The organism is Bacillus sp. SIMBA_154, from assembly GCF_046536015.1.
Lineage (GTDB): Bacteria > Bacillota > Bacilli > Bacillales > Bacillaceae > Bacillus > Bacillus pumilus_P.
In genome coordinates this window covers 57672-115342 of the sequence record NZ_JAWJBV010000003.1, presented here as the reverse complement: position 1 = coordinate 115342, position 57671 = coordinate 57672, and the positions used below count along the sequence as shown (strand labels likewise).

The 57671-nt window shown below is 42.3% G+C and carries 61 protein-coding genes (2 of these 61 cut by a window edge); 10 read left to right on the top strand and 51 right to left on the bottom strand.

Translation table 11 applies throughout. The features are described from left to right. The 8 genes from R0K30_RS07035 to prfA all read right to left on the bottom strand — a co-directional run. On the bottom strand, nucleotides 1-450 hold the 5' portion of the coding sequence (locus R0K30_RS07035) for a low molecular weight protein arginine phosphatase (RefSeq protein ID WP_099726506.1). 9 nt of this gene lie to the left of the window's left edge; only the first 450 of its 459 coding nucleotides appear in the window; its start codon is at nucleotides 448-450; its stop codon lies beyond the left edge, outside the window. Between the two features lie 63 nt (nucleotides 451-513). Continuing rightward, nucleotides 514-1068 carry a manganese efflux pump MntP gene (locus R0K30_RS07030; protein WP_099726507.1) on the bottom strand — a complete coding sequence of 185 codons (555 nt, stop codon included), beginning with the start codon at nucleotides 1066-1068 and terminating at the stop codon, nucleotides 514-516. Between the two features lie 60 nt (nucleotides 1069-1128). Continuing rightward, a complete protein-coding gene (locus tag R0K30_RS07025; protein WP_256499692.1) occupies nucleotides 1129-2181 on the bottom strand; it encodes an L-threonylcarbamoyladenylate synthase in 1053 nt (350 codons plus the stop codon). 161 nt (nucleotides 2182-2342) lie between these two features. Beyond that, nucleotides 2343-2786, bottom strand: a complete 444-nt coding sequence (locus R0K30_RS07020) for a GNAT family N-acetyltransferase (protein ID WP_410609800.1) — start codon at nucleotides 2784-2786, stop codon at nucleotides 2343-2345. Between the two features lie 63 nt (nucleotides 2787-2849). Then, nucleotides 2850-3506, bottom strand: coding sequence for a stage II sporulation protein R (spoIIR, locus tag R0K30_RS07015; RefSeq protein WP_099726510.1), 657 nt, complete (start codon nucleotides 3504-3506; stop codon nucleotides 2850-2852). 232 nt (nucleotides 3507-3738) lie between these two features. After that, complete coding sequence (locus tag R0K30_RS07010) at nucleotides 3739-4218, bottom strand: hypothetical protein (protein ID WP_099682199.1); 480 nt, start codon at nucleotides 4216-4218, stop codon at nucleotides 3739-3741. A gap of 142 nt (nucleotides 4219-4360) precedes the next feature. Then, complete coding sequence (gene prmC, locus R0K30_RS07005) at nucleotides 4361-5245, bottom strand: peptide chain release factor N(5)-glutamine methyltransferase (RefSeq protein WP_410609797.1); 885 nt, start codon at nucleotides 5243-5245, stop codon at nucleotides 4361-4363. Further along, nucleotides 5235-6302 (bottom strand): peptide chain release factor 1, encoded by a 1068-nt coding sequence (prfA, locus tag R0K30_RS07000; RefSeq protein WP_034660298.1) that lies wholly within the window; start codon nucleotides 6300-6302, stop codon nucleotides 5235-5237. The genes prmC and prfA overlap by 11 nt, the downstream gene beginning before the upstream one ends. 209 nt (nucleotides 6303-6511) lie before the next feature. Between prfA and racA the strand changes: the two genes are divergently transcribed. Further along, complete coding sequence (gene racA, locus R0K30_RS06995; RefSeq protein ID WP_099726513.1) at nucleotides 6512-7060, top strand: chromosome-anchoring protein RacA; 549 nt, start codon at nucleotides 6512-6514, stop codon at nucleotides 7058-7060. Nucleotides 7061-7292: 232 nt separating this feature from the next. Here racA and R0K30_RS06990 read toward each other — a convergent pair whose 3' ends face one another. The 10 genes from R0K30_RS06990 to R0K30_RS06945 form a co-directional block, all read right to left on the bottom strand. After that, on the bottom strand, nucleotides 7293-8249 hold the full coding sequence (locus tag R0K30_RS06990) for an AEC family transporter (RefSeq protein WP_099726514.1): 957 nt from the start codon (nucleotides 8247-8249) through the stop codon (nucleotides 7293-7295). Between the two features lie 89 nt (nucleotides 8250-8338). Continuing rightward, nucleotides 8339-10039 carry an oxaloacetate-decarboxylating malate dehydrogenase gene (gene malS / locus R0K30_RS06985; RefSeq protein ID WP_410609794.1) on the bottom strand — a complete coding sequence of 567 codons (1701 nt, stop codon included), beginning with the start codon at nucleotides 10037-10039 and terminating at the stop codon, nucleotides 8339-8341. Between the two features lie 278 nt (nucleotides 10040-10317). After that, nucleotides 10318-10920 carry a thymidine kinase gene (locus R0K30_RS06980; protein ID WP_099726516.1) on the bottom strand — a complete coding sequence of 201 codons (603 nt, stop codon included), beginning with the start codon at nucleotides 10918-10920 and terminating at the stop codon, nucleotides 10318-10320. 87 nt (nucleotides 10921-11007) lie between these two features. Further along, a complete protein-coding gene (gene rpmE / locus R0K30_RS06975) occupies nucleotides 11008-11208 on the bottom strand; it encodes a 50S ribosomal protein L31 (RefSeq protein ID WP_003215407.1) in 201 nt (66 codons plus the stop codon). Nucleotides 11209-11338: 130 nt separating this feature from the next. Further along, nucleotides 11339-12622: a transcription termination factor Rho gene (gene rho / locus R0K30_RS06970; protein WP_008354975.1), complete on the bottom strand. Its 1284-nt coding sequence runs from the start codon at nucleotides 12620-12622 to the stop codon at nucleotides 11339-11341. A gap of 364 nt (nucleotides 12623-12986) precedes the next feature. Further along, nucleotides 12987-13952, bottom strand: coding sequence for a class II fructose-bisphosphatase (glpX, locus tag R0K30_RS06965; RefSeq protein ID WP_099726517.1), 966 nt, complete (start codon nucleotides 13950-13952; stop codon nucleotides 12987-12989). 32 nt (nucleotides 13953-13984) lie between these two features. Then, complete coding sequence (locus R0K30_RS06960) at nucleotides 13985-15274, bottom strand: UDP-N-acetylglucosamine 1-carboxyvinyltransferase (RefSeq protein ID WP_099726518.1); 1290 nt, start codon at nucleotides 15272-15274, stop codon at nucleotides 13985-13987. Between the two features lie 247 nt (nucleotides 15275-15521). Then, nucleotides 15522-16160, bottom strand: coding sequence for a fructose-6-phosphate aldolase (gene fsa / locus R0K30_RS06955; protein ID WP_099726519.1), 639 nt, complete (start codon nucleotides 16158-16160; stop codon nucleotides 15522-15524). 112 nt (nucleotides 16161-16272) lie between these two features. After that, entirely contained in the window at nucleotides 16273-17130 is an 858-nt protein-coding gene (locus R0K30_RS06950; protein ID WP_034660304.1) for a class II fructose-bisphosphate aldolase, read from the bottom strand. Between the two features lie 178 nt (nucleotides 17131-17308). After that, nucleotides 17309-17683, bottom strand: a complete 375-nt coding sequence (locus R0K30_RS06945; protein WP_003214681.1) for a response regulator — start codon at nucleotides 17681-17683, stop codon at nucleotides 17309-17311. Between the two features lie 180 nt (nucleotides 17684-17863). Here R0K30_RS06945 and R0K30_RS06940 point away from each other — a divergent pair, with 180 nt between their 5' ends. Next, nucleotides 17864-18394 carry a DUF2529 domain-containing protein gene (locus R0K30_RS06940; protein WP_410609790.1) on the top strand — a complete coding sequence of 177 codons (531 nt, stop codon included), beginning with the start codon at nucleotides 17864-17866 and terminating at the stop codon, nucleotides 18392-18394. A gap of 41 nt (nucleotides 18395-18435) precedes the next feature. Here R0K30_RS06940 and pyrG read toward each other — a convergent pair whose 3' ends face one another. Both pyrG and rpoE read right to left on the bottom strand, forming a co-directional pair. Further along, nucleotides 18436-20043, bottom strand: coding sequence for a CTP synthase (gene pyrG / locus R0K30_RS06935; RefSeq protein ID WP_410609788.1), 1608 nt, complete (start codon nucleotides 20041-20043; stop codon nucleotides 18436-18438). A 238-nt stretch (nucleotides 20044-20281) separates the two neighbouring features. Further along, nucleotides 20282-20818, bottom strand: coding sequence for a DNA-directed RNA polymerase subunit delta (gene rpoE / locus R0K30_RS06930; protein ID WP_256499079.1), 537 nt, complete (start codon nucleotides 20816-20818; stop codon nucleotides 20282-20284). Nucleotides 20819-21195: 377 nt separating this feature from the next. Between rpoE and R0K30_RS06925 the strand changes: the two genes are divergently transcribed. Continuing rightward, the gene (locus tag R0K30_RS06925) at nucleotides 21196-21669 is read left to right on the top strand and encodes a DUF2798 domain-containing protein (RefSeq protein ID WP_326839048.1); all 474 of its coding nucleotides are present in this window, start codon (nucleotides 21196-21198) and stop codon (nucleotides 21667-21669) included. Between the two features lie 345 nt (nucleotides 21670-22014). On the opposite strand, the gene R0K30_RS06920 is transcribed toward R0K30_RS06925, so the two are convergent. From R0K30_RS06920 to R0K30_RS06900, 5 genes are all read right to left on the bottom strand, one after another. Next, nucleotides 22015-23157, bottom strand: a complete 1143-nt coding sequence (locus tag R0K30_RS06920; RefSeq protein WP_099726525.1) for an acyl-CoA dehydrogenase — start codon at nucleotides 23155-23157, stop codon at nucleotides 22015-22017. 16 nt (nucleotides 23158-23173) lie between these two features. Beyond that, on the bottom strand, nucleotides 23174-24286 hold the full coding sequence (locus R0K30_RS06915; RefSeq protein ID WP_249705364.1) for an acyl-CoA dehydrogenase family protein: 1113 nt from the start codon (nucleotides 24284-24286) through the stop codon (nucleotides 23174-23176). 11 nt (nucleotides 24287-24297) lie between these two features. Beyond that, complete coding sequence (locus tag R0K30_RS06910) at nucleotides 24298-25161, bottom strand: 3-hydroxybutyryl-CoA dehydrogenase (protein ID WP_230030608.1); 864 nt, start codon at nucleotides 25159-25161, stop codon at nucleotides 24298-24300. Nucleotides 25162-25180: 19 nt separating this feature from the next. Further along, on the bottom strand, nucleotides 25181-26356 hold the full coding sequence (locus R0K30_RS06905) for an acetyl-CoA C-acetyltransferase (protein WP_256499085.1): 1176 nt from the start codon (nucleotides 26354-26356) through the stop codon (nucleotides 25181-25183). 102 nt (nucleotides 26357-26458) lie between these two features. Beyond that, the gene (locus R0K30_RS06900) at nucleotides 26459-28570 is read right to left on the bottom strand and encodes a heterodisulfide reductase-related iron-sulfur binding cluster (RefSeq protein WP_230030606.1); all 2112 of its coding nucleotides are present in this window, start codon (nucleotides 28568-28570) and stop codon (nucleotides 26459-26461) included. A gap of 144 nt (nucleotides 28571-28714) precedes the next feature. Between R0K30_RS06900 and cls (R0K30_RS06895) the strand changes: the two genes are divergently transcribed. From cls (R0K30_RS06895) to R0K30_RS06885, 3 genes are all read left to right on the top strand, one after another. Further along, entirely contained in the window at nucleotides 28715-29911 is a 1197-nt protein-coding gene (cls, locus tag R0K30_RS06895; protein WP_099726530.1) for a cardiolipin synthase, read from the top strand. A gap of 12 nt (nucleotides 29912-29923) precedes the next feature. Next, nucleotides 29924-30886, top strand: a complete 963-nt coding sequence (gene uvsE, locus R0K30_RS06890) for a UV DNA damage repair endonuclease UvsE (RefSeq protein WP_410609783.1) — start codon at nucleotides 29924-29926, stop codon at nucleotides 30884-30886. A gap of 73 nt (nucleotides 30887-30959) precedes the next feature. Beyond that, nucleotides 30960-31214, top strand: a complete 255-nt coding sequence (locus tag R0K30_RS06885; protein ID WP_410609781.1) for a general stress protein — start codon at nucleotides 30960-30962, stop codon at nucleotides 31212-31214. Between the two features lie 29 nt (nucleotides 31215-31243). On the opposite strand, the gene R0K30_RS06880 is transcribed toward R0K30_RS06885, so the two are convergent. From R0K30_RS06880 to cls (R0K30_RS06855), 6 genes are all read right to left on the bottom strand, one after another. Then, the gene (locus R0K30_RS06880; protein ID WP_410609780.1) at nucleotides 31244-32242 is read right to left on the bottom strand and encodes a S66 family peptidase; all 999 of its coding nucleotides are present in this window, start codon (nucleotides 32240-32242) and stop codon (nucleotides 31244-31246) included. Nucleotides 32243-32438: 196 nt separating this feature from the next. Beyond that, nucleotides 32439-33545, bottom strand: a complete 1107-nt coding sequence (locus R0K30_RS06875; protein ID WP_410609778.1) for a response regulator aspartate phosphatase — start codon at nucleotides 33543-33545, stop codon at nucleotides 32439-32441. Between the two features lie 579 nt (nucleotides 33546-34124). Continuing rightward, nucleotides 34125-34295, bottom strand: a complete 171-nt coding sequence (locus tag R0K30_RS06870; RefSeq protein ID WP_410609776.1) for a hypothetical protein — start codon at nucleotides 34293-34295, stop codon at nucleotides 34125-34127. A gap of 18 nt (nucleotides 34296-34313) precedes the next feature. Further along, the gene (locus R0K30_RS06865; RefSeq protein WP_410609774.1) at nucleotides 34314-34949 is read right to left on the bottom strand and encodes a hypothetical protein; all 636 of its coding nucleotides are present in this window, start codon (nucleotides 34947-34949) and stop codon (nucleotides 34314-34316) included. A 490-nt stretch (nucleotides 34950-35439) separates the two neighbouring features. Next, nucleotides 35440-37155, bottom strand: a complete 1716-nt coding sequence (locus tag R0K30_RS06860; RefSeq protein ID WP_099726565.1) for an ABC transporter ATP-binding protein — start codon at nucleotides 37153-37155, stop codon at nucleotides 35440-35442. Nucleotides 37156-37260: 105 nt separating this feature from the next. After that, nucleotides 37261-38763: a cardiolipin synthase gene (gene cls, locus R0K30_RS06855; protein ID WP_257213618.1), complete on the bottom strand. Its 1503-nt coding sequence runs from the start codon at nucleotides 38761-38763 to the stop codon at nucleotides 37261-37263. 157 nt (nucleotides 38764-38920) lie between these two features. Here cls (R0K30_RS06855) and R0K30_RS06850 point away from each other — a divergent pair, with 157 nt between their 5' ends. Then, nucleotides 38921-39889, top strand: coding sequence for a S66 family peptidase (locus R0K30_RS06850; protein ID WP_327924205.1), 969 nt, complete (start codon nucleotides 38921-38923; stop codon nucleotides 39887-39889). 405 nt (nucleotides 39890-40294) lie between these two features. On the opposite strand, the gene argS is transcribed toward R0K30_RS06850, so the two are convergent. The 5 genes from argS to speE all read right to left on the bottom strand — a co-directional run bounded on the left by argS (nucleotide 40295) and on the right by speE (nucleotide 44712). Then, nucleotides 40295-41968, bottom strand: coding sequence for an arginine--tRNA ligase (gene argS, locus R0K30_RS06845; RefSeq protein ID WP_099726535.1), 1674 nt, complete (start codon nucleotides 41966-41968; stop codon nucleotides 40295-40297). Next, a complete protein-coding gene (locus tag R0K30_RS06840; protein WP_099726536.1) occupies nucleotides 41965-42387 on the bottom strand; it encodes a YwiB family protein in 423 nt (140 codons plus the stop codon). The genes argS and R0K30_RS06840 overlap by 4 nt, the downstream gene beginning before the upstream one ends. Before the next feature lie 119 nt (nucleotides 42388-42506). Beyond that, nucleotides 42507-42860 carry a hypothetical protein gene (locus tag R0K30_RS06835; protein ID WP_099726537.1) on the bottom strand — a complete coding sequence of 118 codons (354 nt, stop codon included), beginning with the start codon at nucleotides 42858-42860 and terminating at the stop codon, nucleotides 42507-42509. A gap of 79 nt (nucleotides 42861-42939) precedes the next feature. Next, on the bottom strand, nucleotides 42940-43812 hold the full coding sequence (gene speB / locus R0K30_RS06830) for an agmatinase (protein WP_410609770.1): 873 nt from the start codon (nucleotides 43810-43812) through the stop codon (nucleotides 42940-42942). Between the two features lie 69 nt (nucleotides 43813-43881). Then, nucleotides 43882-44712, bottom strand: coding sequence for a spermidine synthase (gene speE / locus R0K30_RS06825; protein WP_099726539.1), 831 nt, complete (start codon nucleotides 44710-44712; stop codon nucleotides 43882-43884). A 226-nt stretch (nucleotides 44713-44938) separates the two neighbouring features. On the opposite strand from speE, the gene R0K30_RS06820 reads away from it, so the two are divergent. Then, complete coding sequence (locus tag R0K30_RS06820) at nucleotides 44939-47008, top strand: transglycosylase domain-containing protein (protein WP_410609768.1); 2070 nt, start codon at nucleotides 44939-44941, stop codon at nucleotides 47006-47008. 133 nt (nucleotides 47009-47141) lie between these two features. Here R0K30_RS06820 and R0K30_RS06815 read toward each other — a convergent pair whose 3' ends face one another. Next, nucleotides 47142-47660 (bottom strand): YwhD family protein, encoded by a 519-nt coding sequence (locus tag R0K30_RS06815; RefSeq protein ID WP_099726541.1) that lies wholly within the window; start codon nucleotides 47658-47660, stop codon nucleotides 47142-47144. Nucleotides 47661-47672: 12 nt separating this feature from the next. Continuing rightward, nucleotides 47673-48329 (bottom strand): site-2 protease family protein, encoded by a 657-nt coding sequence (locus R0K30_RS06810; RefSeq protein ID WP_410610099.1) that lies wholly within the window; start codon nucleotides 48327-48329, stop codon nucleotides 47673-47675. 113 nt (nucleotides 48330-48442) lie between these two features. On the opposite strand from R0K30_RS06810, the gene R0K30_RS06805 reads away from it, so the two are divergent. Continuing rightward, nucleotides 48443-48628 carry a 2-hydroxymuconate tautomerase gene (locus R0K30_RS06805; protein WP_003214939.1) on the top strand — a complete coding sequence of 62 codons (186 nt, stop codon included), beginning with the start codon at nucleotides 48443-48445 and terminating at the stop codon, nucleotides 48626-48628. Between the two features lie 49 nt (nucleotides 48629-48677). On the opposite strand, the gene R0K30_RS06800 is transcribed toward R0K30_RS06805, so the two are convergent. The 4 genes from R0K30_RS06800 to R0K30_RS06785 all read right to left on the bottom strand — a co-directional run bounded on the left by R0K30_RS06800 (nucleotide 48678) and on the right by R0K30_RS06785 (nucleotide 51939). Beyond that, a complete protein-coding gene (locus R0K30_RS06800; RefSeq protein ID WP_099726543.1) occupies nucleotides 48678-49490 on the bottom strand; it encodes a zinc-dependent metalloprotease in 813 nt (270 codons plus the stop codon). 224 nt (nucleotides 49491-49714) lie between these two features. Further along, nucleotides 49715-50215, bottom strand: coding sequence for a YwgA family protein (locus R0K30_RS06795; protein WP_410609765.1), 501 nt, complete (start codon nucleotides 50213-50215; stop codon nucleotides 49715-49717). Between the two features lie 30 nt (nucleotides 50216-50245). Beyond that, entirely contained in the window at nucleotides 50246-51547 is a 1302-nt protein-coding gene (locus R0K30_RS06790) for an HD domain-containing protein (protein ID WP_099726545.1), read from the bottom strand. Between the two features lie 170 nt (nucleotides 51548-51717). After that, nucleotides 51718-51939 (bottom strand): YuzB family protein, encoded by a 222-nt coding sequence (locus tag R0K30_RS06785; protein ID WP_230030598.1) that lies wholly within the window; start codon nucleotides 51937-51939, stop codon nucleotides 51718-51720. A gap of 235 nt (nucleotides 51940-52174) precedes the next feature. On the opposite strand from R0K30_RS06785, the gene R0K30_RS06780 reads away from it, so the two are divergent. Beyond that, entirely contained in the window at nucleotides 52175-52975 is an 801-nt protein-coding gene (locus R0K30_RS06780; RefSeq protein ID WP_367307902.1) for an RsfA family transcriptional regulator, read from the top strand. 34 nt (nucleotides 52976-53009) lie between these two features. Here the strand turns inward: R0K30_RS06780 and R0K30_RS06775 are convergent, their stop codons facing one another. From R0K30_RS06775 to pta, 9 genes are all read right to left on the bottom strand, one after another. Next, nucleotides 53010-53243: a DUF5970 family protein gene (locus tag R0K30_RS06775; protein WP_099726548.1), complete on the bottom strand. Its 234-nt coding sequence runs from the start codon at nucleotides 53241-53243 to the stop codon at nucleotides 53010-53012. 19 nt (nucleotides 53244-53262) lie between these two features. After that, nucleotides 53263-54108: an octanoyl-[GcvH]:protein N-octanoyltransferase gene (gene lipL / locus R0K30_RS06770; RefSeq protein WP_410609763.1), complete on the bottom strand. Its 846-nt coding sequence runs from the start codon at nucleotides 54106-54108 to the stop codon at nucleotides 53263-53265. Between the two features lie 170 nt (nucleotides 54109-54278). Then, nucleotides 54279-54491: an SMI1/KNR4 family protein gene (locus R0K30_RS06765; RefSeq protein WP_367307900.1), complete on the bottom strand. Its 213-nt coding sequence runs from the start codon at nucleotides 54489-54491 to the stop codon at nucleotides 54279-54281. 363 nt (nucleotides 54492-54854) lie between these two features. After that, nucleotides 54855-55247 carry a hypothetical protein gene (locus R0K30_RS06760; RefSeq protein WP_410609761.1) on the bottom strand — a complete coding sequence of 131 codons (393 nt, stop codon included), beginning with the start codon at nucleotides 55245-55247 and terminating at the stop codon, nucleotides 54855-54857. A gap of 16 nt (nucleotides 55248-55263) precedes the next feature. Then, complete coding sequence (locus tag R0K30_RS06755) at nucleotides 55264-55764, bottom strand: hypothetical protein (protein WP_410609759.1); 501 nt, start codon at nucleotides 55762-55764, stop codon at nucleotides 55264-55266. A gap of 148 nt (nucleotides 55765-55912) precedes the next feature. Beyond that, the gene (locus R0K30_RS06750) at nucleotides 55913-56545 is read right to left on the bottom strand and encodes a hypothetical protein (RefSeq protein WP_410609757.1); all 633 of its coding nucleotides are present in this window, start codon (nucleotides 56543-56545) and stop codon (nucleotides 55913-55915) included. Between the two features lie 25 nt (nucleotides 56546-56570). After that, nucleotides 56571-56813: a hypothetical protein gene (locus R0K30_RS06745; protein ID WP_099726554.1), complete on the bottom strand. Its 243-nt coding sequence runs from the start codon at nucleotides 56811-56813 to the stop codon at nucleotides 56571-56573. A gap of 223 nt (nucleotides 56814-57036) precedes the next feature. Next, a complete protein-coding gene (locus R0K30_RS06735) occupies nucleotides 57037-57180 on the bottom strand; it encodes a hypothetical protein (protein ID WP_230030593.1) in 144 nt (47 codons plus the stop codon). 132 nt (nucleotides 57181-57312) lie between these two features. Then, nucleotides 57313-57671: the final stretch of a phosphate acetyltransferase gene (gene pta, locus R0K30_RS06730; protein ID WP_410609754.1), read on the bottom strand. It continues 613 nt past the right edge of the window; 359 of the gene's 972 nt are visible here — the last part of the coding sequence; its start codon lies beyond the right edge, outside the window; it ends in the stop codon at nucleotides 57313-57315.

Sequence of the window (57671 nt, the reverse complement as noted above, 5' to 3'; positions counted from 1 at the left end):
TGTTCTATCCTTTTTCAGTTTTTCAGCCAGCTGATAAAGCAATGCTTCTAGTTCATCACGTGTTTCCTGATAAACAGCAAGACTTCCTCCAAATGGATCGGATACATCGCCTTCTGTCCCTGTCGCAAATTCCTTTAATGTGAAAACCTTCTCTTTTGCATGTGCATATTGCTCCACAATCAACTGTTTATGCTGAATCGTCATGGTGAAAACGTAATCAGCTTCGTGAAGAAGATCCTCTGTCAGCAATGACGATGAGTGATTGAGTGGAATGCTTTTCTCAAATAATGCTTCGACCGCTTGCGGAGAAGCCTTCCCCTCATTCGAGGCAAAGATGCCCGCTGATTTTACAGTGGCCTGCAAACCTTTTTCATCCGCAATTGAAGCAAAAAGGGCTTGAGCCATCGGACTTCTGCATGTATTTCCAGTACAAACAAATAAGATATTCATCATTCGCCCTCCTTTTCTTCTATTATATAGGATTTCATTCTACATGTTATGTAAGGAGACTGGCTATAGCGGGAATAATAATTTGATTCCAAAGGCTAGTAAAATGATGCCGCCAAGCGCCCCGCTATATGAACCAATCCATGAACGGACCTGTTTACCGAGTAATAATCCGAGCCACGTAAGCATCATACTAAAAAAACCAAACAATAAAATGGTCATCCACACCCGAGAACCGTAAATTCCCAGGCTTAAGCCAACGGAGAAACTGTCTAAGCTCACACTTGTCGCAAAAAGAACGAGACCAGTACCAACAGGCGCGATAAATGGTTTATCCTCTTTTCGGATAGACGCAATGATCATTTGCAGCCCCAGCACCAAAAGCAGCGCCCCTCCGATATAGGTTGCAAGGAGACCGAGCCAACCAGATAAAAGCTGACCTGTCAGCATGCCAAAAAGCGGCATAAACATATGAAATATCCCAATGACAAGTCCAATATAAATGATCTGGCGGAACCTCAGCTGAATCATCCCCATCCCAAGTCCAACCGAAAAGGCATCCATCCCAAGCGCAAAAGCCATGATACTGAGTGTCAGCAATTCGCCAGCTAGTTCGTTCATGTAAATCCCCCTTGGACACGCATTCTCCTTTAACCTATGTTTGTCCAAGAAAGGTTAGAACTATTTGACCGAAGAGAGTGTACGCCCTCCTGCCGCTTTTTGCAGACGGTTCATAATGGCAGAACCAACACCCTGCTCTGAAAAGGCTTCTGAAATGATCATGTCTACATCCGTCTCATCAAATTGTCTCAGCACACGATATAGGTTTGCAGCAACAGTTTCAGGCTTCTCTCTCCATCCACAACTGTAAACAACATCTGCCGTAAACAACGATTTCTTTTCTTCTGTTGTGAGTACACCAACTTTTTTCCCCTCAGCCTGGTACTTTTGAATGTGACGCTGCATCTCTTCATCACTTCCATAAAAGATATACATATGTGCTTCAGGTGCATAATGTGTGTATTTCATCCCTGGCGATACTGGTGCCTCGTCCTTTTTCGTTAACCCTGGATCGACGCTGACTGTCCCCACTACTTCTTCTAAAGCTTCTTTTGTAATACCGCCCGGCCTTAAAATCACTGGAATTTCGTCTACACAGGATACAACCGTTGACTCAACGCCAATACCAGTAGAACCACCATCGACAATCCCAGCAATTCTTCCATCGAGATCACTCGCTACATGGTCAGCTAGTGTCGGTGATGGTTTCCCTGAGCGATTGGCACTCGGTGCGGCAATTGGCAGACCAGCTGCTCGGATAAGTTCAAGTGCAATGGGATGATCAGGCATTCTCACGCCAACTGTGGATAGACCCGCTGTGACCTGCTTTGATAAAGTGCCCGGTTTACATGGAAGAACAATGGTTAAGGCACCCGGCCAAAAGGCATCCATCAGCGCCTTCGCTTTTTCATTTTCTATTTGTGCAAATTCATGAAGCTGCTGAACGTCCGCAATGTGGACAATCAACGGATTATCACTTGGACGCCCTTTCGCTTCATAAATTTTCATGACGGCCTCTGTCTCTTTCGCATTTGCCCCTAGTCCGTAAACGGTCTCTGTCGGGAAAGCGACCACTTCGTTTTGCTGTAACAGCAGGGCTGCCTGTTCAATTTGTGGATAGTATGTGGATAAATCCTTTTCTAAATCCACAGACCACCTTTTTGTATTTAACATCATACAAACTCCTTTTAAAAAAGATAAAACTGTTGATATATCTCAATTATCCTTTTGAAAGTATAAAAGATGACGCTAAATAAAACAAGCGTTGTCCACAATTTGTGGATAACGCTCGTTTAACAGTGGATAAGTATGTGAATAAGTCCAGTGCTTTGTGATTAACTGACCTTTTTTTGCAGTACCACGGCCTGTTCTTTCCCCAATGACTCTTTTGCATGCGCAGATACCAACACGCTATCCGGAATGCTCTTTAAAGGTGTGAATCCCATTAATGCTAAAAAGTCATGTGAGGATGAATGGTTTGCTACGACATAAAAGGTATCCACACCTATTTTTTCTCCCAGCGTTTGAACACTTTGGAATAAAGAAACAATGTGCCCCTGACCAAGTTTATCTGAAATGACAAGTGACCGCAGTAACCCCTCTTGTTCATTAAGCCGTTCAAGACCTAAGCAGCCTGCCAGCTGCCCGTCCCCATCTTCCATGACAACAAAAGTCGTACACTCTGCAATCGTTACTCCGCCTTTCGCTTGTCCCTTTTCAAGAAACGCATTGATAGCTGGGGCATCATCTTCTGTGGCTATTCTTAATTGATAATACATGCTTTCACCTCTTTTTGATCTCTTACTTCAACTCTATGAGGCAAAAACAGATTTATACCTTTTTTAAGAGAAAAGACTAGAGACCCATTCGAACAGAAAGAATTTCACTTCTCCAGTCTCTTCCTCCTCTTCTTTCACCACTTCATTGACGGACTCACCTGTTTGCTGCTCTGCCATTTGGTCTTCACCATCCCCTTCTGGCGAGGCAATCGCTTCTCCATTTGAAAAGTCGATAAAGCAGAGAGGCGGGAATAACACACACCACCAATTGGCTCCGTCCCCTTCCCCAAGCGTAATTAAAATGGCTTCATATTTCCCAGCAGGATAGACGAAATTTCCATAAAGCTTTGTTGGAAAAGAAGCTTTTTGAAAACTCACTGATACGGATTGATCAATGTGTTGTTCTTTCAATTTTGCTTTCGCAATACGATTGATTTCTGGCAGCTTTGAACGAATGACACGTCTTGCTTCTTCAATGGATGTCAGGTCTTTGACCCACTCGGTCATATTGGCATTGACCTCATCTCGAATGCTTCTTTTCACATCCTGATCCGCCGATCGATCACTATTTGCTAAAATCCGTAATCGAATCGCTTCATCTGGTATCACAACAGGCTGGTTTGCAGAAGCAGCCGCTGTCTCCTCCCGGCCAAGGTTTGCAAAAGCACCGCATAATAATAGAAACATATAAAGACAAATCATCATTTTACTTTTCAACATGATGTGTTCCCCCCACTTTTTCTCTTCGCTACAAACATTGTGTCCAGGAAACTCATCTCTTAAACAGCAAACATGATTTTTTTAATAGATTCTGAGTCAAACTTCCGTTCAGCGTAATAGAAAGCCCTTGAAGTCTAGGAAGGACGAGTTCCGGAGCGAATGAACGATTCGCTAGCACCGGCACGTGATAAAGAACATGAGGGTTTGTCTACACGCTGAAAAGCCGTTCAATTTAAGAACGGCTTTGGAGTGAGGATTGGTAGTCAGAGGGGTACAGTCTCCCATCCCAATCACGGCTGATTTTCAAACCTGATTCTGTTTGGATGACAGTCATTGCCCCCTTTTTCTCAATTTCTTTTTTGACTTTTCCGTTTTGATCAATAAATTGAATGATCATTTCATAGTCAAATTCAATTCTGTCATCGCTTTCATCTGAAGGCGTAAACGTAATTTTTTTCAGCTTAATTTGACAATCTTGATCCTTGGCTGCTTCTAATACGTTTGGAAACATGCTGTCTTGTGTATATTCCTGATATTCATGCTCGGTTAAATAAAACTTCAACTTCTCCTTCATGTCAGATAGGTCATCCGTTCGATTCACTGTGTATTGTGCTTTTTTATAGCTTTCTCCAAATGCTGCTGCCTCTTTTTTAAAGCTCGGTTTACCGCAAGCACTCACAATCAATAGTACACTGACGATGACCAACACCATCGCATACCTTCTGTTCACACCATTCGCTCCTTCAAAACAAATTTATGTAAAAAAATCATGATCAGAATGTTCATTCTTTTATATATACGTTTCTCTTTTACCATAAGTTTCATCTTTACATAATAAAATAGTCCGACTTTATTCAGCCGGACTTTTCGTTTTGAATGTGTGCGCAAACAGCTCGGTCCTTCTCGTTAATATCCTTAACGATGCGAACATCAGCTGCAGGAAATGCCTGCATGAGAAGCGCTTTTACATCTTGCGCTTGCGTGTGTCCAATTTCAAAGACGACCACCGCCTGCTCGCTCAGTACGTTGTGGAGATCATGAACGAGCCGCTGGTAAAACCACAGACCGTCACGTCCATCCGTCAGCGCATTGACTGGCTCATGCTTTGTGACAACCTCTGATAGACTGTCCATTTCTTCTACGGCAATATAGGGTGGATTGGAAATAAACAAATCCACTTTGATGCCTTGATCTATGACTGGTTCAAGTAAATCTCCATGTAAAAAATGAACGTCTGCACCAAGCGCTTGTTGATTCCGCTTCGCTACTGCAAGTGCATCACGTGAGATATCAGTCGCTGTGACAGATAGAGATTCCTTTTCAAGAGCTAACGTAATGGCGATTGCCCCGCTTCCTGTACCAACATCAACTGCTTTGAGCGGCTGATCGTGCGGGAATACGTCACCTGCCATATTGAGCGCTGCCAGTACGACTTCTTCCGTTTCAAGGCGAGGAATGAGCACATGTTTGTTCACCTCGAAGGGACGACCATAAAAGAATTCAATGCCTGTTAAATGCTGCACAGGCACTCCAAGTTTGTGCTGTGTGACAAACTCGCTGAACAGTCGATCTTTCTCTTCTGGCAGCGGGTCATGAAAACGCGCAAGAAGTTCACTTCTGCTCCATCCAAGTACATGCATCAGAAGAAGCTCTGCTGCATTTTGATCTCTACCGGCTTCCGTTAACAAAGAAGAAGCCCATTTAAGGGCTTCAAAGATCGTTCGCTGATTATTTTGCATTTTGAAGCTTTCTTGCTTGGTCTTCCATAATTAAAGCATCTATGACCTCGTCAAGTTTTCCTTCTAAAATTTGATCAAGCTTTTGAATCGTCAACCCGATGCGGTGGTCCGTTACACGGTTTTGCGGGAAATTATACGTACGGATACGCTCTGAACGATCCCCTGTTCCAACAGCAGATTTACGTGTTTGATCATATTCAGCTTGTGCTTCACGCTGGAATTTATCATAAATTCTCGCCCGTAACACTTTCATTGCTTTTTCTTTGTTTTTGATTTGCGACTTCTCATCCTGACAGGATACAACGACACCTGTTGGAAGGTGAGTTAATCGAACAGCAGACATGGTCGTGTTTACACTCTGTCCGCCAGGTCCGCTTGATGTGAAAGTATCTACACGGATGTCTTTTTCATGGATATCAATTTCAACTTCTTCAGCCTCAGGCAAGACAGCAACTGTCGCTGTTGATGTATGAATCCGTCCGCCTGATTCTGTTTCTGGAACACGCTGCACGCGGTGAGCACCGTTTTCAAACTTTAGTTTGGAATATGCGCCTTTCCCGCTGATCATAAAGATAATCTCTTTATAACCGCCAGTTCCAGTCACACTCGCTTCCATGACTTCCGTTTTCCAGCCTTGCATTTCAGCATAACGGCTATACATACGGTAAAGATTTCCGGCAAAAAGCGCGGCCTCTTCCCCTCCTGCTGCACCACGAACCTCCACAATAACGTTTTTGTTGTCGTTCGGATCTTTCGGGATCAGCAAGATTTTCAGCTCGTCTTCTAAACGTTCCGTTTCCTCTGTGAGCTCTGAAATTTCTTCTTTGACCATGTCGCGCATCTCGGCATCCAGCTTTTCTTCCAGCATTGCTTTCGCTTCGCTCAACTGGTCGTATGCCGCACGATATTGTCTATATACCTCAACAGTTTCTTGAATATCGGATTGTTCCTTCGAATATTCACGAAGCTTCTTAGGGTCGTTCACCACTTCAGGATCACTTAAATATTCATTTAGCTTTTCATAGCGTTCTTCGATTGATTTTAAACGGTCTAACATGGTCTTCACCTCTGTTTTGTGCGTAACAGTCTAATTATAGTATAGCGGGGTATGACAGTCAAAAAAATTTCCAAAACAATTGATTTTCTGCGATTTTTCGCTAGAAAGCACGATCTTTGGCGATTGGTTACTTGTTTTGTCTAACGTGAAGGAACAGGTCCTCCCTGAAGAGAATGGTACTTATAATTGAAAAAAGGAGGGCATTTGGTTTGAATACAAATGAGGTTGCAAAAGAAATTGGTGTTTCTTCAAAAACGATTCAGCGTTGGGTTAAACAGCTCAACATCCCTGTCGCCCGGAATGAACTTGGACATTATGAATTTCATGAAGATATTGTACAGCTGCTAAAAGAAGTCAAACACCAAATGAGTGAAGGGGTGATCCTCCAAGACATTCGACTGCCAATCCATGAGGAAACAGTTCGTCAGTTATCGTCTGCTGTAGAAACTGATGAATCTACACAAAGGTTTGAAGCATTAGAAGAGCAAGTGAAGCAGCTACTTCAGCAGCAATCACACGTCCATGACGTTGAAGTGCGTTTACAAGAGCTCGAACGGAAGCTGGCTAAAAAAGCAGATGAAGGTGTGTCCTATCAGCTGCTCCAGCATCGTAGAGAAATTGAAGATTTAACCACTAAACTTGAACGCCTCGCAGCCACACTCAAACAACCGTCTCAAGTAGAAGAAGACAAGGAAATCGAGCGCCCTAAGATCAAAAAGAAGCGTATGCTTTTCCCTCTGTTTCATTCATTTCGCTAAGAAAGGCTGCCTGGTTAGGCAGCCTTAGATTGTTGACAAAGGGCTAAAATAATCTTTATTTTAGCCCTTTGTCTTCTTTTCAGCGTGATAGAAAACCTTTGCAGTCTAGGAAGGACGAGCACTGGAGCGGAGCGAATTTGACATTCGTGAGCACCAGCGCGCAGGACTGACAACGAATGCGAGGGTTTGTCTACACGCTGAGGCTGCCTGGTTAGGCAGCCTTTCTACTATATTATACGGTAAGTGCAATAATGATCGGTAATGTAATTAATGACATGATTGCACTGATGACAAATGCGGATGCAGTCTCCGCTTCTTGTTTTTCAAATCGTGTTGCGATCATCGCTGCAACGGCTGAACCTGGGAAGGCAACAAGTAATACAGCTTTTGTAATTTCATCTGCCGAAAGACCCATAAGAATGGCGATAAAATACATAAGTAATGGTTGTACAGCTACTTTTAGCAATGCGATACTGAATGCTGGTAGGCTGAATTTAATCTTACGGATACCAACAGTGACACCGACTGCAAATAGCGCAACCCCTGATGTAACACTTCCAATTTCCTCTAACATTTCGTGTCCGATTTCAGGAAGTTTAAATCCTAAAAGAACAAGAATGATACTCGCTAGTGGTGCAAGTGCAAGCGGCTCTGATAAACCGTGCAAAATGGCTTTTGTTGTCATTTTCAAGAAGCTTTCGCCGTCTTTGGCTTTTCCTTTTGTTTTTTCACCGACAGTTGACACAATAATCGCAATTGGATCAAGCAATGCATTTACAACTATTCCGGTAATTGCAATCGGAATTGCAACTTCTTGGGCCCCAAATAAACTGCCTAGGACCGGAATCCCCATAAATGCAAAGGTCGGTTGAGCTGAGTTTAACGAAAAGATAGATGAATCTGTTAAATCATATTTAAAAGCAAATTTCGTAACAAGAAGGATAATGATATAAAAACCAACGATTCCTAAAATCAATGCAACGAAGAACGGAATTTGACTATAGAATTTATCTTTTGGTGTTGACAGAATGCTGGCGATAAAGTGCGCTGGCAAAGCATACTTTGTAACAAGTGTGCTTACACCTTTTGCAGATTTAGCGTCATAGCTGCCGAAGTTCCCTGCGAACCAACCCAGCGCGATAACGAAAAAAATCGGTGCTAGGAGGATCAAAATATTTAAAAAGTCCATCTTACTATTCCTCCTTAAATCCTTTACATGTTTCAATTTATTGCGGCATTGTTTAGATTACCCTAAACAACGCCGCATGACATATTTTATTATGCTCTTACAATTTTTTTATATTCAGGAGTCCACATTGCGTCTTTCACAGCTTGTTCGATATTGTCAGGCGTTTTTCTTGCGACCCCATCTTCAATTGCTGCTTTCGCTACTTCAATTGCCACATAGATTGACACTTCTTGCAATTTATCAATGCTTGGAAGTAGGCCAGCACCTGGTTTTTTGTGATCAACCATTTCAGCAATCGCATTCGCAGAAGCGACGAACATTCCTTTTGTGATGATTTTTGATTCCGTTACGATAGAACCAAGACCAAGTCCTGGGAAAACGAATGCATTGTTTGATTGTCCGATTTCATGTTCGATGCCATTATACTCAACATTTTCGAATGGGCTTCCTGTTGCAACAAGTACACGGCCGTCTGTCCATTTAAATAGATCCTCTGGCACTGCCTCAGCAAGTGGTGTTGGGTTAGACATTGGCATGATCACTGGACGTTCTGTATGAGCTGCCATTTCTTTAATGATTTCTTCAGTGAATGCGCCGCCTTGACCTGATGTACCGATTAGGATCGTTGGCTTCACTTTGCGAACGGTTTCTGCAAATGAAATTTGTCCTTTTTCATCACGAGCCCAGCCCTCAACTTCATCAGATGAACGAAGATACGGTTTTTGGAAATCAAGCACTTCATCTTCAAATTGATCTGTTAACAATCCTCTGTAGTCTAATGTCCAGAAGGCATTGTTTGCTTCTTCTTCAGTCAGACCTTCAAGTACCATTGTGTCACGCACTTGATCTGCGATTCCGATACCAGCTGAACCAGCTCCAAAAATCACAACACGGTGATCTTTCAATTGAGTACCAGTTTTCTTGACAGCGGCAAGTACTCCCGCTAAAGTAATGGCACCAGTACCTTGAATATCATCATTGAATGTTAAGATGTTGTCGTTGTATTTTTTCATGATGTTACGCGCATTTTTGTTTCCAAGGTCTTCCCAGTGAAGCAATGCTTTCGGGAAGAATTTAAGTGCTGCTTTTACATAAGCATCAATGAATTCTTCGTATTTTTCACCTTGTACACGTTTGTGGTGGTTACCGATGTATAATGGATCATTCAATAATTTTTCATTGTTTGTTCCAACATCTAATACAACTGGAATCACGCGGCTTGGATCAATACCTGCTGCTGCAGTGTAAACAGCTAATTTACCGATTGCGATGTTGATACCACCAACACCCCAGTCACCAATTCCAAGAATACTCTCAGAGTCAGTTGCAACGATTAGGTCAATATCGCCAGCTGTTGCATGTAAGTTTTCAAATGCTTTCTCAATGCCGTCAATGTTGTCGATTGAAAGATAGACACCATGAGGTCTTCTGTATTCATGGCTGTATTCTTGAATCGCTTCACCAACAGTTGGCGTGTAAACAACAGGGAGCATTTCACGAAGCTTGTCTGTTAGAAGCTTGTAGAACAATACTTCGTTACGGTTTTGCAAATCACTTAAGTATACGTTTTGACGAAGACGATCTGGCTGAGCTAGAAATTGCTTGTACGCTCTCTCCGCTTGCTGTTCTAAAGTCAGAACAGTTGGAGGAAGTAATCCTTCTAGTCCAAGCTCTTGTCTTTCTTCTTCAGAAAAAGCAACGCCTTTGTTCAACGTTGGAATCGATAATACATCTTTACCTGTTAAAGTGGTTTCGAGGTACCCTTCTTTTGTTTTCTTCACGTTGTTCATCAAAAACTACCCTCTTTCTAAAATATAAATAAAGTTAACTATTAATCAAAAGAATGATTAAGGAGAAAAATCCTTAATCAAAAAAATTATGACAAGAAATCGAACTTTTCGTTAAAATGCTTTACACTACAGTTAGTCATTTTATGCCTGCTTATGCTAAAACGCAAGCGTTGAAAATTAGATAATTTTTTCGTAGTGTTATTTAATTTATTTAAGTACAAATGATGGGTGTTCATCCAAAATCTCAAAAACAAAACACAGCGGCATTTGCTATTTTTTTAATTGTCAAGTGTTGTACCAACGTCAAGTCTTGGTACTTCATGGTGATGTCTGCATCGTGCTTCGTATGATTCCTGCGCACCTACTAAAATAATGGGATCATCATAGGATGCGGGTTTACCGTCGATCAAGCGTTGTGTTCTACTCGCTGGGGAGCCGCATACCGAACAAACTGCTTGAAGTTTTGTTACAAGCTCTGCACATGCCATTAAATGCGGAACAACACCAAATGGCTCTCCTCTGAAGTCCTGATCCAGGCCTGCAACAATGACTCGGTAGCCTTTATCAGCCAATTGAGTGACAATATCAATGATTGTCTCATCAAAAAATTGCACCTCATCAATGCCAATGACATCGGTTCTTTCTGATATGTGCGTTATTATGTCTTTTGGTGAGGCTACTGCAATCCCATCTACTGATGAACCGTTATGTGACACAACTGAGCTTGTACTATATCGGTTATCGATCGCTGGTTTGAATATTTTTACTTCTTGTTTGGCAAAGGTGGCTCTTTTGACTCTCCGAATCAATTCTTCCGACTTTCCAGAAAACATACTACCGCAGATGACTTCAAGCCAACCGCTTTGTTTCATCACATACATAAGGTCTTCTCCCCCGTTTTAAAGTTCCATCAATCCACGTAAAAAAACAGGCAAGAACGGATTCCTGCCTGTTTATTGTATCTATTATTACTTAAGACCGTATTTTTTGTTAAAGCGGTCAACACGTCCATCAGCAGAAGCGAATTTTTGACGGCCTGTATAGAAAGGATGGCACTCAGAGCAAATCTCGATGCGAACCTCTTCTTTTACTGATCCAGTTTCAAACTCATTTCCACAAGCGCATTTGACTGTAGCTTTTTTGTAGTTAGGATGAATTCCTGTTTTCATCTACTGTCATCTCCTTCCGCCCTGAATCCAATTCGGAAACAGAGTTAATATCTCAGAATAAATTCTGAAACGCACATGATAAAATTATAACAGCGAGAGTCTATGATTGCAAATGTATTTTTTCAGGAAGTTATCTTCTTGATGCAGACATATTTGCTTGTTTCCATTCTTGCGTTAAAATATCGAAAAATTCTTGGTTTGTCTTTGTTTTTCTCATTTTGCGCATGAACTTCTCAGCGAAGTCAGGTGTATCTGACATCGATTTTCTCATCGCCCATAGACGATCAAGATGCTCTTTTGGCACAAGCAGTTCTTCTTTTCTCGTACCCGAACGTCGAATGTCGATCGCTGGGAAGATTCTTCTCTCTGCAAGAGAACGGTCCAAATGAAGCTCCATGTTTCCAGTTCCTTTAAACTCCTCATAGATCACATCATCCATACGTGATCCAGTATCAACAAGGGCAGTAGCTAAAATCGTCAAGCTTCCGCCTTCTTCGATGTTACGCGCAGCACCAAAGAAACGTTTCGGGCGATGGAAAGCCGCTGGATCAATCCCCCCAGAAAGCGTTCGGCCGCTTGGTGGGATGACAAGGTTGTATGCACGAGCAAGCCTTGTGATGCTGTCCATTAAGATGATGACATCTTTTTTATGTTCAACAAGACGCATGGCACGCTCTAATACAAGCTCTGCTACTTTAATGTGGTTTTCCGGTACTTCGTCAAAGGTTGAACTAACAACATCCCCTGCAACAGAACGTTCGATATCTGTTACTTCCTCCGGACGTTCGTCAATAAGAAGGACAATCAGTTCTGCCTCTGGATGATTTTCAGAAATGCTGTTGGCAATTTCTTTGAGCAGAATGGTTTTTCCTGCCTTAGGCGGCGCAACGATTAATCCACGCTGTCCAAACCCAACTGGCGCCATCATATCCATAATTCTAGTAGACAGGTGATTAGGCTGTGTTTCAAGAATCATTTGGCGATCAGGAAATAGCGGTGTGAGTGCAGGAAAGTGAACACGTTCCTTTGCTGATTCTGGGTCATCCCCATTTACCGCTTCTACATGAAGGAGGCCATAGTAGCGTTCATTCTCTTTTGGAGGTCGTACCTTTCCAGACACTTTATCTCCATTTCGTAAATCAAAGCGTCTGATTTGTGAAGCAGAAATATAAATATCTTCAGAACTTGGGGAGTAGTTAATCGGTCTTAAGAACCCAAAGCCCTCAGACTGAATAATTTCAAGAACCCCTTCCATAAATAAGAGATCCTCTTGCTCAGCATTTGCCTTTAGAATGGCAAAGATTAATTCTTTTTTTGTTAGTTTGCTGTAATAAGAGATTTTGTAGCGTTTTGCTAACTCATACAGCTCTTTTAATTTCATATTTTCCAAAGATGAGATCGAAACATCTTTCAATATGGACACCACACTTTTCTAGTCAATGTATTTCATTACAAATGCATGACCATTGTATTTGATTAGCTTTTTAATTCCTTTTTTGTTGGGATGACCTTGCTCTAATGGTAACGCTCCACTCGTTTTATTTGATAGATAGAAACAATGTGGAATAGAGCTTTGTCAACATAGAGAAGGATAAAGAGTATATCGTCATGATGCGGCAGTATTTAAACTTGTTGAAGCTTAAAAGAAGTAAATTCGCAGGAAATTTCGCAGCACTCTTTAGTTTTACCTCATTTGAAGAGAATATTCAACTTTAAACAGAAAATGATATACATTTGAAACCTATATGAAAAGCGGGTAATGAATACCCGCTTTCTGATTACGGACGAATGAAAAGATTCGGTTTTTTCTTTAAGCTGTGTCTGCCATCAACGAATCGAACAGTACCCGATTTCGCACGCATGACAACACTTTGTGTTGTTCCAACAGAGCCTTTGAATTGAACACCTTTTAATAACTCGCCGTCCGTTACACCTGTCGCTGCAAAAATGGCATCGTCTCCTTTTACGAGGTCTTCCATTCTTAGGACTTTCCCAACATCCAGCCCCATTTTCTCACAGCGTCTCTGCTCTTCTTCACTTTGAGGAAGAAGCTTACCATGGATTTCACCACCAAGTGCCTTTAACGCGACAGCAGAAAGGACACCCTCAGGCGCTCCACCTGAACCAAATAGAATATCAACACCTGTGTGATCAAATGCTGTATTAATGGCTCCTGCAACGTCACCATCATCGATTAGTTTAATTCTTGCTCCTGCTTCTCTCAGCTCAGCAATAATTTTCTCATGTCGACCTCTGTTTAAAATTGTCGCAACAACATCTTCAATATCTTTGTTTTTCGCTTTTGCAACAGCGCGAAGATTATCAATGACAGGCGCTTCAATGTCGATGCAGCCTACCGCTTCTGGACCTACTGCGATCTTATCCATGTACATATCAGGTGCATTCAGCAAGTTGCCATGATCTGCAACCGCAATGACAGCTAAGGCATTCCAGCCGCCGCTTGCCACAATATTTGTTCCTTCTAATGGATCAACAGCGACATCCACGCGAGGTCCATATCCGTTGCCAAGCTTTTCCCCAATATAAAGCATTGGTGCTTCGTCCATTTCTCCCTCGCCGATGACGACTGTTCCCTTCATCGGAATGGTGTCAAATACATCACGCATTGCACTTGTTGCAGCATCATCCGCTTCGTCTTTCTTTCCTCTTCCCATCCAACGGGCAGATTTTAAAGCGGCTGCTTCTGTCACCCGTACTAGTTCCATCGATAAACTTCTTTCCATTTTTGTCCAAATCTCCTCTCACAGTCAAAGCCTTATGAATTTTGAAGTTCTTCTATTTCTTGGTCATTCAGCTTTTCACGCCAGATGGTTGCACCCAAGCCTTCAAGCTTCTCCTCAAGCAAACTATATCCTCTGTCTATATGTTCAAGCCCTGTGATTTCGGTCACGCCGTCTGCCATTAACCCTGCGACAACGAGACAGGCACCTGCACGCAGATCACTTGCTTTTACCTTTGCTCCTTGAAGCTGCGTTTGTCCGGTAATAATAGCAGATCTTCCTTCCACCTTCATGTTTGCACCCATTCGACGCAATTCGTCAATGTGCTTAAAGCGGGCAGAGTAGATCGTATCTGTGACCACACTCGTGCCTTTCGCTTTTGTTAACAAGGCCGTCATCGGCTGCTGAAGATCAGTCGGAAAGCCCGGATACACAAGGGTTTTGATATCGACAGGCTTGAGTCCTTCGTTTCTGCCAACGATCAGCATCTGATCGTTGCTCGTTTCAATGGTGAACCCCATTTCTCTAAGTTTCGCCGTAATTGATTCTAAATGAGTTGGGATCACATTATCAAGTACAACTTCATCTCCCATCGCTGCACCAGCAATTAAAAACGTACCTGCTTCTATGCGGTCAGGGATGATGGAATGCTTACAGCCATGAAGAGATTCTACACCTTCGATTCGAATCACATCAGTACCCGCACCTTTGATTTTGGCTCCCATGCTTGCAAGCAGTGTCGCTACATCAATAATTTCGGGCTCTTTTGCGGCATTTTCAATCACCGTTTTTCCTTCAGCCAGTACAGCTGCCAGCATGATATTGATGGTCGCACCCACACTGACAACATCAAGATAAATGCGGGCCCCGACTAATTTTTCAGCACGCAAATAAATTGCACCCTGCTCGTTTGTCACCTCGGCTCCAAGTGCTTCAAAGCCTTTGATATGCTGATCGATCGGTCTAGGTCCTAAGTGACATCCTCCTGGCAAACCGATGACAGCCTGCTTGAACCTGCCTAGCATGGCTCCCATTAAATAATAGGACGCACGCAGTTTCTTCACTTTCCCATTAGGAAGCGGCATGCTGATCATTGCTTTAGGATTGACAACCATTTCACCTTTTTCAAATGTTACCTTCCCGCCAATTTCTTCTAACAGATCTCGTAATGTGTCTATATCTGAAATATGCGGTAGGCCCTCAATGGTTACTGGAGAATCTGCGAGAATCGTGGCAGGAATCAGTGCCACAGCACTATTTTTCGCACCACTAATATGTACGGTCCCGCGTAAGGGGTCACCGCCGGCAATGTTTAACTTTTCCATATTTGTCTCCCTTCTTAAAGAAGATCACTGTTGGAGTTATACTGTTTGTGGATGTCGCGCTTTAAAAGGTCTTGTCCAAAATTTAGCCAATATCAAGAGAAAGAATACAGGTTAAACGAAATTTGTCGGAAGAAAAATAATCGAAGCTTTGCGAGGCTGTGATGTTCTCTTCTTTGCACAAAACATTTCTTAGCGTTTTTAAAGAAAACTGCGGCAAACGGAATACGCTCCCGCCTGCCACAATCACTTATTTATTCCAGTCTGCTAAAAATTGCTCAATGCCTGCATCCGTTAATGGGTGTTTTGTCAGCTGCTTGATGACTTTCAGCGGCATTGTGCCGATATGAGCGCCTCTAATGGCAGCTTCTGTCACATGCTGCGGGTGACGAATGGATGCAGCAATGATTTGTGTATCTAATCCATGAACATCAAAAATGGTTTTCACTTCGCTAATGAGATCAAGACCATTGTGGCCGATGTCATCTAAACGACCGAGGAATGGAGAAACATACGTCGCACCAGCTCTAGCTGCAAGCAGAGCCTGATTTGAATTAAAAATCAAAGTGACGTTTGTTTTAATACCAAGGTCTGTTAACGCTTTGACAGCTTTCAGGCCGTCCGTTGTCATTGGAACTTTGACAGTGATATTTGGTGCAATGGCAGCAAGCTCTTTTCCTTCTTCAATCATTTCCTCTGCTTTTAAGGAAATGACTTCCGCACTGACAGAACCTGACACGACGTCAGTGATTTCACGAAGGCGATCGTGGAATGATACGTCCTTTTCTTTCGCTACTAAACTAGGGTTTGTTGTGACGCCTGCTAAAATGCCAAGCTCGTGCGCCTCTTTGATGTCTGCAATATTCGCTGTATCTACGAAAAATAACATAACTGTGCCACTCTCCTATCAAAAAATTGTCTGAAATGTAAATTTTGATTGCGCTTTCTCAAGATATGGAGAAAACCGCCTGTGACTCAGGCGGCTTTCGGTTCTCATCAAATTATGCTTGGTTAGAAGAACCAAATTCGCGCATTTTGCCGATAACAGTTGCTTTAATTGCGTCACGAGCTGGTCCAAGATATTTACGTGGATCATACTCTTCTGTTTTTGCAGCAAGTGTTTCGCGAACTGCTTTCGCAGAAGCAATTTGGTTTTCAGTGTTTACATTGATTTTTGCTGTACCAAGTGAAATTGAACGCTTGATGTCAGCAGTTGGGATACCTGTTCCGCCGTGAAGAACAAGTGGAAGACCTGTCATTTTACCAATTTCTTCCATTTCAGCGAAACCAAGGTTTGGTTCACCTTTGTATGGACCATGAACTGAACCTAGTGCAGGTGCAAGGCAGTCGATACCAGTACGTTCTACAAGCTCTTGGCATTCTTTTGGATCAGCATAAATAACGCCCTCAGCGATGACGTCGTCTTCTTGTCCACCAACAGTTCCAAGCTCAGCTTCTACAGATACACCGTGGAAATGTGCAAGCTCAACTACTTTCGCAGTTGTTGCTACGTTCTCATCGAATGGATGGTGAGAAGCGTCGATCATAACAGAAGTAAATCCTGCATGAATCGCTTTTGCACAAGATTCAAAGCTTGAACCGTGATCTAAATGAATCGCAACAGGAACTGTTACATTATATTCTTCGATTAACGCTTTAACCATTGCGACAACTGTTTTGAAGCCGCCCATGTAGCGTCCTGCTCCTTCAGATACTCCTAAAATAACTGGAGATTTCTCTTCTTCAGCAGCTTGTAAAATCGCTTGCGTGAATTCTAAGTTATTTAAGTTAAACTGTCCAACAGCGTAACCTTTTTCCTTTGCGTCTTTCAACATTTCTGTCATTGAAACTAAAGGCATGATGAAAAATCCTCCCTATGTAGCTAATTTGCTTACTAAAAAAAGCTCTCCACCCTAGCATGACCAGAATTTCTCGCCATATGTAAACTTTCAAAGTCAGATCGCTTTCTTCTTCTTATCTAGAATACCAATTATTCGACAAATCGGCAACAGAATGAATCGATTCAATCATTTCCAGCTAGCCATTTGTTTCAAGAGGCAGGTATTCTTTGACTGCATCTCGGATTTCATCAATATCAAATGGTTTAGCGAAGTGCGTCAATGCACCGAGTTCTTTGGATTCTTGAATCATATCTAATTCACCATAAGCTGTCATAATGATCACGCGGATGTCTTCATCAATTAATTTCATCCGTTTTAAAATCTCAATCCCATCCATTCCAGGAATCTTCATATCAAGCAGAACAAGGTTCGGTCTATGGTTTTTCACAATATCTAACGCTTGTAGACCATTAGCTGCTTGGAAGGTTTGATAGCCTTCTTTATGAAACACTTCATTCAGTAATATTCTAATACCGTACTGATCATCGACAATTAAAATTTTCTCATTCATCTGTTACACCCCATTGCTTTCATTTTTCGCCATAAAAAGAGCAGTTGTTAAATAATTCTGTTTGATTTTCACATTTCCTTTATTTATAATAGTTTACTTTACGACATTTTCTGAGCATTTTTCCTAATATTCTCTTTATATTCTATTATAAAATGATCTGACCGAAGGAGGAAATGAGTCTTGTTAAAAATTTTCACCACCCAGTTATCAGGTATTTTTTCACGTATTGGAGAAAAGCAGGCAGAAGCGATTGAGGACGGTGCACGCCTTCTTGCTCAAGCCGTCGTCAGTGGACATGCTGTTTATTTCCATGGAAGAAATGAGCTGGCTGCTGTAGCCCTAGAGGCATCCGAAAGCAAGGAGCCATTTCCCGGTGCAAAAGTACTGCCGCTGGATCAAAAGGAGCGCAGCTTACTTCATCCAAGTGACAGGGTTCTGCTTTTTTATTCAGATCCAGAAGATCAGGAGATTCAATCCCTTGTAAAAGAACTGCACACGCAAGGTACGCCCATTGTTGGAGTTGGGCCAGCACAAAAGGAGACGTCAATAATTGAAGAGCATTGCGATGTCCACATTGATTTCCAGCTCAAGAAACCACTTGTGCCTGCCGAGGATGGAACAAGGTTCGGCTATCCTGCTTTAATGACCTGCTTATATGTCTACCATGCTCTATCGTTTACTGTGAAAGAAATCGTTGAGGAATATGAATAAAAAAACTGCCGAGAAGATGATATTCTCGGCAGTTTTTTGTTTTATTTTGATTCAGATGCTTGCAGTGAAGCACCAACGAAATCTCTAAATAACGGCTGTGGTCTTGTCGGTCTTGAAATGAATTCTGGATGGAACTGAGAAGCAAGGAACCAAGGGTGATCCTTCAGCTCAATAATTTCAACAAGGCGTCCGTCTGGGCTTGTACCAGAGAATACAAATCCTGCTGCTTCCATTTGCTGTCTGTATTCGTTATTAAACTCATAACGATGACGGTGGCGTTCGTAGACCACTTCGTCATTGTATGCAACATATGCTTTCGAGTCTTCATTTAATTTACAAGGGTACAGCCCTAGACGAAGTGTTCCGCCTAGATCATCTACATCCTTCTGTTCCGGAAGAAGGTCGATGATTGGGAATGCTGTTTCTGGATCAATTTCCGCTGAATGAGCTCCCTCAAGGCCTAGTACGTTTCTCGCATATTCGATAGACGCGACTTGCATTCCTAGGCAAATTCCGAAGAATGGTACTTTGTTTTCGCGGGCATATTGTGTTGCAATGATTTTCCCTTCCACTCCGCGGTCTCCGAAGCCTCCAGGAACGATCATACCGTCTACATCTTGAGCGAGATCAGCTATATTCCCTGCTGTGACTTCCTCTGCATTGATCCATTTGATTTGAACATCAGCATCAAATGCATAGCCAGCATGACGAAGTGATTCAACAACAGAAATGTATGCATCTTGCAGCTCAACATATTTCCCTACAAGTCCAATCGTTACTTGTTTTGAAAGGTTTTGCACTTTGTCGACAAGAGCCGTCCACTCAGTCATGTCCGCATCTTGGCATTCAAGCTTCATGTGCTCACATACAAGCTTGTCTAATCCTTGTTTTTGTAAATCAAGCGGAATGGAGTAAAGGGTGTCTGCATCCTGGCATTCGATGACAGCTTTTGTATCAATATCACAGAATAGAGCAATTTTGTCCTTCATGTCTTGTGTCATTGGCATTTCTGTTCTGACAACAATGACGTTTGGCTGAATGCCAAGGCTGCGAAGTTCTTTCACACTATGCTGTGTTGGTTTTGTTTTCAATTCGCCTGCTGCACGGATGTAAGGAACAAGGGTACAATGAATGTACATGACATTTTCACGTCCGATGTCACTCTTCATTTGACGAATCGCTTCAAGGAATGGGAGGGATTCGATATCTCCAACTGTTCCGCCGATTTCTGTAATGACAACATCCGCACCAGTTTCTTTTCCTGCACGGTATACACGGTCTTTGATTTCATTTGTAATGTGGGGAATGACCTGTACTGTACCGCCTAAATAGTCGCCGCGGCGCTCTTTTTTCAAGACAGTAGAGTAGATTTTACCCGTTGTTACGTTGCTGTACTTATTTAAGTTAATATCAATGAAACGCTCGTAGTGACCTAAGTCAAGGTCTGTTTCAGCACCGTCATCTGTAACAAATACTTCACCGTGCTGGTATGGACTCATTGTCCCAGGGTCTACATTTATATATGGATCGAATTTTTGAATGGTGACATCCATCCCTCTGTTTTTTAGAAGGCGGCCTAACGATGCAGCCGTGATCCCTTTTCCAAGTGAGGAAACAACTCCTCCTGTTACAAAAATATACTTTGTCATTTCGTATGCTCCTCTCTTTTTTACCCTTGCATGACTAGACATGCACAGCTTCATCCTTTTTAGAGTGTATCCCTAAATCTCTTGAAAAATAAGAAAGCTCCCTTTCAAATAAATGAAAGGGAGCGTAAATGAACGTATCTTTACGTACTCTTTTTAGAGAGCCCAAAATACATACTACATAGTTCGCTCTCGAAAGTCAAGACGGTTTTGTCCTGTTTTAAGGACCGGTTTGAGAGGGTTATTTGCCTTCCTCTTCCTCGTCTAAATCGTCTTCATCAATCTCCGTTAAGCCGTCATCATCTTCGTCATCATCTTCGTCGAAGTCTTCTAGATCTTCATCAACTTCTTCTTCATCTAAGTCGAGATCATCGTCGGCTTCAACAAGATCAAGATCTTCTTCAAGCTCTTCGATTTCTTCTTCCTCTTCAATCTCATCGAAGTCTTCTTCAACGACAGCTGCTTTTGTTTTTTTCTTTTTCGCTTTTGTTTTCACAGCTGGCTGAACTTCTTCTTCGATTTGATCAACTGGATACCAGCTGCGAAGTCCCCATCTCTGATCACCTAACGAAATAAAGCGGCCATCTATATTTAAGTCTGTATAAAATTGGGCAAGTCGATCATCTAGATCAGATTTTTGTATCCCTTGCAAACGGATCATTTCATCTATTAACTCGGAAAACGTGATCGGTGTTTTGCTGTCTCTGAAAATTTCATAAGCAAGTTCAACTAAAGACATTTGTTTGAGCTGTTCCTGTGAGTATTCTTTCAAACTCAAGGTCAGACACTCCCTTTCTATTACATGTATGTATCCATTTATCAGTGAAATAATAAGTATTTATACCTTATTCTTACGACAAACCATACCTCTCATTATAAACAAATTAGGGGAGTTTATGCCACCTTTATCGATGTTAAATTTTGATTTTTTCTCACGGGGAGCACCTAGAGCTTCATCATCTGCGTTAAATTGGACTGGTTCTTGTGTGCCGTCCACATTTAACGTGCATTTTTGTCTTCCATTTTGATCGCATAAGGGCTATTTCTTCTTCTCTAAAAAGGGAATTTATTCCTTCGCAAAATGTTCACTTACGACCGTTTGATACAAAAATCTATAATGAGTAGACTAATTTTGAGAGGTTGATCGAATTGCCAATGACAAAAAAAGAAAATTTACAATTTGGTGTATTGATGTGTTTTTGTATGTTTTCAGTGATGTTCTTTTACAATCTATTTCTAAATGGACAGCTTGGACATATGACGTGGTTAGAAGGGGGCCTCAGCTATGTGCTCGGTTTTGTCATCGCTTTGTTGATTGAAATGTACATTGTTGGACCTTCAGCAAAAAAAGCAGCCAGCCGCTTTGCCCCGAAAGGCAAGAAACTCTATTTTATTCTCACTCTTTCCATCTGCATCGTATTTGGGATGGTGTGCCTCATGTCTTTATGCGGATATGTGGTTCAAAGTATCAGCACAGGATTTCAAGCACAATCAATTCTTTCTGATTACTTTACGATTTTCGGTCATAATGTGATCATGGCGCTGCCTTTACAGCTTTTAATTATGGGGCCGCTTGTCCGTTATGTCTTTTTCAAATGGATGAAATCGAAACAGGCAGCGGCGATATAGGCGAATGTGCATATTTAAAGCTGAATGTTCTGAATTAATGAGAAAACGACAGGTATGGTAAACAAAGTCCCCGCAGACATTAATACGATTAATTTTCTGCGACTTTTTTCTTGATCGTCCTTCTTTGAAGACTTCGAAAGCTCTGTGGAAACCATGATCCAAATAACCAGAGTTACTAATGCTAAGATGGTCGTCATCATCATAACCTCCATATTTATATTTTTCCCAATTTTAACATAATGCTGTGATGATATGGGTCAATATTGGAAATTGCCTCAAATTCGAAAACTGAATGAAACAAAACCAAAACAGACCACCTCACGTTCAGGTGGTCTTTGCTTTTTTCTACATATCTAGCAGTTTCCGCGAAATGACCAGCCGCTGGATTTCCTGTGTTCCTTCGTAAATTTGAGTGATTTTCGCATCACGCATGTATCGTTCGACTGGGTAATCCTTTGTATAGCCGTATCCGCCGAAGATTTGAACCGCTTCTGTCGTCACCTTCATGGCTGTATCACCCGCAAAGAGCTTGGACATGGCTGATTCCTTTCCATACGGAAGCCCTTTCGTTTCAAGCCATGCTGCCTGGTACGTGAGCAGTCTCGACGCCTCGATCGCTGTCGCCATATCGGCTAGCTTAAAAGCGATCCCTTGCTGCTGAATGATTGGTTTTCCAAATTGTTTGCGCTCCTTTGCATAATTGACCGCCGCATCAAGAGCGCCTTGGGCGATCCCAACAGCCTGTGCAGCAATGCCGTTTCTGCCGCCATCGAGCGTCATCATGGCTATTTTAAACCCTTCTCCTTCTTTGCCGAGCCGGTTCCTTTCATGAATGCGACAATCTTCAAAGATGATTTCAGTTGTTGGCGATGAGCGTATGCCCAGCTTGCTTTCTTTTTTACCTATCGAGAAGCCAGGTGTCTCTTTTTCTACAATAAAGGCGGTTGTATTTCGAGATGCAGCTTCTTGGTCTGTCACGGCAAACACAATATAATAATCCGCAATGCCTCCATTTGTTATAAAGATTTTCGCACCATTCAGGACGTATTCACTACCCGCTTTCACTGCTGTTGTCTTCATTCCGCCGGCATCAGAACCGGAGCCGTTTTCAGTGAGAGCGTATGCTCCTATCTTCTGTCCCTCTGCAAGCGGCTTTAAATAGGTCTCCTTTTGTTCAGCTGTTCCGAAAGTAAAGATAGGCCATGAGGCGAGAGATGTATGGGCAGACAGGGTAACGCCTGTAGAGGCGCACACTCTTGAAAGCTCCTCAACTGCAATGACGTAGGCTAAATAGTCACTCCCGATCCCGCCTACCTCTTCTGGCCATGGGATACCCGTTAAACCGAGCTCCGCCATTTGGCGAAAAATAGCTGGATCATAGGTTTCTGTCTCATCTCGCTCTGCTGCTGTTGGCTCCACTTCATTTCTCGCAAAATCTCTCACCATTTTTTGTATCATTTCATGTTCGTCACTTAATTGGAACTGCATCATGAGCCACCTCATTTCATATTAGCTGTTTACAAATGACCAGCCTTTGAATTTCACTTGTTCCTTCATAGATTTCACAAATTTTCGCATCACGAAAATAGCGTTCTGTGTGATATCGATTGGTATAACCGTCCATGCCTAGCAAATGGATCGCTTCTGTACTGATCTCAACCGCCGTTTTTGAAGCAAATAACTTCGCCATCGACGCTTCCTTTGTGACCGGGCGGTTTGCCTCTTTATAAGAAGCTGCTTGATAGACGAGCAGCTTGGCCGCTTCAAGCTTCGCCGCTAAATCGCCTAGCCGAATGGTCGTTTCAAGACCGGCTGGATGCTGCTTTAAATAAGTCACTGCCTCCGTTAATGCGGCTTCTGCAATACCAAGGCTTTGGGCCGCGATACCAATTCTCCCCGCATTTAAGCTAGACATGGCCAATCGGAAGCCCTCACCTTCTGCACCGAGCAGCTGCGCCTTCGGAATTCGCACGCCATCAAAATGAAGCGTCACTGTTTTTGACCCGTGCAGCCCCATTTTCTTCTCATCTTTTCCGATCGTAAACCCCGGCGTATCTTTTTCGACAATGAACGCCGATATATTTTTTTTAGCAGAGGCAGGGTCTGTCACTGCAAATACAAGATACAGTTCTGCTTCCCCGCCGCTTGTGATAAAAATTTTCGTTCCATTTAACTCATAGTGGTCGTCTATCCGCTCTGCTCTAAGCTGAATACTAGAAGCATCTGAGCCAGCTGTTGGTTCAGTCAGGCAAAAGGCGCCCAGCTTCTGCCCAGACGCAAGCAGCGGAACATAGGATTTTTTTTGCTCGGTCGTACCAAAAGCCAAAATAGGCATCGTCACAACAGATGTATGAACGGACACAATGACACCGATGGTTGCACTCACTTTCGATAATTCATGAATCGCGATGATATACGTTGTAAAATCTGCCCCTAATCCTTGATACGCAGCTGGTATCGGAAGCCCTAGAAAGCCTTGCCGTCCCATCTCAGCTAAAAGTGTGCTTGGAAACTGGCCTTGTTCCATGGCTTCTACTTCAGGGAATACATGCTGGCGTGCAAATGATGCTACTTGTTCTCTCCAGAGACGCTGTTTTTCCGTTAGCATAACATCCATCTTGACTCCCCCTATGAGTGGTCGTGGTATGTGTAAAAACCTCTCTTTGTCTTTCTGCCAAGCCAGCCTGCGCTTACGTATTTTTTCAAAAGAGGACAAGGTCGATATTTGCTATCTCCAAGACCCTCGTGAAGGGTATTCATAATAAATAAACATGTATCCAGTCCGATTAAATCAGCGAGACGAAGCGGACCCATTGGGTGATTCATTCCAAGTGTCATGACACTGTCAATGCTTTCTGCATCTGCCACGCCTTCATAAAGGGTATAAATCGCTTCATTGATCATCGGCATCAATATACGATTTGAGACAAACCCCGGGAAGTCTTCCACTTCAATTGGGGTCTTGTTTAATTTCTTCGCTGTTTCAAAAACGATTTGATACGTTTCGTCATTCGTTTGCAGGGCACGGATGACCTCAACCAGTTTCATGACAGGAACCGGATTCATAAAATGCATGCCAATGACCTGCTCTGGCCTTGTCGTAACGGCTGCTAATTCTGTGATCGACAAGGAAGACGTATTTGTCGCAAATATCGTCTTCACCTCTGCAAATTGATCGAGGGTTTTAAAGATTTGCTTCTTAACACTCATTTGTTCAGATGCCGCTTCAACTACCAAATGAGCCTGCTGTACGTCCTTTAAATTTGTTGAGATGGCAAGCCGCTGCGTAATATCACGGACTGCCTGATGTGCCAGCTTTCCTTTTTCCGCTCGTTTCGTCAGTTGTTTGGTCATGGAGGAAATCGCTCGATGAATCTGCTCTTCTTGTGCATCATGGAGCAGGACTGTGTAGCCTGACTGAGCAAATACTTGGGCAATGCCTGATCCCATTTGACCAGCCCCGACGACCATGACGGTCTCTTCTGTACGCATGACAATAAACGCCTCCCTTTTAATCCACCTTGATCATGATGGCATCTCCTTGACCGCCCCCACTGCAAATCGCCGCGATGCCAATGCCGCCGCCTCTTTGTCTGAGCGCATGAATCAAGGTCAGTATGATACGTGTTCCGCTTGCCCCAATCGGGTGACCGAGCGCGACTGCTCCTCCATTGATATTCATTTTCCGCCGATCCAGCCCGAGTATTTTTTCGCAAGCAAGAGCCACTGCTGAAAAAGCCTCATTGATTTCAAACAAATCGATATCCTCTACACGCATTCCTGTTTTCTGTAACATTTTTTCGATCGCAAAGGCTGGTGTTTTTGGAAAGTCCTTTGCCTCTACTGCTACCTGTGTATGTCCAAGCACGACAGCCATTGGCTTTTCGCCATGCTGCTTAGCATATGTGTCTTTCATTAGAAGAAGCGCACTTGCTCCGTCATTGACACCTGGTGCGTTCCCAGCAGTGATGGTACCGGTCTGATCAAAAACCGGCATGAGCTTTGATAACCTTTCATATGACGTATCACGCCGCGGGGATTCATCTTCTGTGATCAGCTGATCCCCTTTTTTCGTCTTGACGGTGACTGGGGTGATTTCATTTTTAAAAAAGCCGTTTTTTTGAGCTTCAATGGCTCGTTCATGGCTTCTTAGCGCCCAAAGGTCCTGCTCTTCTCGCGTGATGCCGAGCTCCTTCGCTGCCATGCTTCCATACTCGCCCATATGAACACCTGTAAACGAACAGGTTAATCCATCTAAAATCATCGCATCTTGTACCGCTCCATCTCCCATTTTGTAGCCCCATCGCGCTTTTTTTAGAAGATAAGGGGCATGAGACATGGATTCCATACCGCCCGCCACGATGACCTCCGCATCACCTGCTCGAATGATTTGGTCTGCTGTGCTGACACTGCGCATTCCAGAAGCACAGACTTTATTGATGGTTTGCGTCGGAACCGACCATGGAAGATCAGCATATCTAGCTGCTTGCCTAGAAGGGATCTGACCTTGTCCTCCTTGAAGAACACTTCCCATGATGACCTCATCCACCTCATGAGAACTTGAGGCTCTTTCCAGCGCAGCCTTGATCGCCATTCCACCTAATTCTGCGGCAGTTAAACCACTTAAAGATCCGCCCAGTTTTCCAAATGATGTTCTCGCTCCAGATACAATGACTGTCGTGCTCATGTATTTCCCCTCCCGTTTGTTACCGCTTACATATCGTCCAGGCAGCTGATGAACAGCGCCATGCTTAGGCCGATGAACATCATATTCATCGGCCTGCCACTCTTACGAAGCCTTCGTTTTAGCCTCGCCAAACACTGATTTTTCAAGAAGTTCTGCGACGTCAAATGTGCCAACCTGCTCCTCTACTTCTTTCGCTTTTGTTCCGTCTCCCAGCATGGTTAAACAATAAGGACATCCTGAGCTGATGATGGATGGCTGCACCTGTAAGGCCTGCTCCGTTCGTGCTGTGTTAATCCGAGTACCTGTCTCTTCTTCCATCCACATTAAGCCTCCGCCTGCACCGCAGCACATACCGGTTTCACGATTGCGCTCCATTTCTTTCAGCGTCACACCAGGAATGGCTTTTAAAATGTCTCTTGGCGGGTCATACACCTCGTTATATCTGCCCAAATAGCAAGAATCGTGGAAGGTAATCACCTCGTTCACTTCATGTACAGGTGTTATTTTCCCTTCTTTCACTAGCTCTGCCAGTAATTCTGTATGATGGTATACGTCTGCCTCAAGCCCGAAGTCTGGGTATTCATTTTTAAATAAATTGTAGGCGTGTGGATCAATCGTGACGATCTTTGTCACGCCGTTTTTCTGAAATTCTTCGATGTTCTTTGTGGCAAGCTCTTGGAACAAAAATTCGTTCCCGAGTCTTCTTGGTGTATCGCCTGAGTTCTTCTCTTTATTGCCTAGGATGGCAAAGGAGACACCTGCTTCATTGAGCAGTTTTGCGAAGGCAAGCGCAATCTTTTGACTTCTATTGTCATATGCTCCCATTGAACCAACCCAGAATAAATAATCAAAGGTCTGATCTGCTTTTTTCAGCTCTTTCACTGTCGGCACATGCACATCTTCTCTAAGTTCACGCCAATTTTCTCTTTCTTTCCGGTTCAATCCCCATGGGTTTCCTTGACGCTCAATGCTTGTCATGGCACGCTGTGCATCTGCATCCATTTTTCCTTCTGTCAGTACAAGATATCTGCGCATATCAATAATTTTGTCGACGTGTTCATTCATGACAGGGCATTGATCTTCACAGTTTCGGCAAGTCGTACATGCCCAGATTTCTTCTTCTGTAATGACCTCACCAATGAGAGATGGATGATACATGGTGCTGGCAGCTGATTCTTCCGCTCCAGCTCCTCTCGCCTGCATCGCCAGCTGATTCGCAGTTGTCTGCTTGAAGGCAAGCTGCGGGACCCACGGTGTCTTTGATGTAATAGCAGCCCCTTTATTTGTTAAATGATCCCTTAACCTTAAAATCAAGTCCATTGGAGAAAGCATCTTCCCTGTCCCTGTTGCCGGGCACATATTTGTACAGCGCCCACATTCCACACAGGCGTAAAGATCGATCAGCTGAGACTGACGGAAATCTTCAATTTTCCCAACACCGAAGGTCTCTTGTGTCTCATCTTCAAAATCAATTTTTTGCAGCTTGCCTGGCGGGTCCAATCTGCTGACAAATACATTCACTGGTCCTGCAATCAGATGAGCATGCTTAGACTGCGGAACGTACACTAAGAACGTCAGTAAAATGAGAAGATGCATCCACCATGCGACATAAAAAACAATTGTTGCCGCAAGAGGCGAGAGCCCGCCAAGCAAGAAAGCAATGCCCGAAGCAATTGGCTCAGTTGGTGATAGGGCGTGTCCATGCCAGATGATGTTCGTGCCGTTCCCTAATAATACTGTCAGCATCAAGCCGCCAATAAACAGCAGCACAAGACCTGATTTAAAGCCTCTTTTTAAACGGACAAGCTTCTCCACATATCTTCTATGGAAAGCCCAAACAACCGCCACTAAAATCAGAAGTGTGACGACTTCTTGGAAGAACGTAAAGACGCCGTACAGCGGACCTAACGGGAGCCCGCTATCTGGGACAAGTCCCTTCATAATAAAATCAAGGGCTCCGAACTGAACAAGAATAAATCCATAGAAAAACAGCACATGAATGATGCCGCTCTTCTTATCCTTTAACAGCTTCTTTTGCCCAAACACATTGACCCATACACGCTCTAAACGCTTCTTCATGTCCTGTTGAAACTCTTCTTTTTTACCAAGACGAATATACGCCGCTCGTGTTCGAATGAGATAAATAAACAAATACACAGCGTAAGCGGTCACCGCCGCAAATGCGATCAAGTTCATCATTAAAAGGCTATTCATCTTGCTCCCCCTTTCATTCCCCACAACCCACTTTGTTCCGTTTCCATGTTGTACCTCTATCATAAATAATGAATGAGTATTCAGTCAATATTTTTTACGCGTTTGGGTACACTATTGAAATATGCAAAAAAAGGAGGAACCTTCATGATCGCATTGATCATCCTACTCGTACTCATCATAATCGTACTACTCGTGATTTTGGACCTTTATATGGCAAAGAAATATTTTTCTACCCATGCTTTCGAACGGACTTTTGACCAGACAAGTGGCGATGCAGTCTTTTATCATGATGGCGAACCAATTTTTGATCAGCTGCTCACTGATATTCAGCAGGCCTCTTCTTCTATTCATATGATGTTCTTTATTGTAAAGAACGACAAGATTGGGCAAAGGATCTTACAAGCACTAAAAGCCAAAGCGGAACAAGGGATTTCGGTCATTTTGCTCACCGATCGATTAGGCTCCTATCCATTTGATCAAAAGTCGATCGACATGCTCAAAAAAAGCGGCATTCAATTTTATTTTTTAAATAAACCTCGTTTTCCTTTTTTGATTTATCGTTTAAACATGAGAAATCACCGCAAAATTACGGTGATTGATGGGAAGATTGGCTATATTGGCGGGTTTAATATCGGCGATGAATATGTAGGGAAAAACGGCAAATTTGGCATTTGGAAGGACTATCACCTGCGAATGACAGGACAGGTTGTCGCAGACCTCCAGCATGTGTTCCTCAATGATTTGTACCGATCATCAGGCATACATCAGCTGCAATACGAGGTTTTCCCTGCATTGGAACCGGGAACATTACAATGCACTACACGTGCGACTGCTGGCTTTTCTTTAGAAGCTTTATTTCTCTATGATATTCAGCAGGCTAGACAGCAGATCACCATCTGTACGCCTTATTTTATTCCATCAGCCCCTCTTCTCAAGGCCTTGCTTGAGGCGCGGAAGCGAGGCGTCACTGTCGAAATCATCATCCCAATGAAGGCTGATCATCCTCTTGTCAAAGAAGCTGGATTTTATTATTTGAAGGATCTGATTGCCTCTGGCTGCCTTGTGTATCGTTTTTATAAAGGGTTTTATCATTCGAAAGCGATTCTCATTGATCACAGTCGGTGCATCATCAGTACGGCGAATTTTGATAAACGGAGCTTGTTTTTAAACGAGGAAGTAGATGTCGCCATTGATGATGAAGTCTTTACTGCACACGTGGAGGAAAAGATTCGTGAACACATTGAAGTGTCTGAGCTCATGACAGAAGAGAAATTTAAACAGCGCCCACTTTTCACACGGCCGCTTGAGTGGGTAGGCGCCATGTTCTCGTATTTTTTATAAAGGAGATGACATATGCGTTATCGATTTGGTTATGTTTCCAATGCCGTCACCCTGTGGGAAGCTTCTCCTGCCAAGTCGCTGACTTTTGCAAGATACAGCAAGCTCTCAAAGGAAGAAAGAGAAGAGGCTTTACTGCGAACTACGAAGGCCAATCTCGTCAATACGTTAAGAACGCTTTATTTTGCGATTGCTCATGATATTCCGCTTTACCGTTTTTCCAGCTCGATTGTTCCGCTGGCAACCCATCCTGATGTTCGCTGGGATTTTGTGACACCCTTTCGTAAGGAGTTTCTTGAGATTGGCGAGTTGGTTAAACGGCACGGGTTACGAGTGAGCTTTCACCCCAATCAATTTACCTTGTTTACAAGCCCAAAGCCTTCGATCACAGAGAATGCCGTGATCGATATGACGTATCATTATCAGATGCTTGAGGCGATGAAGCTCGAAAAGGAAGGCTATATGAATATTCATGTAGGCGGTGCATATGGAGATAAGGCATCGGCTCTTCACCGCTTTGATGAAAATATAAAACAGCTCCCGGCTCATATTAAGGCGAGAACGACTCTTGAGAATGATGACAAAACGTATACGTCGTTAGAAACACTCGATGTATGCGAAAAACACGACATTCCGTTTGTTTTTGATTACCATCATCATGTGGCCAACAAAGATGACGATGCCGCGCTTGATGACATCCTGCCAAGAATGTTCGACACTTGGACCAACACTGGCATTCCGCCTAAAATCCATTTGTCCTCACCAAAATCAGAAAAGGCGATACGCAGCCATGCGGATGGAGTGGATATGTCCTTTGTCTTACCGCTTTTTCAAGCATTAAAGCCTTATGGGCGCGATGCAGATTTTATGATTGAGGCGAAGCTAAAGGATCAAGCCCTGCTCCGCCTTGTCGAAGAGCTGTCTGCGATTAGAGGGAATCGGCGAACGGGCGGAGGAACCATCGAGTGGAAATCATAGAGAAAGGTTTATCCCTGTGCAAACAGGGGTAACAAAGCTATTGTGAGAAAGTAATTAACAGGAGGATATGAAGATGTCTCAAATCTATTCAATCCGAATCGCTGCGAAAGCATTGAATTTACATAAGCTTATGTCTCTATATGAAAAGTGCCATCAGGCTCAGCATCGTTTATATGTGTATTCTAAAAAAACAATGTGCAACATTAAAAACATCGTAGAGCTTGAAACCTTCAGGCTCACTCATTTAGAATCTGACTACTTAATTGTCGTAGAGGGAAAAAAAGCGCAAGATCTCTTGCAGCCATTTGAAAAAGAGAAGGTTTCATAAAAAAGAGCAGCCATCAGGCCGCTCTTTTGTTATATCCACTCTTTTGTTAACCAAACTTGTTTTGAAGCTGCATCCATTTTCACTTGTGCCCCGATTGGCATCGTAAGCATCGGGTGTGTGTGGGCACAGTCAAAATCTGCTATGAGCGGTCTCTTTGTCTCTCCTAGCACCTCAAGTAAAATCTCGTAAGGTTCTTTTCCCGTTCCCTCATCAACAAACAGCTCATGTTTTCCCAAAAGAATACCTGATACCCGCTCAAACACTCCATTTACTTTCAATAAAGAGAAGTTTTTTTCTACAACCGAAGCGGTTTTCATGCAATCTTCAATGAGAAGAATGTCTCCCTTTTGGATTGCCGGCATGTACTCACTGCCCCATATACCGTACATTGCATTCAGGTTCCCGCCGATCAACCTGCCTTCTGCCTGTCCTTCTATGACGCACAGCCAATCGTTTGGACGCTGCTTTTTATCACGTGTCTTTTCTTCCCAATTGATTCGTTCATCCGTCCAAAAGGGTGGTTTTTTGATCTGATAAGGAATGGGTTGAGGCTGCATCAGGATGTCTTCGAACGACTGATATGTATAAGCGACGAACGGTTCAAACTCTCCAAAAGATGGGACAAGCGCCGGTCCGTAGAAAACAGGCAGTCCCGTTTTTTCGTAGGCGGCTAAAAGAATCGCTGTCGCATCCGAATAACCGATCATGATCTTCGGATGTTGATTCAGCAACTCAAAATCAAGATAAGGCAGCAAACTATTTGAATTTGTCCCGCCAATCATTGACATGACACACGCTAAGTCTTCCCTAGCCATAAGCTCATTCAGTTCATCCGCTCGTTCTTGAATTGAACCTGAACGATAGTGATTCTCTTTTCCTGTTAATGATCCTGGTACCACAATGAATCCTTTTTGCTCAAGCCACTTCTTCGCCCGCTGATACCTAAGAGGCGAGGTCGCTGATGCAGGACTTGAAGGTGAAAAAATACCGATCTTATCGCCCTTTTGTAATCGCCGAAGCCCCTTCATTCCATCAGATCCCTCCTACACGAGTTTTTTCTATCCTAACAAAAAAAGCCCTTTATCAAAAGGGCTCAGACCCAAAAGGTCTGTCTTTTTTCATGTACCAAATCGAATAGCCAACTCCATAGCAGTCTCGGTGTGATTCAGATATGAACCACCAACCAACATCATGATCGCAAGACCAGCTAAAACAAAGCTTTTTCTAATATTCATACAAACAGTCGCCCCTTCGAATTTGTTTTTGAGCGTACACCATTTGCTGATATAAATATACAGATTCCTCCATACGCCCACACTTAGTATAAAATTCTGCGGACTCTAATGCCAGTTCTTCTAAATATGGATAACCCCTAATGTTGCCAAATCGCTTCAAAATATCCTTGAGATCATCAAGATTAAGTGGCTTTAAATATAGGTTTACAAGGAAATCGTACAAAGATTCGAATAATTGATCAGGATTTGATTTCAGATAATCTATGCCACGCTGCAAATATTCCTTGCCCAATTCATCGATACCCAATTTAAAATGGATTAGGGCTTGCTGATAAAGAACTGCTCGTATGTGGGAATGACTTTTTAAATAAAATTCAGCCTCCTCCAGATGATCTAATGCCAATTGATATTTTTCCATACTAGAGTAACAGTGACCCAAGTTCATCAAACTTATACCAATCATCAGTTCATCCTTAATTGCATGTGATTTTTCTAATGCTTTGTTTAAATGCGGAAGTGACTTTTCTGCACTGTTCAGATCAACATAATTTCCAGAAACAACAAAGCGAGACTGGATTTCTCGGACAAGATAAGTCGGGTGCGCCTTATATGTATCAAGAGCTAACATGATGTAATACATAGACATTTGAGTTTGCTTCATGTGATAGAAAATCTCTGCCATCTTGAAGTAAAACTCTGCTCTTTCAACTTCATCCGCCACTCGATCCAACCGTTTTTCTGCCTGGCGATAAAAAGTAATCGCAGTAATGTAATCACCTTGCGAAAACTCATACATCCCTTTGAAAAAATTAAAATAGTATTCCAGGATTCCAGTAAACTTTCGCCCTTGCACTTCAACCGATCGCAGGTATTCCGCTTTGTTCCGAGACCCTAGATTCATGTATTCAAGCATTTGTTCGTGGCGGAATTCCATAAGCTGAAAATAAAGAACAGCTTGTTCATCTTCCTCCATAACATCTAAATCCCTTCTGATCTCACTCCGAAGCATTTCCGCATCTGTTACATTCAGCCTTTTGATATGTTGATACCATTCGTTAATCTTCTGACCGATCTCCGCTGAAGATACAGCTACCATTTATACATCCCCCTCATTTTTTGCCGTTTTATGTTAAATCCTAGCATATAAAATACGTCTAAAACCTATTAGCGTTCCAATTTTGAAAATTTTCGGTATCTCGCAAACAGATTTTCAAGCTGATTTCAGCAGCCAAAACGAAAAAACACTTTTAAAGCCCTTATAAGCGTTTTTGACACACTACCCCTACACTTATATACCTGAACAAAAATAAAAGCGATCAGAATAAAATCTGAGCGATCTCAACTGGAATTTTGAAATTAACCTCTGTGAGTGTTAAAAACTCTCGATTTCCGTCAAGCGCCTTACTCAAAAAAGAAAAAGCAGCCTAGCCCCTTCTTTTTTGTTTTCGTTCCTCATTGGCTTTAATTAACAGTAAACCTGATGATACCCCTAGAATGAGCAGTCCTATCTCAAATAGATTGATTACTACTTCTACCTTCACATGAATCACCTCCACAGTGACCGGATTTTATCACAAAAAAATCCGTCAAAATGAAGTACTGAAAAATAAAAAAATGCTTGCGGACACCGCAAGCAAAATAGAAATTTTTCAACAAAAGAACAGGCTCTTCATCTTTATCCAGTGATGACCATATTGATGAATGGCACACTCAGTAAAAAGAAAACAACGAGAAAAACAATTTTATATCCCATCTCTTTTTCCTTATTATTCTTACGTTTTTGCATATAAACAACAAAATAAGAAACACCAGTTAAAATCATCAATACCGATATTACAGTCAGCATAAGATCATCACCTTTATATTATTTGAGGGTATCAACTCTAAATGCCGCAACCCAAGTGACACCTACATAGACACCTTTACCTTTATTTTTTGCTCCGATTCTAACAGCAAGTAAAGACCAATAACCAGCCGATACAGCACCAATTGAAGCTACAGGTGGAACCCAAAAAAACAATCCTCCAACAATAGCTCCACCACCAGCTGCACTATACAACCAATTTTGATAGCTTTTAGAAGCTTGATTGTTGAATTTCCGATCATACCCCCACCAGTTATAAGTCCATTTAGCGTAATTAACAGATGTAGACAAAGTAAGTGGAGTAATACTCAAATCTTTTTCTATGGTGATTTTACCATTTTTTACATCATTATTCAATTGAGCAAAATGTCCTTCCAATTGATCTAAACTATATTTCTCATATAAAGAATTTGGCACATTATTCAAAGACAACAAACCATCTTTACCAACAGAAACATACGGCTGAACAGCATCAATCATTTTTTGCTGCTCAGCATCCAAGCTTGTTTGATCATCAGTCTTAACCTTATAGACTCTTTCAGGTTCCTTCACATTATTTTCGTAAGCTGAAGCATTTGGTGCAACCGATAAAACCAAAACAGAAACTAACGCCATGATCATAATTTTTAACTTCAAGATAAAACTCCCTCTCTATTAATTATTTTGTTCATGGCAAATATCACATAAATAACCGAGGAAATCTACATAAATTACCTAAAATAGAAAAGTTTCCAAAACTCTTGCGGACACCGCAATCAAAAAAGAAATTTTCTGTCATATCTTCCTATGTGAAAAAAACAATATTAGGGAAATAGACTGATAGCATTGTTATATCTAGGCGGGGCGGGGCGGGGCTTAACAATTAAGCCTTCCACTTTATTCATATTCATGCTGCTTTGTGGTGCGGCAGTAGCCAAAATTGCTCCTGCTCATGAATAATGTACAAGCACATCAAAACACCCTAACTAATGTTAGGGTGTTTAGCATGTAGACAAACCCTCGCATTCGGTATCAGTCCTGCGCGCTGGTGCTCACAAATGTTAATTCGCTCCGCTCCAGTGCTCGTCCTTCCTAGACTTCAAAGGTTTTCTATCACGCTGAAAAAGAAGACAAAAGGGCTTTCTCTTTAATGACCAAACTGCGCTTCATGCAGTCTGCTGTATACGCCGCCCATTTGGATTAAGTCTTGGTGGCGGCCTTGTTCTTGGATGCCTTCCTCCGTCACGACGATGATACGGTCTGCGTGTTTAATCGTCGCAAGCCGGTGAGCGATGACAAGTGTTGTCCGGCCGGCAGCCAGTTCGCTCAGAGCATCCTGTATCGCTTTTTCTGTTTCTGTATCAAGTGCTGACGTCGCTTCATCTAAAATAAGAATGGACGGGTTTTTCAGGAACATCCGTGCAATCGACAAGCGCTGCTTTTGACCGCCTGACAGTTTGACGCCACGTTCGCCAATGACGGTATTTAACCCTTCTGGGAAACGCTGAACGAGTTCCTCTAAATGTGCACGTCGTACGGCCTCCCAAATCTCTGCATCACTCGCTTCTAGATTGCCGTACGCAATGTTTTCACGAATGGTGCCTGAGAATAAAAAGACATCCTGCTGCACAATGCCGATCTGCTGTCTTAAAGAAGACAAGGTCATGGATTTTGTGCTCACTCCATCAATCGTGATCTCTCCTTCATCCACATCATAAAAACGAGGCAGCAAACTGCAAATGGTCGATTTTCCTGCTCCTGAAGGCCCTACAAATGCAACGGTTTCTCCTTGCTTGATCTTCAAATTGATATCCTTCAACACTTGACTGTGCTCATCGTAGCCAAACGTCACGTTTCGATATTCAATTTCACCTTGCAGTCCGAACACATCACGTGCTCCTTCTGTATCCTTCACATCCGGCTCTGTTTCAAGTAAATCGACATAGCTTTTAAAACCGGCAATTCCTTTTGGATACATTTCAATCACCGTGTTGATTTTATCTATCGGTCTAAATAAAACGTTTGTGATCAGAACAAAGGCGATAAATCCACCTGCACTCAATTGACCTTGCAGGACAAACCATGTACCTGCCAGAAGGACAAACAGCGTCACAAGCCGAGTTAAAATATAACTAATCGATCCATTGACCGACATGATTTTATAAGAAAGAAGCTTCGCTTTTCGAAAACGGTTGTTGTTTTCAGCAAAGCGTTTTTTCTCAAAATGTTCATTCGCAAAGGCTTGAACAAGACGGATGCCGCCGATGTTGTTTTCAACCCTTGCATGAAAGTCTCCAATATCATTGTTCAGCTGTGTAATGGCCTTTGTCATCTTCTTATTAAAATAAAGCGCAAGCCAGATGATGACAGGCATGATCAGGAAGGTTAAAATGGCAAGCTGCCAGTTAATCATCAGCATGACAGCAAAGGCGCCAAGAATCGTTATAATCGCAATAAACAAATCTTCAGGCCCATGATGCGCCACCTCTCCAATGTACATGAGGTCGTTGGTCATCCGTGACATGAGCTTACCCGTTTTGTTGTTATCAAAGAATTTAAATGACAGACGCTGAAAGTGATCAAATAGCTTCTTCCTCATATCTGTTTCAATATTGATGCCCAGCATGTGCCCCCAGTACGACACAATAAATTGCATCACCGAGCTGAGTGCATAAATGACAAAAAGAGCAAGTGCGGTCCAGCCAATGACCGTCCAGTTCCCTGACGGCAATAATGTATCAATGAAGTAGTTCACGATGAGCGGAAACCCTAGTTCCATTAATCCAACTGCGACAGCACAAAAGAAATCTAAAAAGAACAGACCTCGATAGGGCCTGTAATAGGCGAAAAAGCGTTTTAGCATATGTAAAAGAACCTCATTTCCTCTATAATTGATAATCATTTTCAATTATAGAGGAATCCTCATGAAAATACTAGATGAGGAAATGATTTCTTCCATTGGTAAGCCTCACAACACACCTGAAAACAACCGGGCAAACGATTCCTTCAAACGCTCTTTTAAGCCTCTTTTATAAAAATGAACGGGTCCCATTTGCTCACATTCTTTCATATCTTCCTCATAATGGGCCATCAATTGCTCGATTGGCTTTTTCGCCGCTGTAAAGACATTGACCTCAAAATTGAGCTGAAAGCTTCTCATATCCACATTGGCGGTACCGACAGAGGCAAGTTCTCCATCTGCGATCATGACCTTTTGATGCATGAAACCTTTTTGATAATGATACACCTTGATGCCCTCTTTCAGAAGCTCAGCAAAATAGGAGCGTGTGGCGTATTGTGTGAGAAAGCCGTCATTTGTTTCCGGTACCATCACACGCACATCCACCCCTCTAGTGGCAGCGATTTTTAACGCTGTGCGGATCGACTCATTTGGCACAAAATACGGTGTAGCAATCCAGACAAATTGTTTCGCATTTGAAATGAGTGCATCATATAAATCACTCATACTTTCCTTCATATCAGGTCCAGTTGGTACAACCTGAATGACATCCTCTCCTGTCACAGGGTGCGGCGTATGATACTTCGGATCATCAATTAACACTTCATCTGATACATACTCCCAGTCCAGCATGAAAACGGAGTGCAGGGTTTGAACAGCTTCACCCTTTAACATCGCATGCGTATCACGCCAAAAGCCGATGCTTTCATCCCGCCCTACATATTCTTTCCCGACATTTAACCCGCCGACAAATCCCGTTTCCCCATCAATAATCACGATTTTCCGGTGATTTCGGAAATTGAATTTTTGATTAAAGAATCCATATTTTAAAGGCAGAAAGGGAGCGATGTTTACACCTGCCTGCTTTAATCGTTTAATATCTTTTCGGGAGAAGCGAATGCTGCCCGCCGCATCATAGATAAAGCGAACCTCTACCCCTTCTTTCACTTTTTCAATGAGAATGTCCATCATTTGGTGACCAAGGAAATCAGATTTAAACATGTAATATTCAATATGAATGAACGTTTTTGCCTTTTTCAACTCTTCAAAAATCCGCGGAAAGGTTTCCTCTCCATTCTTTAAAATGTCCATATCACTATTTGTATTCACATGCATTCCTGTCGCTTTTTCTGTGTAATGAAAAAAAGTACGCTGATTCTCGGTTAAACGTGTTTCATCCGGCTTGCTCTCAAGCTCTGATATTCTGCGTAATTTTTCACGGTTATACATTCTCTTCGATTTGAACAAATGACCTTTTACGTAAAGCTGCCCCGAGAATAAATAAAACATATAGCCAATGATCGGGAAAAAGATCAGCACATATATCCATAACAATGTGTGCTGTGATGTCCGATTCTCTAGCATCAGCGAGACGATACTAAATAAAATAATGGCGACATAAATCGCTGCGTAAAGCTGGATGCTCCATGCTGGCACCGGCCACCAATACACCACATATGCCCCGAATATCATGAAATATAAAAATAAAAATTCCAGTCTCCTCTTTTTCACATTCTCCGCCCTCATTCGTTTCTGTCTTTTTCTCTTCCATACCCTTTGCACAGCTTGTATGAAACGCACGGTCCACTGCTTTCTTCTAGCTTTTACAGACTGGAGCCATTTGATCCGATATAATGGAGAAATATGTGAAGGAAAGGAAGATTTGTTTATGCATACACCATCTCCTTTAAAAAAAGGCGACCATATTCGGGTCATCGCCCCAAGCCGAAGTGCTGGCATCTTATCAGAAGAAGGAATGTCTCAAGCCAAAAAACGTTTAGAGACTTTAGGGTTTACTGTCTCTTTTGGAAAACACGTGTTTGAATGTGATCTTCATTCCTCATCATCCATTGAACACCGCGTATCTGATCTACATGAGGCGTTCTCAAATGATGAAGTCGACGGCATTTTGACTGCAATCGGCGGTTTCAACTGCAATGAGCTTTTGCCTTATATTGATTACGACTTGATCCGTCAGCATCCCAAAGTCCTTTGCGGCTACAGTGATATCACAGCAATCGCCAACGCCATTACCACAAAATGTGATATGGTGACATACTCAGGCCCTCATTTCTCCAGCTTTCAAATGGAGCAGGGACAAGAGGAGCAGACAGTCATGTTTCAAGCCTGCGTGATGAGCGGCGAGCCATTTGATCTTACTCCTTCTACAAAATGGAGTGATGATGCGTGGTATCTTGACCAAGCGAACAGGCAGTTTCATCCGACGAAATGGGGAATATATCACGAAGGAACAGCTGAAGGCACCTTGTATGGCGGAAACCTTTGTACACTGAACTTACTGCAAGGGACCTCGTATATGCCGAAAGTAAAGGATACGATCTTATTTGTTGAGGATGATGACTTGGTGTTTCCTGAAATGTTTGCCAGAGACCTCACCTCCATCTTGCAGCATGCAGAATCAATCAAAGGGCTGATCATCGGACGCTTTCAAAAGAAATCTCAGATGACAGAGGAACATTTGAGGTTCATCCTAGACAAGCATCCAATGCTCAAACACATCCCGGTGATCTATGATGTAGATATAGGACATACACAGCCTGTATTCACCTTACCGATTGGCGGAAACGCCCAGCTATCGTGCAAAGACGGAGACGTGAAGCTGCGCATTCATTCATAAATAAAGCCAAAAAAGCACCCGAAAACGAGGTGCTTTTTCCTATTCCATGATCTATTTCAACATTTTTTTAGAAAAAGTGATCCAAACCTTCATCCCCCTCGTTAAGTAGATGTCACAACGAAAAGAGAGGAGGCAAAAACATGTTTTCAGATGTTCTCAGCCAGCTATTCGATTCTATTTCTAACATTATTAATACGCTTGGTTAATCCAATTTTGCACACAGACTAAATGCTTTTCGGAAGGAGGTTACGCTCAATGTTCTCTGATGTACTTAGCCAATTATTTGATTCTATTTCTAACATTATTAATACGCTTGGTTAATTTTCAAAACCCGCTTTCTTTAGAAGATAGCGGGTTTTTCATATAAAAAGCCCCGCTTCTAAAGTAGAGCGGGACTTTTATGCATTACATCTTTTCCGGTGCAGATACGCCAATTAGTTTGAATGCGTTGGCTAGCGTAATTTGTGTTGCTTTCATGAGTGATAGACGTGCTATCGTTTTTGTTTCGTTTTCTACATCAATGACCTTCTCTGCATTGTAGAAGCTGTGAAGGGCTGATGCAAGGTCATAAATATAGTTCGTCACACGGTGCGGAATACGTTTTTCAGCGGCTTCTGCTACGACTTCTGGGAAGCTGCCGATGATTTTCAAAAGATCGTATTCTTTTTCCGATTGGATATGAGAGAAGTCTGCTTTTTCAAGGTTCGGCTCATAGCCTTTTTCTTCCCCTTGACGCAGCATACTGCAAATTCTCGCATGCGCATATTGTGCATAATACACAGGGTTTTCGTTCGACGTAGAAATCGCTAAGTCTAGGTCAAAGTCCATATGTGTCGCCGCACTTCTCATCGCAAAGAAATAACGAGTGGCATCTAAGCCTACTTCTTCAATCAGATCACGCATTGTGACTGCTTTTCCTGTACGCTTACTCATCTTCATCTTTTCACCGTTTTTGTATAGGTGAACAAGCTGAATGATTTCTACTTCAAGCTTGTCCGCTGGATATCCAAGGGCTTGGATGGCCGCTTTCATTCGAGGGATATAGCCATGATGGTCTGCTCCCCAAATGTTAATGAGCTGATCAAAGCCTCTATCCAGTTTGTCCTTATGATATGCGATATCTGGAAGCAAGTACGTGAAGCTGCCGTCTTTTTTAATCAGTACACGGTCCTTGTCATCGCCAAAATCAGTTGAACGCAGCCATGTCGCGCCGTCTGCTTCAAAGATATAGCCTTTTTCACGAAGCGTTTCTAGCGCTGGTTCAATTTTGCCGTTTTCATATAAAGATGTTTCAGAATACCATACATCAAATGGGACACGGAAATTCTCCAGGTCTACACGTAATTTTTCTAATTCGTATTTTAATCCGTACTCACGGAAGAACTTCATGCGCTCTTCTTCTGGCTCGTGCACGAAACGGTCACCAAATTCATCAGCAAGCTTTTGACCAATGCCTTTGATGTCTTCTCCTCTATAGCCGTCCTCTGGCATTTCTTTTTCAAGACCGAGCGCCTCAAAGTAACGTACTTCTACAGATAAAGCGAGGTTATTGATTTGATTCCCTGCATCGTTGATATAGTATTCACGGCTCACGTCGAACCCTGCTTTATCAAGGATGTTGCAAAGAGAATCACCTACAGCTGCTCCGCGGGCATGTCCAAGGTGAAGATCACCTGTTGGGTTTGCTGAAACGAATTCGACTTGTACCTTCTGGCCGCCGCCTGTATTCGTTTCGCCGTATGCCTCTTTTGCCTCAAGGACCGATGGGATGAGCTTTGTTAAATACTGATTGTTCATATAAAAGTTAATGAATCCTGGACCTGCGATATCCAGTTTTTCAATAGACGCTTTCCCTTTGTCAAACGCATTGACAATGTCTTCTGCGATTTGACGAGGTGCTTTTTTCGCAATGCGGGCAAGCTGCATCGCCATGTTGGTGGAGTAATCACCGTGCGTTTTCTCTTTTGGCTCTTCCAAAAGGACATCAGGCACCTGGCTTTCATCAGCAAGTCCTGCTTTGACGACTGCCGCAATGATTTCTTCTTTTAACGCATCTTTGACCTGTTCTGCGATATTCATGAACGTAAATCCTCCTTATACGAAATCGATAATGTATGTAAATGCTTTTGATCTTCACCTGTGAGCATATCGTACGTAATGTGCAGCAGTCCCTTGTCCACATCGAGATCAATGCCATGTGTGTGAACATCGAGCTGAAGTGTACCGAATGGCATCGTGTAATGTGTGACGGTCGTTTCTCCAATGAGAAAGCGCTGCTTCATTTGAATGGCACCTGATCTCATGACAAAAATTTCTTTATCACTCATTTTCACAACGGTTTTTACTTGACCCATTTCATGTTCTTCATGGTAAGTGAGATACGTTTTGTCATTCTTCTCTTGGTACGTTCCAGTTGTCCGGAATTCGATCGTTTCAGCCGGTTCCGTCTCTGGTTTCATCACTGACTTTACATGAATTGAAATTTGGTTTTGTGTCATTTTGCACTTCCTTTGCTAAGACCCGTTTAACTAAAATAGTATACCATATTCACGATCGCCTATCATACCATCATTTCTCTTCTTCACTAGGATTAAACTTCGTTTTTGATCTTCTAAAATCACTTTAGCAAAAGAGAAAAATGAAATTGACCAAATATAACGAGTCCAGCCTTTAATCCCAAGTCTTTTCGATTTATTAAATAAAAAAGAGCTTGTATGCCTGAACTTGCCAAAAATGCCTGGAAAAAATCAAATGGAACGATATGTGCTTGCTTACATACCACCTGCATGAATAACGCAATGCAAGTGAGATAGAAAAATCCTCGATCCTGAAACAGACCAACCATCTCTTCCTTTGCCTCTTTTTTCGAAGCGAAAACTGGCGGCTCAGATGCGAGCTCTCGTTTCAATGTGAAAAAGCCTGCCGCTAACACACATACAGCGAGTAACACCATCAATATAGAAGAAACCATGAGCTGCCTCCTTTATTTTTTTCCCAATGTAAAAAAAGAGCTTGTCCACATGAGATGACAAGCTCCTCTATTAAAATGTTTATTTCACAAACCCAAGCAGCATTTCGCGTAAAAGCTTGCTCGCTGTATTCGCTGTTTGGTCAGAGTGATCATATACAGGTGCTACCTCGACAAGGTCTGCACCGACTACTTGGACATCAGAGCCTGCAATCGCATGAATGGATGCAAGCAGCTCTTTTGACGTAATGCCGCCAGCATCAACCGTTCCTGTACCAGGTGCATGTGCTGGGTCTAGTACATCAATGTCGATCGTGACATAAACTGGGCGTCCCTTCAGCCTTGGCAATACTTGCTTCAAGGGCTCCAGCACTTCAAATTTAGACATGTGCATGCCCGCTTCTTTTGCCCATTCAAACTCTTCTTTCATCCCAGAACGGATCCCGAAAGAGAACACATTTTCAGGTCCAATGAGTCCTGCTGCTTTACGAATGGGTGTGGAATGAGAAAGCGGCTCTCCCTCATATTCCTCACGAAGATCCGTATGTGCATCCATATGGATGATCGCCAAATCTGGATATTTTTTATGCATTGCACGGAAAACCGGCCAAGACACAAGATGCTCGCCGCCCATTCCTAATGGAAATTTGTCTTTTTCTAAAATGCTGTCGACATACTCTTCAATTAAATCTAAGCTTTTTTGTGCGTTCCCAAAAGGAAGTGGAATGTTACCAGCATCAAAGAATGGCACCTCGTGCAGCTCACGATCTAAATAAGGGCTGTATTCTTCTAAACCAATGGATACTTCACGAATACGGTTCGGACCAAAACGTGAGCCTGGGCGGTAACTGACTGTCCAATCCATCGGCATACCGTATAAAATGACTTTTGCATCTTCCCATGTCGGATGACTTCCAATAAATACTTTTCCTGAATAAGCCTCGTCGAATCTCATGCAAGATTCCTCCTTTTACGCTTCAAAAAATGCGCAAACCGTCATTTGCGCATTTCCATTTCGCATGATTTATTTCATTAAGTCGCTCACAAATTTCGGCAGAACGAATGCCGCTTTGTGCAATTCTTTTGTGTAATATTTTGTTTCAATATCAAAGAAGCGGCTGTCTTCCACAGCAAGTGGATCATATTTCTTAGAACCGATTGTAAACGTCCAAAGACCGCTTGGATACGTTGGGATATTCGCTGTGTAAAGCTTTGTGATCGGGAAAATTTCCTTTACATCACGCTGTACATTTGTAATCAATTCTGGTGTGAACCAAGGGTTGTCCGTTTGTGCAACGAAAATACCGTCTTCTTTGAGTGCTTTTGAAATTCCTGCGTAAAATCCTTTAGAGAACAGGTTCACAGCTGGCCCAACTGGCTCAGTTGAGTCCACCATGATGACGTCATACTCGTTGTCAGCTTCCGCAATGTGCATAAAGCCGTCTCCCACTTTGACATCCACACGAGGATCGTCTAGTTTCCCAGCAATGGAAGGAAGGAATTTCTTCGAGTATTCGATCACCTTGCCGTCAATATCAACAAGCGTAGCCTTTTTCACACTTGGGTGTTTGAGGATTTCACGAATCACACCGCCGTCTCCTCCGCCTACGACAAGGACATTTTCCGGGTTTGGATGAGTGAAAAGAGGAACATGTGCCACCATTTCGTGGTATACAAACTCATCTTTCTCAGATGTCATCACCATGCCGTCTAAAAACAGCATATTGCCAAACTCTTCTGTTTCCACCATTTCTAAATGCTGAAAGTCTGTTTGTTCTGTGTGAAGGGTTTTCTTCACCTTTAATGTAATGCCAAAATTCTTCGTTTGCTTCTCTGTATACCAAAGTTCGCTCATTGTCCATCTTCCTCTCATCCAATAATAAACAAACATCTATTGTTAGCGCCTTTTATCGGCTATGACTATATCGATTGTCCAAGAAAAAAGTATAGTGGATTCATATCAAATTGTAAAGAACCGCATGCGATATCTTCACCTTTCAAGGCACACTCATGCAATCACTTGTTTAAAACGGTTTTCTTTGTTCCATACTGATAAAAAACCGTCAAAATGGGGGCTTTGCATGGACACAATCATGAGTAATAAAAAAATCCGCATGACCGTGAAAACGATTCGAGCCTTCTTTTTTATTGGCTTGCTCGCCTTTCTATTTGCAGGCACTGTCTTTTTGACGATTCTTTTACTTGCAAAGTGGCAAGGTGCCCCTTCTGTTCAAGTTCCCCAATCCACGACCATTTATGCAGCAGATGGCTCAAAACTTGGAGAATCCAGCTTTGGAGAAAAGAGATATTGGGTCCCGTTAAAGGACATGTCCCCTCATATCAGACAGGCAGTTGTAGCTGTTGAGGATAAAACCTTTTATGAGCATCATGGCTTTGATATAAAACGGATGGCGGGAGCTGCGGTGGCCGATATTCGTGCGATGGCAAAGGTGCAAGGTGCCAGCACAATCACCCAGCAATATGCACGAAATCTCTATTTAGATCATGATAAAACGTGGAAGCGGAAGTGGAATGAAGCCTATTACACGATCCGCTTAGAGCAAAACTATACAAAAGATGAGATTTTAGAAGGATACTTGAACACCATTTATTATGGTCACGGAGCGTACGGTGTGGAGGCGGCGTCCCGCCTTTATTTCGGGAAAAAGGCGAAGGACTTGACCCTATCCGAATCTGCCCTGCTTGCTGGTATCCCAAAGGGACCTTCCCTCTATTCTCCTTATGTGAATGAGGAGAAAGCAGAGGCAAGAAAAGCCATGATTCTAAGTCAGATGCAAGAGGAAGGCATGATTTCAAAAAAAGCAGCCACTGATGCCGCAAAAGAAAAGCTGTCCTATCGTCCGCTGCAGCAGAAGCAGCTGCAAGCAAAGCAAGCCCCGTATTTTTATGATGATGTGATTAGAGAATTGAAACAAACCTTGGGGTTAACTGAGGAACAGATCGAAACCTATGGACTTCATATACAAACGACCTTACATCCAGAGTTACAAAAAATCGCAGAAAAGACGCTGAAAAAAACGATGAATTCTCATTCAGACATCCAAGTCGGCTTTACCGCCATCCATCCCCAAACAGGACATGTGCTTGCCCTCGTTGGGGGACGAGATTATGAGAAAAGCCCATTCAATCGGGTGACACAGGCCAAAAGACAGCCCGGTTCAACAATGAAACCCCTTCTCTATTACATTGCCTTGCAAAATGGTTTTACACCAGCAACTGTCATGCGCAGTGAGGAAACGGTTTTTGAGCTGGATGATCAAGGGAGCGGTGCTGCTTATTCACCAAGTAACTATCACGGCTATTACGCCAATGACGGCATTACGATGCTCCAAGCCCTGGCGCTGTCTGATAATATTTATGCCGTCAAAACCCATCTGTTTTTAGGCATGGAGCAGCTTGTACGTGCAGGTAAAACATTTGGTATCAACGAGAAACTAGATCAAGTGCCCTCACTTGCCCTAGGCACGTCTCCTGTCAAACCAATTGAAATGACCAATGCTTACGCTATGCTTGTCAATGGCGGCAAACGTGTCAAGCCAACCTTTATTACGAAAGTAACAGACGCAAAAGGCAACGTGCTCTTTGAGGAGAAACAAAAACGAGAGCAAGCCCTAGATGAAAAAGCAGCATTTGTTACCACCGACATGATGTCAGGGATGTTCAATGATCAACTAAATGGATATACAAGTGTCACTGGACGTACCATTATGAAGGAACTCACACGAACATATGGCGGAAAATCGGGGACGACAGGAGCAGACAGCTGGATGATCGGCTTCTCACCCCAGCTCGTCACAGGTGTGTGGACCGGCTATGATAAAGGGCGCACCATTGACTCGGTCGAAGAAACCGCCTATGCGAAAAAAATATGGGCCTCCTTTATGGAATCAGCCCTCATGCAGCAGCCAGCCTCCTCCTTTAAGCCGCCAGACGGCGTAAAAGGCGTGTATATCAATCCAAAAACCGGCGACCTTGCTGGTCCAGGATGTGAATCAAAGGTATTTACCTATTTTATAGAAGGAACTGAGCCGACAGGAGTCTGCTATGGTGCTGAGGAGAAATCCTCTGAGCAAGACCCAGTTCAGGATCAAAAGCCAAAAAAATGGTGGGAAAAGTGGCTGAAACGGTAAAGAAATCAAAAAAGACATGAAAAACCCCGAGATACACATCTCGGGATTCTCCATGTCCTAGCTTTAACACCAGTTTACTCAAAAAACGGCTGGAATTGGTGGCCCTCAGCCATTCTTCACAAAAAATTCACAATTACTCAGGGACAGCCAATCCTTCTTTTAATTCATCTGTGGATGCTTCCCATAATGCTTCATTATGACTCTTCAAAAAATCAGCAAGCACCTTTTTCGATACGTCATCCATATGATTGACGACAATTTTGCGCTTCATGGATTTATCCATAAAATTCACATGCTCTGGAAGAGACTTATATCCGCGGCGAATCGAACGGTCGACGGTCATTTCACAGGCCGTCACCCCTGCATAATAAGGTCCATCTTCTCTGCGGTCAATGGTCACCCATACGAGCCAATACGGCTTTCCGTTTGGTACCTCTTCTTTTGTTTTCAAAAATTTAATCCCTTTTTCTACTGCACTTCTTGCATGCATGGCACCAATATCAATGACAGCTTCCTTTTCCTCTACATCAATGATGACTGGCGAGATATTATCAAGACTGAGGGCGCCTGCCCCAAAACCTCCATGACCGTCAGTTGCATCTGTTTTTTTAATGATATTAAAACCAATCGGTTTCTTCTTTTTACCTTCCATTTGTTAGACCTCCTAAAGCAGCGGTTTCAAAATTAAATTAAACCAGTAAATAATTTGATCTCTCATACTGATCAACGGACCAAAAACAAACTGACCTAGCGGCGTAATGACCAATATGAGGAAAATGATAATCCCATATTGCTCAAATTGCGTCATCTTCGCGCGGATGCCAGGACTGACGACGTCCTCAATAATGCGATACCCGTCTAGAGGTGGGATCGGCAACAAGTTAAATAGGAACAAAATGACGTTCAAGTTAATAAAAATCTGGAAGAAATAATCGACCCCCGGCTCAAAGCGCATGATCCACTCTCCACCGAATTTCTGAAGAAGCACATACACAAAAAAGCCCAAAAACGCTAAGATCAAGTTGCTTAAAGGTCCAGCGATCGACACACAAATCCCTGCTAAACGCGGGTTCTTAAAATGGTACCGGTTTACCGGTACAGGTCTCGCCCAGCCAAACCCAGCCACAAAGATCAAGATCGTCCCGAATATATCGAGATGCTTTAGTGGATTTAGCGTGAGTCTCCCTTGATTTTTAGCTGTCGGGTCTCCAAAACGATACGCAACATATGCATGCGCCAGCTCGTGCATCGTGAATGCAACGACAAGCGTAATGGCGACATATGGAATAAGTTCTAATGGATAAACAAGAAATTGGTTCAAAGGCATGTATCCCTCTTTCTTTCTATACAATGATTTACTTCATTCAGTATACTATAAGAAGTCCCTTAAACTAAAGGGAAGCGTAGCACTAAAGGAAAAAGGAGGTTTTTGCATTGCCGATTGTCACCGTTCAAATGCTTGAAGGAAGAACTGACGAGCAGAAAAGAGCTCTTGTGGAGAAAGTCACTGATGCCGTTGTCGAAACAACAGGCGCAGGTGCAGAAAAAGTCTCTGTCATTATTGAAGAAATGAAAAAAGAACACTATGCCGTAGCAGGAAAGCGAATGAGCGACCTGTAAGCATAAAAAAGGACAAGCACATAAGGTGTTTGTCCTTTTGTCTCTTATCTTATCTGTACCACGCTTTATTACGGTTCACTTGACTTTTATGAGCCGCATCGAAGTAATCGACTGTGTAGGAATAATCATAATTCATTAAGCAGACAATTCCGCTGCCTTGAGGGTCATGCGGCAAGCCAAAGTTATGACCGTATTCATGCGTAGCGGCTTTTGCTGTATTCGCTGTTCCTTGGTCAAGGTTGACAGCGAATGCACTTCCGCTCGGTGCACGATTGTAAACATAAGCAATTCCGCCAGCATCAAAGTTTGGATTTGCTGTAAATCCTGTGACAAAGTCGTACCCTCTGCCATCAAAGCTACGCTGAAGGTTTGATAGAATTTGCTCTGCATTTGATCCAGAAGACGTCCAAGATCCTACTGCTTGCACCACAAAGTCCACATCATGGTCGCGGTTAAATGTGACGTCCGCTTGCTCGATGATGCTGGCAATCCGCGTCTGCCAATCACTATATTTCGCGCGATACTGCGCATCAGCAACTGCATAGACTGTCACTTTCTGACTGCCTGTACTTGCTTTTGTTGAAATAGAATCTCCTGTATTGGCCTTAAAGGTTCTGGAGCCTACCTGCTTACCAGACTCATCTAACACCTTTGTTGTGACATCTCGTTCAATTGGAGGTGCTGTCATCAAATCTTTAAAATCATTTGCCTTTGGCAACCCCTCACTAATATGTGTTTCGAACGGCGCATGACCATGATCATGCCCATGACCTGCACTCGCTACTGGCGCTGAAGCTGAACTTACCCCCGGTAACAAACTACCTACCAATAAAAATGACAAAAAGACTGAACGCTTTTTCATTCCTATCCCTCATTTGTTTTTTCACAAGGTTATATATTCACTGAAAATTCGATATTTTCCTTCTATTCAGTCAAAAACAGGGAATTAGATACACAGGAAGAAAGTCGAATCACGTCATATTCACTAATTTTTCGGATATTCCGGCACACATTTTATCGAAAAATAGCGCTTTGGTCTGGGTCTTCCAAAACAAAAAGAGCCCAAAAAGTCGGGCTCTTGTCAAATTAGTTCAGTTCGTTCAACTGATCGATATAAGCTAGGGCAGCCTCAAATTCTTCGTCCGTATAGCGCTGCTTGCTTTTAATGGTGAAGACCTTTTCCTTCACCTCATGTTGAGGCAGGTCATCAAAGTATAAAATCGTTGAGACGAGCTCAAGGAAACGAGACGATTGCTCGTTCATCTGCTGCGTCAGCACTTTGAGGTCAGGCATGTCCACTTCACACTGATCGAGAAACTCTTTCCCATTGTCCGTCAGCGAATAGCGATATTGATAGTATCCGCCCTTTTTTTCCTTCATTTCGTCCAAGAATCCAAGGTTGCACAGCTCTTCAATTCTGAGCGTCAACTCCTCTGAATAGGGGCCATAAAAATGAAAATCGTATTTCTCGTAAAAAGGCAAATCTAGCTTTTTTGCTATGTAAATCATTTTTTGCAGCTTTTTCCGTCCAACGATTTCCCCTGATTCAGAGAACACCTTCATCAACTTTGCATGCTCTTTCAACAAATTCCCGACATCTCCTTTTTCAGTACTTCCTTATCCCAATCCAAGCAGCTTCATGATCGCCTTCTTTTCTTCAGCTTTTTCCGACATATCTACAATTAAGTCCATCGGGAAATAAAGTTTATGATCGGTTCTTCGTTTACCGGAAATGGCGTCAACAATATCTGACTGTCTCGACAGTTCTTTAATATGACCACTTTGCGTTAAGAGGTGAATAGGCAGCCTCTCTTCTTCCTCCCCCGGTCTGTAGAAGTCATAGGGCAAGTCAGAGGAAGAGTCGACCACTAAATAATAGTCAGGATCAATGCCTGCCTCCTTGAACAAGGCGGTCAGCTTGAAATATTTCGTCATTTCTTCATTTGGATTAAACTCTGTATATTGGAACAATCGGCGGTTCATAAAACGGCGGCACAAATCAGCCAGCACATGATCTTCTTCGTCTTCCCACGCCTGAAAATAAAATAAGACAATGGATTCATCCAGCTTAATATAATCCTCTGTGGTGACATTCCCTTCAAAAATCGAATAAAAATGAACAGGGGCATGTGTAAACATATAGCCGGTTTCATGCAGCTCTTTGGCTCGATGGAGGATTTTCGTTAAAATGACTTCCGCACTGCGTGTCACTGGGTGGAAATAAACCTGCCAGTACATTTGATAGCGGCTCATAATATAATCCTCTACGGCATGCATCCCGCTCTGCTTCATCACAATCTGATCTTCTCTCGGACGCATCACTCGCAAAATACGCTCCATATCAAAGTGGCCATAGCTGACGCCTGTATAGTAGGCATCACGCTGCAAGTAGTCCATTCGGTCGGCATCAATTTGACTTGAGATCAAACTGACAACCTGTTTGTTTTGATAGGTTTTGGCAATGACTTCCGCCACATGCTTCGGGAAATCATCACTGACCCGGCGAAGCACTTCATTTACTTCCGTTTTCCCTAAAATAATATCTCTTGTAAACAATTCATGATCTAAGTGGAAGACCTTTTCAAAGGAATGAGAAAATGGACCATGACCGAGGTCATGAAGCAAGGCGGCACTGAGTACAAGCTCACGCTCCCCTTCATCCCATTCAGGTCGACCTTTAAACACATCATCGACAATTCGTCTCACAATCTCGTATACACCGAGTGAATGATTGAATCGGCTGTGTTCTGCACCATGAAACGTCAAGTAAGTGGTTCCTAGCTGTTTAATTCGTCGCAGGCGCTGAAATTCTCTAGTTCCTATTAAATCCCATATTAATGCGTCCCGTACGTGAATATACCGGTGCACAGGATCTTTAAATACCTTTTCTTCAGATAATTTCCCTTTTGGATACGCCATCGTTTCGTCCCTCTTTTTTAAGACGTGTTTCTATTATATCGGGTAACTTTTCCCGAAAACATCCTTGAATTTGCTGGTGAATGTGTTCTCAAAGATTACACGGACGTAAAAAGCCCGACCTGACAGGGACGGACCTCTTTTTTAGGTCGACTGAACACATTCAGTGACATTTATTTGACTTTTTTTTGAACCTTTTCGATTAACTCATCTTCTGTTGGTGCGGATAATGGGCGATTGTTCACAAACGCAAAAGCCTTTTTTCTTCCTGGACCACAATAGGATTGACAGCCAATCTCAATTTTTGCATCAGGGTCAACCGATTTGAGTCGAGGCAATAACGTCTTCAGGTTCGTCGCATCACAATCGTCACATACGCGAAACTCATTAGCCATGGTCTTACGCTTCCTTTCAATGATGAAACTTCATTCTATATGAAACAGTTGGACAACCAAGAATATACCACCCAACATTGTACATCGAAGCGGCTGGACTTGCAAGATGTATTGTAACCGCCGATACGTGTTCATATAAAAGCTAGTATTTTCCACTATCCTTTTAGCAAACTTGTATAAACCTTCTTCAACTTGGCTAATCTAATACCATCAAATCATATGGGGGTTTAAACACATGTCAAAACAAAGACAAGATGCTTGGTCAGAGGAAGATGATCTCCTTCTGGCAGAAACCGTCTTACGCCATGTCAGAGAGGGCAGCACACAGTTGAACGCGTTTGAAGAAGTAGGAGACAAACTGAACCGCACCTCAGCGGCATGCGGTTTTAGATGGAATGCTGTCGTGAGGCATCAATATGAAAAAGCCTTGGCACTTGCCAAAAAACAGCGAAAGCAACGAATGCGTGCACTCGGCAATGGCCAGCCTGCGAAAAAACGATTACTCTATCAGCCGCAAGTAGAAGAAACGATCACACAGGAGGAATTTTCTGAGGAGCTGGAACCAGCAAAGGAAGAAACGTTTGCACCAGCAGCTGAAACAGCTGAACAGCTTCAGTTTGTCGATAAAAGCTACAATGAAGAGTTAGCTAGTTTATCACATTTATTGTCACAGGCTTCCCACGGTGTTGAGAAAAAACCAGAAGCCAATCCGTTTAGGCAGCGTCAGGAATTAACCATCGAAGATATCATTGATTTCTTACGCCGCTATGAAGGCGATGGACAGCAATCCTCTGCCTTACGTATGGAAAACAGCCGGTTAAAACGAGAAAATAACGAACTATCACATAAAGTCTCGCAGCTAGAGGCTGAAGTGAAAAAGCTTGAAAAGGATCAGCTCACGATTCAAGAAGATTATGAAACACTCGTCAAAATCATGAACCGTGCAAGAAAACTAGTTTTGTTTGAAGATGACGACAATGCCGCACCAACCTTTAAAATGGACCGGAACGGCAACCTTGAAAAAATGGCAGAATAACAAAAAGTGCTCCCCACCTGCGGGAAGCACTTTTTTATATATCCAAAAATAGCATCACACTAAAAAGGACATTGATCAAAAACACGAACATAAAGATATACCTGACCTGTCTCACCTGAAAATCACCAAAAATAAAAATAAAAAGCCCTGCGATGCCAAGTGTCAATACAGGCTGAAGAAACGGCACGAAAAGCGAAATGCCGTAGCCGGCTCCTATGATGACAGGAAGCCATAGTAAATAGAGGTAACTGCCGTTTTTGGATTTCACCGGAATCCTCCCTTTCTTTTTACGAAAACACCTTCTCATTCCGCTCAATCATCCGCGTCATGTTTTTTTCAAATTCCAGCTGTTCTTCTGCGTTCAGTCCTGATGCTGTCAGTTGATCACTCAGCTTTTGAAGCTCTTCTAGCAAAAGACGCATGAGAACCGTACAATCGATTGGTTCACCAATTAACTCTGATAAAGATGCCATCGTATCAGGCTGTATATCGGGAAACACTGCCTTCACTTCTTGTCGTTTGTCCTTTAAGGCGGCGTTATAAAAACGACGGATCAAATCGGCACGCTCACGCCCGCTTCCATCTGCACACAAATAGATTTGCACAGCGACCCCTCCGCGTAATCTGCGCTGAGAAATGCCTGCAAATTTCTTTCCATTGATGCTTAAATCATAGCTGCCTGGACAGTAAGAGCCGACAATTTCATAGGCTTCAATCTCCGCCTCATACATTGCCAGCATCCGGCGGATCAACGCTACCATTGCGTCATACCCGCGGTCGATATCAATACCCTTCTTTTGTTCCGCAAAGATTAACGACACATTTAGCACACCTTCATCCAGCACCACAGCAAGACCGCCTGAATTGCGCACAATCACACGATACCCCTCTTTCTCAAGCAGCTTTACGCCATCTTGAAGAAATGGAAGTCTTGTATCCTGAATACCAAGAACAATCGTATTGTGATGCACCCAAGAACGGGCAGTCGCTGGTGAGAGCCCCTTCCCCACCGACGCACAAAGCGTATCATCCATCGCAAAGGATTGCTTCGGATCTACATAAAGCCCCAGGCTCGACTGATCTATGATTCGCCATTTCGGCTGTGTCAGTAACTCAATAGGTTCATTTTTCATCTCCTGCATATCCTCTCGTTCATAAACTGTGTTTATTATAACATGGGATGAATGGAGGGAGAATCGGAGAGAGCATCAAAAAAGCTCCATGACATTTGACGTCACAGAGCGTTTCAAACTGGATGTTTGTGTTTTACTTTTCAGTGATTTATGCATTCAAAGCAGTTTCATCATTCAACGATGCATCCCCCACTCACCCACTCCAGCAAGTCTTCAGTCACCAACTCTGCATGTTGAGGGTCCATTACACCAGCATCCACAATCCATACCTTTTTCTCATCATCAACCAGCCGCATGAGAAATACTTGCCCTCCGCCATCGTCGCCAATCGCCACATAGCCGTTTGCATAATGATGGACCTCCCACGCTTCATTGCGTTCCACAATGTCCTCAGTACCGTATAGCAGCAGCTCACCACCAATGGATAACCCATTTGTCTGTTCAGTAAGGTTTTATAGACATGAGGCAAAACCATGTTCAGTTGGGATTCTGCCTCTTTGATGTGTATGTCACTTGCTGGCTCGTTCATGTGCAGATTTTGGATTTGATGTAAATTGAGCATTTTAAGCGCCTCCTCTATGTTAAGTAGCTGATTTTTTCATCACCCTTTTATACAGACGAAGGAGCATTTTTAAAGGTAAATAGAAAATGACCACATCGAGTATGAAACCTAACCATAGAAATTCAAAAGCATGATGTCCATGTTTTTTTCTGATCTGTATACCTTTCTATACAAAATGTGTAGATTATTCGTTATTGTTTGTTCTTAAAAATTCTATGCTAATTCTATCAACTTTTATTTCAACATTTTTATTTATTAATTCAGGAAAATCGATGAAATAATCATCCTCGTTAGTAAAAATTATGCCTGCATCAATTTTATCCTCTTTTAGCAAACCTCTTAAATAATATTCATATCCTGAATCAATGCGTTCTATCTCTTTCTTTTCTATCGGAATTTCATGAATTATCAATTCATCTAATATAGTAAATCCTATTGATACTGGATAACTTTTTCCCTCTTCAATTTCATACGGACAAATATCAGCAAATCCTGTAAATTCTATTCCATTAATCTCAATGGTTGTTTCCTCCTCAATCTGAGGATCGAGTCTTTTAACAAAACAGTCGTATACCATAATAAACCCTCACTCTCTAATCTGATGGATTGATGACTGGAATATTTTCACCATTAATTGTTTTCCATATCTTTTTACCACTCTGAGTATGGTAAGTTGTAATTTCATTTTTATTATTTGTACCTACAAATTCAAACTTAGCCCTACCATGTTTATTATTCCCCATAAATTTGACATACCCTGTCCTTATTTCACCTTTATATTGATACTTGACCTTGATGCCGCTATTAATAACCACTTTTGCACCTTCAAGGTATTCGTTAGCATTTTTATATAGTCCTGAGAACTCTTTTCCGTGTTTATCAAAATGCCCTTCTAATTTTGCACGATCCGCAAAGGCTGAGGGCAGTTTTTTTATATCCTTAGCAGTCTTCTCAACCCTTTTCACCACATTCTTCCCTTGATCAATCTTAAAGACATACTTCCCGCCTTTAATGATTTTCATAAATGGGATGATAGAGGCTGCGGAAGCGATTGAAAAAGAAGTCTGCAAGGAAATGGAAGAATAGAAAGCCATTTTAGAGATTTCTAAGTATCCAGTGGATGATGAAGTAGCCAATGAGACGTTTGAAGTCATGGCACATTGGTATGTTGGTATTAAAAATTACATAATTAAGTAGAAAAGCAGGCTAGAAGATAGCCTGCTTTTCTATGTTGTTTCATATTTATTTTTTTGCTACACAAGATACAGTTCCTAAAGGCATATATATTGATCCTACGAATTCTCCTTTAAGATAAACTCCTTTTTTATATTTATTGCAAAGATTAAGACCACTTATCCCTAGAGTAGCAACTGCTATAATTAACAATGATAAGGCAGTTGGGTTTAATCCCAGTTTCATTCTAATTAAGCCTGAAGCCACTCCGAATATGCCACCACTAAAATTTGTAACATCGTTTATTCTTTGTATTTGTTTTTGAGAAATGTAAATACCACTTGCTTTTTTAGCTAAAGTTGAGATTTCTCCGTTATCTATGATTCTTGAGTTTAATGAATTATTTTTTTGGTTTTCAGGATTTTCAATATAGGCTTTGTAATCTTGGTATACTTTTTTTTCTTCAGTTGTAAGAGATGCGATTTTTTTGTTGCTATTATTTTTTAAGTCTTGAAAATCAATCCCTTTAGAAACCATATTTTCTAGTGTAACTATTAATTTGTTAAATTCTTTTTCAAATTTTACTACATCTGTTTGTGTTTTGTTTGATACTTGTGCATGTGCGTTGGTAGGTGAAATTGATAATGATAGTGTTGCGCATAGGAACACTAAACTTAAAAATAAAATCCCGTATTTTTTCATAATATACTCCCCGATCCTTTTAAGTTTATTTTATACTTCGATGATTTTTATCATTTTTCGTGTTTTTTGTTTTTCTGAATAAGAAGTCACTCATGAAAAATATGATTAAACCAACCATCAAGATCATAAAATATAAATTAAATCCTGTTTCCTTAAAAAATGAATATAAAGAACTTATAGATAATGCAATTAGATAGAATACAAATGCTATTCCTGCTGCTTTATCTGTGTACTTTCTTTCTTCTTCTGTCAATTTTTTAAAAAACAATGTCATTACCCCCTTAATAATTACACAATAGTTAATTTATAGAAATAGATATCTTGTATATTTAAGGTTATTTTAAACAAAATGATTTTCTTAGAATACTTTATACAGTTTTGGCGAATATCGTTAGATTTTATCATACTCACATGTGAGTGTATAAGTGGACTATTGTCATGAATGTCTTATTTCCAAAATTTCCACCACTTTCTTTGTTGAGCTGCAGCAATCATTTTTTTGTTTCAATGGATTCTTTCAAAGCGAGCATGAGATTTTCATCTCGCTTTTTTTGTTGTTCTTCAAATTGTTCGAGTCGTTTTAGGATGGCCCGGTTGAATTCTTCTTGTCTTTTAATGAGATCGGCGTCAAACACCCTTATTCCTCAAATAGCCCTCCGTTATTTTACCATTTCCTAGCACGAGAGGAATATTATTGAAAACGAATTGAATTCACATAAAAAAGCTAGCTTCGTTTTAACACGAAGCTAGCCTCTTGGATGATTATATTATCGTGCTTGAGCTGCTGTAATCAGCGCAAGGTTGTAAACGTCTTCGGCATTACAGCCTCTTGAAAGATCGTTTACTGGCTGGTTTAGACCTTGCAGGATTGGACCTACAGCTTCAAAGTTACCTAAGCGCTGTGCAATTTTGTAGCCGATGTTTCCAGCTTCGAGGCTAGGGAAAACAAATACGCTAGCGTCTCCCTTGATCACGGAATCTGGTGCTTTTTTCGCTGCTACTGAAGGAACGAATGCTGCATCGAATTGGAATTCTCCATCAAGTACAAGCTCAGGTGCCTTTTCTTTTGCAATGCGAACCGCTTCAGATACTTTGTCTGTTTCGTCTGATTTTGCTGAGCCTTTCG

What these genes read in the sequence shown, in the direction of transcription:
- R0K30_RS07030 (WP_099726507.1), bottom strand. Translation starts at nt 1,068, where the DNA reads ATGAACGAACTAGCTGGCGAATTGCTGACACTCAGTATCATGGCTTTT.
- R0K30_RS07025 (WP_256499692.1), bottom strand. Translation starts at nt 2,181, where the DNA reads ATGTTAAATACAAAAAGGTGGTCTGTGGATTTAGAAAAGGATTTATCC.
- R0K30_RS07020 (WP_410609800.1), bottom strand. Translation starts at nt 2,786, where the DNA reads ATGTATTATCAATTAAGAATAGCCACAGAAGATGATGCCCCAGCTATC.
- spoIIR (WP_099726510.1), bottom strand. Translation starts at nt 3,506, where the DNA reads ATGTTGAAAAGTAAAATGATGATTTGTCTTTATATGTTTCTATTATTA.
- R0K30_RS07010 (WP_099682199.1), bottom strand. Translation starts at nt 4,218, where the DNA reads ATGGTGTTGGTCATCGTCAGTGTACTATTGATTGTGAGTGCTTGCGGT.
- prmC (WP_410609797.1), bottom strand. Translation starts at nt 5,245, where the DNA reads ATGCAAAATAATCAGCGAACGATCTTTGAAGCCCTTAAATGGGCTTCT.
- prfA (WP_034660298.1), bottom strand. Translation starts at nt 6,302, where the DNA reads ATGTTAGACCGTTTAAAATCAATCGAAGAACGCTATGAAAAGCTAAAT.
- R0K30_RS06990 (WP_099726514.1), bottom strand. Translation starts at nt 8,249, where the DNA reads ATGGACTTTTTAAATATTTTGATCCTCCTAGCACCGATTTTTTTCGTT.
- malS (WP_410609794.1), bottom strand. Translation starts at nt 10,039, where the DNA reads ATGAACAACGTGAAGAAAACAAAAGAAGGGTACCTCGAAACCACTTTA.
- R0K30_RS06980 (WP_099726516.1), bottom strand. Translation starts at nt 10,920, where the DNA reads ATGTATGTGATGAAACAAAGCGGTTGGCTTGAAGTCATCTGCGGTAGT.
- rpmE (WP_003215407.1), bottom strand. Translation starts at nt 11,208, where the DNA reads ATGAAAACAGGAATTCATCCTAACTACAAAAAAGCTACAGTCAAATGC.
- glpX (WP_099726517.1), bottom strand. Translation starts at nt 13,952, where the DNA reads ATGGAAAGAAGTTTATCGATGGAACTAGTACGGGTGACAGAAGCAGCC.
- R0K30_RS06960 (WP_099726518.1), bottom strand. Translation starts at nt 15,274, where the DNA reads ATGGAAAAGTTAAACATTGCCGGCGGTGACCCCTTACGCGGGACCGTA.
- fsa (WP_099726519.1), bottom strand. Translation starts at nt 16,160, where the DNA reads ATGTTATTTTTCGTAGATACAGCGAATATTGCAGACATCAAAGAGGCG.
- R0K30_RS06950 (WP_034660304.1), bottom strand. Translation starts at nt 17,130, where the DNA reads ATGCCTTTAGTTTCAATGACAGAAATGTTGAAAGACGCAAAGGAAAAA.
- R0K30_RS06945 (WP_003214681.1), bottom strand. Translation starts at nt 17,683, where the DNA reads ATGAATGAGAAAATTTTAATTGTCGATGATCAGTACGGTATTAGAATA.
- pyrG (WP_410609788.1), bottom strand. Translation starts at nt 20,043, where the DNA reads ATGACAAAGTATATTTTTGTAACAGGAGGAGTTGTTTCCTCACTTGGA.
- R0K30_RS06925 (WP_326839048.1), top strand. Translation starts at nt 21,196, where the DNA reads ATGACAAAAAAAGAAAATTTACAATTTGGTGTATTGATGTGTTTTTGT.
- R0K30_RS06920 (WP_099726525.1), bottom strand. Translation starts at nt 23,157, where the DNA reads ATGCAGTTCCAATTAAGTGACGAACATGAAATGATACAAAAAATGGTG.
- R0K30_RS06915 (WP_249705364.1), bottom strand. Translation starts at nt 24,286, where the DNA reads ATGGATGTTATGCTAACGGAAAAACAGCGTCTCTGGAGAGAACAAGTA.
- R0K30_RS06910 (WP_230030608.1), bottom strand. Translation starts at nt 25,161, where the DNA reads ATGCGTACAGAAGAGACCGTCATGGTCGTCGGGGCTGGTCAAATGGGA.
- R0K30_RS06905 (WP_256499085.1), bottom strand. Translation starts at nt 26,356, where the DNA reads ATGAGCACGACAGTCATTGTATCTGGAGCGAGAACATCATTTGGAAAA.
- R0K30_RS06900 (WP_230030606.1), bottom strand. Translation starts at nt 28,570, where the DNA reads ATGAATAGCCTTTTAATGATGAACTTGATCGCATTTGCGGCGGTGACC.
- cls (WP_099726530.1), top strand. Translation starts at nt 28,715, where the DNA reads ATGATCGCATTGATCATCCTACTCGTACTCATCATAATCGTACTACTC.
- uvsE (WP_410609783.1), top strand. Translation starts at nt 29,924, where the DNA reads ATGCGTTATCGATTTGGTTATGTTTCCAATGCCGTCACCCTGTGGGAA.
- R0K30_RS06885 (WP_410609781.1), top strand. Translation starts at nt 30,960, where the DNA reads ATGTCTCAAATCTATTCAATCCGAATCGCTGCGAAAGCATTGAATTTA.
- R0K30_RS06880 (WP_410609780.1), bottom strand. Translation starts at nt 32,242, where the DNA reads ATGAAGGGGCTTCGGCGATTACAAAAGGGCGATAAGATCGGTATTTTT.
- R0K30_RS06875 (WP_410609778.1), bottom strand. Translation starts at nt 33,545, where the DNA reads ATGGTAGCTGTATCTTCAGCGGAGATCGGTCAGAAGATTAACGAATGG.
- R0K30_RS06870 (WP_410609776.1), bottom strand. Translation starts at nt 34,295, where the DNA reads ATGCTGACTGTAATATCGGTATTGATGATTTTAACTGGTGTTTCTTAT.
- R0K30_RS06860 (WP_099726565.1), bottom strand. Translation starts at nt 37,155, where the DNA reads ATGCTAAAACGCTTTTTCGCCTATTACAGGCCCTATCGAGGTCTGTTC.
- R0K30_RS06850 (WP_327924205.1), top strand. Translation starts at nt 38,921, where the DNA reads ATGCATACACCATCTCCTTTAAAAAAAGGCGACCATATTCGGGTCATC.
- argS (WP_099726535.1), bottom strand. Translation starts at nt 41,968, where the DNA reads ATGAATATCGCAGAACAGGTCAAAGATGCGTTAAAAGAAGAAATCATT.
- R0K30_RS06840 (WP_099726536.1), bottom strand. Translation starts at nt 42,387, where the DNA reads ATGACACAAAACCAAATTTCAATTCATGTAAAGTCAGTGATGAAACCA.
- R0K30_RS06835 (WP_099726537.1), bottom strand. Translation starts at nt 42,860, where the DNA reads ATGGTTTCTTCTATATTGATGGTGTTACTCGCTGTATGTGTGTTAGCG.
- speB (WP_410609770.1), bottom strand. Translation starts at nt 43,812, where the DNA reads ATGAGATTCGACGAGGCTTATTCAGGAAAAGTATTTATTGGAAGTCAT.
- speE (WP_099726539.1), bottom strand. Translation starts at nt 44,712, where the DNA reads ATGAGCGAACTTTGGTATACAGAGAAGCAAACGAAGAATTTTGGCATT.
- R0K30_RS06820 (WP_410609768.1), top strand. Translation starts at nt 44,939, where the DNA reads ATGGACACAATCATGAGTAATAAAAAAATCCGCATGACCGTGAAAACG.
- R0K30_RS06815 (WP_099726541.1), bottom strand. Translation starts at nt 47,660, where the DNA reads ATGGAAGGTAAAAAGAAGAAACCGATTGGTTTTAATATCATTAAAAAA.
- R0K30_RS06800 (WP_099726543.1), bottom strand. Translation starts at nt 49,490, where the DNA reads ATGAAAAAGCGTTCAGTCTTTTTGTCATTTTTATTGGTAGGTAGTTTG.
- R0K30_RS06790 (WP_099726545.1), bottom strand. Translation starts at nt 51,547, where the DNA reads ATGGCGTATCCAAAAGGGAAATTATCTGAAGAAAAGGTATTTAAAGAT.
- R0K30_RS06785 (WP_230030598.1), bottom strand. Translation starts at nt 51,939, where the DNA reads ATGGCTAATGAGTTTCGCGTATGTGACGATTGTGATGCGACGAACCTG.
- R0K30_RS06780 (WP_367307902.1), top strand. Translation starts at nt 52,175, where the DNA reads ATGTCAAAACAAAGACAAGATGCTTGGTCAGAGGAAGATGATCTCCTT.
- lipL (WP_410609763.1), bottom strand. Translation starts at nt 54,108, where the DNA reads ATGAAAAATGAACCTATTGAGTTACTGACACAGCCGAAATGGCGAATC.
- R0K30_RS06760 (WP_410609761.1), bottom strand. Translation starts at nt 55,247, where the DNA reads ATGGTATACGACTGTTTTGTTAAAAGACTCGATCCTCAGATTGAGGAG.
- R0K30_RS06755 (WP_410609759.1), bottom strand. Translation starts at nt 55,764, where the DNA reads ATGGCTTTCTATTCTTCCATTTCCTTGCAGACTTCTTTTTCAATCGCT.
- R0K30_RS06750 (WP_410609757.1), bottom strand. Translation starts at nt 56,545, where the DNA reads ATGAAAAAATACGGGATTTTATTTTTAAGTTTAGTGTTCCTATGCGCA.